Genomic DNA, 57,671 nt, shown 5'->3' with positions numbered 1-57,671 from the left:
CCACGGCCGCCCCCGCGCTGAGCGCCCGCGCCGCTCCCCCGATCTCCCATGTCCCTAACCCAGCCGATCTTCGTCGGTGGGCCGCACGCCGCGGGCCCACTCCCCCGCGCCCATCAGGCGCTTGCCCTGCGGCTGCACCTCGCCCAGCTCGACGGGGTGCGTGGCCGTGCCGACCAGCACCGAGGTCTTCGAGACCGAGAGCAGCCCCGGGGCGAGAGCGGGCGCGTCGGGCGCGGGCCGCACCGGACCGAGCTTGAGCCGATGCCCCCGGAACTCCGTCCACGCGCCGGGCGCGGGCGTGCAGGCCCGGACCAGGCGGTCGACCCGCATGGCGGGCGCCGACCAGTCGACCCTGGCGTCCTCGACGGCGATCTTCGGAGCGACGCTCACCCCCTGGGAGGGCTGGGGCACCGCCTCCAGCTTCCCGTCCTCGATGCCGTCGAGGGTCGCGGCCAGCAGCCCCGCTCCCGACTCCGCGAGCCTGGCGAGCAGCTGCCCGCTGGTGTCGGCCGGCCTGACCTCCTCGGTGACCACGCCGTACACCGGGCCCGCGTCGAGCTCCTTGACGATCTGGAAGGTGGCCGCGCCGGTGATCTCGTCGCCGTGCAGCACGGCGTGCTGCACGGGGGCGGCGCCGCGCCAGGCGGGCAGCAGCGAGAAGTGGAGGTTGACCCAGCCGTGACGGGGGATGTCCAGGGCGGCCTGGGGCAGCAGCGCGCCGTAGGCCACCACCGGGCAGCAGTCGGGATCGATCAGCCGCAGCCGGTCGAGAAACTCGGGGTCCCCCGCCCTGTGCGGTCTGAGGACCTCGATCCCCGCCTCCTCCGCCAGCTCGGCGACGGGGCTCGGGTGGACCTTGCGGCCCCGGCCCGACTGGGCGTCGGGGCGGGTCACGACGGCGACGACGTCGTGACGCGGCGAGTCGAGCAGGGCCCTCAGCGAGGGCAGAGCGGTTTCCGGGGTTCCGGCGAAGACCAGGCGCAAGGTCCTACAGAGCCTTCCCTTGGGTGGCGTGCGGGGAGAACTTGAACGCGGGGGCGGAGAGGCCGGTCCACTCGGCCTCCCGGATCTCCTTCATGGCGAGCTTGCGCTGCTTGGAGTCCATCCGGTCGATGAACAGCACCCCGTCGAGGTGGTCGGTCTCGTGCTGGAAACAACGGGCCATGAGATCGGTGCCCTCAAGTGTGACGGGGTCGCCGTGCATGTTGAAGCCCGTCGCCACGGCCCGGATCGCCCTGGGGGTGGGATAGGACAGCCCGGGGAAGGACAGGCAGCCCTCCTCCCCCTCCTCGTCCTTGTCGTCGGACAGGTCGAGGTCGGGGTTGATCAGGTGCCCGAGCTGCTTGTCGACGTAGTAGGTGAAGACCCGCAGCCCGACTCCGATCTGCGGCGCCGCGAGCCCCGCTCCCGGCGCGTCCATCATCGTGTCCGTGAGGTCCTTGACGAGCTTGCGCAGCTCCTTGTCGAAGTCCTTCACCGGCTCGGCCGGCGTGCGCAGCACCGGGTCGCCGAAAAGGCGGATCGGCTGAATGGCCAACAGGCTCTCCTCACGCTTTTCGGGGATTCCCCCAGTGTAAGGGGCCTGACCACGTCCTTCGGATCTTCCCTGTCGATTGTGACGCCTGGCGGCGTCGCGATGAGCGGGGTGCTACGACCGGCGGGAGCGGGTCTTCATGGCGGCTTTGCGGGCGGCTTTGGCCACGGCCGCGTCACTGTGGTGGGCGCCCAGCAGGTCGAGCACGGCGACGGTGTCGGGGTGGTCGGCCAGCGCCATCTCCTCCACCACCCTGACCAGGTCCTCGCCGGGTTCGAGGGCGTCGAACTCGCGCATCGCCTCGGCCGCCTTGCCCAGCTGGACCAGCGAGGCGAGCGTGTCGACCGCGATCCAGGTGCGGTCCGCGGGGGTGAGGGGCGGCGCGGGCAGGTCGCGGATGTGCAGCCAGGAGGCGGCGTAACGCCACATGCTCGGCTCGGCGAGCGCCTCCCTGAGCGGAGGCTCGGCCTCCGGGCCCAGCTCCTCCAGGATCGTGCCCACGGTGCCGCGCTGGCCTGCCGTGCCCGTCGCGGCGATCCCGACCAGCTCGCGGGCCGCGGCCTCCGGGCTGCGCGACTCCAGCCAGACGGTGACGGCGCTGGGCGCGGCGGAGCGCTTGATGATGGCGTCGACCAGCTCGGTGCCGCCGAGGTCGGCGAAGACAGCCACCTCGGCCCCCGTGGGCGCGTCGTGGCCCTCGCGGATCAGGTCCTGGCGCACCGCCCACACGCCGAGCGGGGTCAGCCTGGGCCTGCCCGCCTCGGACAGCTCGATGAGCCCGCAGTAGCCGAGGAGCGCGAGCGCGCTCTCCAGTTCGCCGGGAAGGGCCGCGGCCAGCTCCCGCATCTCCGCGGGGCGGGCCTCACAGGCCACCTCGTGCGACTGGAGGATGCCCTTGACCAGGGTGACGGTCGACAGTCCCTCGCTCACGGCGTACATCGTGGCGAGCATCTCGGCGAGGTGGTCGTCCACGACCGCCGAGCCGGTCAGGCTCTCGTCCGCGCGGTCCAGGACGTCCATGACCACGCCGTCCCAGAACTCGAGCGCCGCCCTGTGGGGCAGCTCGGCGGACAGGGCCAGCGGGCCCGCCGTCGCCACGCCCCGGGAGATGCGGAGCATGCCCGTGTTGACCGCGACGACCCACAGCAGGTGCAGCCTCGACGGGCTGGGCACCCCGAGCTCCGCGCACGCCAGGAAGGGGTCGGGCAGCAGCCCCTCGGGAGTCACCTCCCTGGTGCCGGTCCACGCGGCCAGCCGCTGGGCGTCCAGCACCAGGGGAACCTTCAGCACGGCCGCCGCCAGCTCGCCGTCGGCGGCCAGCTCGACCGGGGGGAAGCTCAGCACCTCGGTGCCGCAGTCGGGGCAGTCGCAGTCGTCGACCGCGTCGGTGGCGCCGACCGCGTCGAGCACGGCCGCGCGCAGCTCTCCGGGCCCCGCCCCCAGCTCGCCGACCAGCCTGCGCAGCTCGCCGAGGTCGAAGACGTTGCCGGTGTTCCCGCTCTTTGCCACTCGTGAAACTTACTGCACCGGAGCCCCACGGGTGTACGGCTAGCCGATCGCGCGGGATCTCGCCTTGAAGGCCGCCTTGCGCGCGGCCTTGGCGATGTTCTGGTCGTTCAGGGAACGACCGAGCAGCTCAAGGACCTGGACGACGTCCGGGTGGTCCACCCGCCACATCTCGTCGATCACGTGCGCCGGGGGCCCCGAGGCCGCCATGTTCTCCGCGAAGCTCTCCGGGTCGTCCTCGGCGGCGGAGATGGCCAGCGCGAGGGTGTCCACGCTCATCCAGAGCACCTCCTGCTGGGTGAGGGCGGGGGCGGCCAGGCCACGGGCGGAGAGCCAGTGGATGACGTGGGGGCGCAGCTCGGCCTCCTCCAGGTGCCGCCGCACCGCGGGCGCGGCGTCCGGGCCGAGCCGGTCGACGATCGTCACGGCGATGCCCCTGGCGACGGAGGGGGCGCCGGAGACGGCACCCAGCAGCTGGGCCGCCGCCTCCTCCGCGGTCCTGCCCCCGAGCCATGCCTCGATGTCCGCCTCGGCCATCTCCGTCGGGATGCCGGACAGCAGCCCCTCGATGAGCTCGGAGGCGTCGACGGCCGCGAGGTCGGCCGCCTCGGGCGCCTCCATGCCCAGGCCGGTGTAGAGCTCCCTGAGTGCCCACACCGCCGCCGGGGTGAGCGTCAGGTTCTCCTCGTCGGCCTCGACGACGCCGCAGTAGGCCAGCCTCCGTACGACCTCGACGAGGTCGATCTCACCCTCGTCGGTGAGCCCGATCCCCTCGATGTACTCCATGACGATGGGAACGGGAACCGGCGCCTGCAGCCGGTAGAGCATGTCGCACAGGCCGTAGAGCTCCTCGTCGAGGGCCGGGGCGCCGGTCACGGCCCCGCGGGTCTCCTTCTCCACGAGGAACTCGACCACGGCCGCCCAGGTGTCGAGCGGGTCGGGGGCGTCGGCGTCGAAGATCGCGACGCCCTCGACCTCGACCAGCCCGGCGTAGACCGCCAGGTCCCACAGGAGGGCGGGGTCCGCGACCGCGAGCTGGGCGGTCGCCTCCGCGGCGTCACGGACCCTCAGCCGTCCCTTGACGGTCGGGGTGCGGCCCCCGGCGAGCATCCACTGCACCAGCCGCCGCACGTCGGTCACCAGCGGGACCCGCAGGGCCCCCTCGGCGAGCGCCTCGCGGGAGGCGAGCCGTACGGGGGGCAGGGGGGAGCATCCGGGGCAGTCGCAGATCCCGGTCGCGGGTTCCTCCGCGGAGCGTTCCTCGGGGCTCTCCGCGCCGGGATGCGGGCCGCCCTGCTCGAGGGAGTCTGCGCCCATCGCGCTGAACAGGCTCTTCGCCATGCCGAACCGGGAGGTGTCGGCGAGCGCAATCGGCATCTCGGGTTCGATCCGGTCCAGGACGGTCCGCATGCGGGCCGCCATCTTGCCCCCGATCTCCTCGGTCGAGAGGAGGAAGTCGACCAGGGTGCGCGCGGCCGCGACGGTCTCCGAAGCGCTCTCCGGCGGGGCGATGACCTTGCGCGGGTAGATGTTGAGCAGCAGTTCCTCGAAGGTGACCGGAGTGAAGTCACCCAGCTCGTTCACGTCCAGATAGTCGCTGGCGTAGTCGCAGAGCAGACGCACCTCGTCCACGTCAACGTCCAGGCCGTGCGCACGCCCCCACGCACGCAGATCGTCTACGGCCCGATTCACCCATTCGATCGACACAGAGGAAAATTAACGGCTTACTGTCAGCACCGCGAATCGGGGAAACAACTCAAATGACGTCCAGGGGGTCAATGCACACCCGGACCACCTCCGGAGACTTGCGCGCCGAGCGCACGCCGACGGCCCCCTTCAGCGCCGCGGCGAGCGCCGATCCTCCCGCCTGCGAGACCCGCACCATGGCACGTTCCCGCACCTGATCGCCCCTGGGCGTGTCGACGGGGACGGGTCCGAGCACCTGCGCCCCCTCCGGCAGCGCGACTTCGCCGAGCATTTCCCGCACCGCCGCGGGAGAGCCCGTCAGTGTGGCGATTCTTACCGCGGGGGGAAAACGTAGTTCTGTCCTCTCGGCCAGTTCACGTTCGGCGTGGGTGACGGGGTCCCAGCGCAGCAACGCCTGCACGGCGAGCACGGAGGAGTCGGCCAGCACGACCAGTTCCGCCCGTGGCCGCAGCAGCGCCGCGGCGTTCATCCACCGGCGCAGCGTCTCCTCCGCGACCCGCAGGTCGGGCCTGCCCAGCAGGGCCCACCCGTCCAGCAGCACCGCCGCGGCGTAGCCGCCCTCGGCCACGGGTTCCGCCCCCGGGGTGGCCACGACCAGGGCGCGCGCCGCGCCGATCTCCGCGAGCACCCCCTCCTTGCCGGAGGTCCTGACCGGCACGGAGGGAAAGGCCCTGCCGAGTTCCTCGGCCGTACGGCGGGCGCCGACCACCTGCGCCCGCATCCTGGCCGTGCCGCAGGCCCTGCAGCGCCAGTCTCCCGCGATCCGGCCGCACCAGCGGCAGTACGGCGCGGCGTGCCCGCCGCGGAGCGCGAGCGGCCCGCCGCAGCTCCCGCACCGCGCGGTGGCCCGGCAGCTCTGGCAGGCCAGCGCGGGCAGGTAACCCCGCCGGGGGACCTGCACCAGCACCGGGCCCGTCTCCAGACCGGCTCTCAGCACCCGCCAGGCGAGACTGGGCAGCCTGGCGGCCCTCGCCGCCTCGTCCCTGGCCAGCTCGGAGTCCTCCCCCGCGGGGCGGACCCTCGGAGCCCTCTCCCTGACCGTCTCACGGGCGGCGGCGATGGGACCGGCCCAACCGGTCGCGACGAGCCTGGTGGACTCGGCCGTACGGGCGTATCCGCCGATGAGCAGGCCCGCGCGACCGTGGTGGGCGCGCAGCGCGAGGATCTCCCTGGCGTGCGGGTACGGCGCGAGCCGCTCGGCGTGCAGGTCGTCGCCGTCGTCCCAGATCACCGCGAGACCGAGGTCCCTGACCGGGGCGAAGGCGGCGGCCCTCGTGCCCACGACGGCGCTCACCCGCCCTCTGACCACCCGCAGCCAGCGGCGGTAACGTTCGGCGGGTCCCAGGTCGGAGGTGAGCGCCACATGCGCTCCCGGCCCCAGGACGGCGCTCAGCGCCGCGTCCGCCAGCGCCACGTCCTTTCCATCGGGAACGACGACGAGGGCTCCCCTGCCGCCGCGGAGCGTCTCCCTGACGGCCACGGCGACCGCCTCCGGCCATCCGGGGCCTCGCTGTCCCGTTCCGGGCAGCGCGGTCCACACCGCGCGGGGCGAGCGGCCCTCGGCGAGGGCCGCCAGGAACGACTCCCCGTCCGGATAGTCGGCCCACGGCCCCGGTTCGCCCCGGCCCTCCTCCCCCGCCTCCTCCCGAGCCCGGTCGTGGGGCTCGTCCCGGGTCTCGGCCTCGACCCTGGCGTGACGCGGGGGGACGGCCAGTCTGAGCACGTCGGCCAGAGTCCCGGCGTAGCGGTCGGCGACGGCGCGGGCCAGCAGCGCGATCTCGGGGGTGAGCACGCGTTCCGGCGAGACGATCCGCTCCAGCCTGGCCAGTTTGCCCGTGTGCTCGCTCGCCTCGGCCCGCTCCAGCAGGAAGCCGTCGACGAGCTTTCCCGCGAACCTGACCCTGACCCGTGTGCCCGGCGCCGCGTCGGCGTCCATGGAGGCCGGGACGAGGTAGTCGAACGGGCGGTCGAGGTGCGGCAGCGGCGTGTCCACGGCGACCCGCGCGACCGGCAGCGTCTCCGCGGACTCCGGAACCCCCCTGGCAGGCGGGACGGCGACGGGCGCGGGCCTCTCACGTACGGCGTCGAGCGGCAGCAGGGCGTCGTCGTCTGGTGGGAGGCTGCTGTGGGTCACCCACTTGTCCTACCAGATGCGAAAGGGCTGTCCCGCCAGACGCGAGGACCGCGAGGCCGGCGGGCCGGCGCTGAGATCGCGGGAGGTTTGGTCGGCCAGTGGGTCACGCCCGACACAGGGAACACCCCAACATGACTTCGGACGGAAGGGGACCCCTCCCTCGAGACCGCCCGACGCTGCGGAACGCTGGAGCACACGGTGTCCCACTGGCCGCGTCCATCATGACCGTCGTCCGGCCGTTCCCGCATCGGGCGATGTGCCTATTCGGACCGTGGATCGCTTTCCGCGACCCAGGCGGCGACCTGTGTGCGGGAGGCGAGGCCTCCCTTGGCCAGAATGTTGCGGACGTGCGCGTCCACCGTGCGTTTCGCGATGTCCAGCCGCACGGCGATCTCCGGGTTCGACAGCCCCTCGGTGATGAGCTCGGCGACCTGGAGTTCCCTGGCGCTCAGGGCGCCGCTGACGGGACGCGCCGCCCTGTCCGCCTGCCGGGGGGAGGGCAGCCGCCCCCCGCCCCGCAACGGCCGCTGCACGGCGGGCCGCCACGGGGAGCCCGACGGTTCGACCCCGAGCTCCCGGTACGCCTCGAGCATCCGGTAGCGGTTGCCCGGCTCGCGGAGCACGATCGAGCCCGCGACCAGCTCGGCGAGGACCCGCGTGACCCGCTCGGCCGGGAACCCGACGCCGCAGGCCGCCTCCGCGCCCGCCAGGTCGAAGGACCCGGGCAGCGCGGACAGCAGCGTCCACAGCTCGCGCTGCTCGTCGTCGCAGAGGTCCCGGCTCCACTGGACGGCCGCCCGCAGGTCGCGGTGGCGCGGCAGCGCGGTCCTGCTGACCCCGGTCAGCAGGGTGAGCCGGTGCCGCAGCCCCTCCAGCAGGTCCCTGGCGGACATGGACCGCACCAGGGTGGCGGCGAGCTCGATCGCCAGCGGCAGGCCGTCCAGCCTGCCGCAGATCTCCGCGACCACCGGCGCGACGGCGGGGGTCAGCGCGAAGCCGGGGTCGACCGCCATGGCCCTGTCCTCGAACAGCCGCACGGCCGAGGTGAGCGGCAGCGGCGCGAGCTCCAGCACCCGCTCCCCCGGCAGGCCGAGCGCCCTGCGTCCCGTGGCCACCACCACGACCCTGGGCGCTCCGCCGAGCAGGGTCTCCACCAGCTCCGCGACCTCGCCGGGAAGGTGCTCACAGGTGTCGAGCACGATGAGCGTCCGCCGGTCGCGCAGGACGGAGGCGATCTCCCGCGCGGTGGGCGGGCCGGGCGGTTCGAGCGCCTCGGCGAGCGTGGCCGCGGGGTCGCCGCTCCCGGACAGCTCGGCCCGCCACACCCCGCCGGGGAAGCGGCGGCCCAGCCTGGCCGCCAGGCGCAGCGCCGTACGGGTCTTGCCGACCCCCGCGGGGCCTGTCACGGTCATGAGCCTGGCCTCCGCGAGGTGCCGCAGCCCCTCGGCCAGCTCCTCCGCCCGCCCCACGAAGCTGGACAGGTCCACCGGCAGGTTCCCCTGCCTCCGCGCGGTGTTCATGCTCCGTGCCCGGCGGGGCGTCCGGTGAGACTCCCCGCCGGACGTCCGGCGAGACTCCCGACCGGACGTCCGGCGGGGCGCTGCCGGGAAGCCGTCACGCGTTTCCCCTGCGCCGTCTGGTCGCCCACGCGGCGATCTGGGTGCGCGCGGAGAAGCCGAGCTTGGCGAGGATGTGCTCGACGTGGGAGTCGACGGTGCGCTGGACCACCACGAGACGCTGGGCGATCTGCCGGTTGGTCAGCCCCTCGGCGACCAGCTCGGCGACCTCCCGTTCCCTCCGGGTGAGCGGCGCCCAGCGGGAGTCGCGCCGTACGGCGAAGCCCTCCGCCTCCTCGCCGAGCGCGTAGGCGATCGCCCCGTCGAGGCCGAACGCGGCCCCCTCCCTGGCCGCCTCCTCCGCCTCCCTGCGCGGCAGGCCCTGGCCGACCAGTTCGGCGCAGCGGGCGCTCTCCTCGATCAGCATCGGGTTGCCCTGCTCCAGCAGGCCCTTGTCGATCCGTTCCGCGCGGGCCGCGGCGAGCAGCCGACCGGCCCTGGCCAGGTCGCCCTCCTCGGCCGCGGCGCAGGCCAGCAGTTCCAGGCAGGAGACGACGCCTATGGTGTCGGAGAAGTGCCTCTTGACGCGGAGGGAGTCACGCGTGTGCGCGATCGTGCGGGCGGCGTCGCCCTCGGCCCGCGCGACCAGGCCGAGGCCGTGGTCGGCGTGGGCGTTCACCCAGACCTCGCCCAGGTCGTCGCAGAGCAGCCTGCACTCCATGAAGATCTTCCCCGCGGCCTCCGGCTCGCCGCCCAGGACCAGGCTCGTGCCCAGCTCGACCATCGCGGGCAGGAGCACCTCCGGCAGCTCCCGGTTGGGGCGCAGCCGCTCGATCACCTCGCCGAGCATGCGTTCCGCGCGCCGCGGGTCGCCCTCGACGGAGGCCAGGGTGCCGCTCATCTTGGTCTGGACGAGCTGGACCAGCTCGCCGCCCGGCGTGCCCGGCGGGCAGTGGAGACTGCACCGTTCCAGCAGCAGCCGCGCCTGTTCCACGTCGCCCCTGGCGTTGGCGACGTAGACGAGCGTGAGCAGCCCCCACGACCACGCGTGGCTTCCCGGCAGAGGCTGGGCGAGCAGCCGCTCCAGCTGGTCGCGGCCCTCCCTGAGCATCCCGCAGGCCACCCAGAGGTACCACAGGGCCGCGGCCATCATCAGGCCCGTCTCCCGCAGCGCCGGGTCCGCCACGCACAGGTCGAGGGCCGCGCGGAGGTTGGGCCACTCCCTGCGGACGCGGCTCCACGTCGCCAGCTGGTCGCCGTGGCGGCCGGACTCCTTGCCCCTGAGCGCGAGCTCGAAGTAGTGACGCAGGTGACGGCGGCGCAACCAGTGCTCGTCCCCGGTCTCGGCCAGCTTGGCGGCGCCGTACTCCCTGATGATGTCCAGCAGGCGGTAGACCGTTCCCTCGTCGCTTTTGACCGGGATCACGATTGACTTGTCCACCAGGCCGAGAAGGGTGGGAAGGATCCGGTCGGCGGGCAGCGCCTCGTCCGCGCACACCCCCTCGGCCGCGGCGGCGTCGAAGCCGGAGACGAAGACCGGCAGCCGCGACCAGAGCAGCCGCTCGTCGGGAGTGCACAGGTCATGGCTCCAGTCGACGGTCGCGCCGACGGTCGGGTGCCGCGCGCTCGCCGTACGGCCTGACAGCAGCCAGAGCCGGTCGTCGAGGAGGTCGCGGATGCGGCCGAGCGTGAACGCGCGCATCCGCACCGCGACCAGCTCGATGGCCAGCGGGATGCCGTCGAGCCTGGTGCAGATCTCGGCGACCTCCTCCGCGTTCTCCCGGGTGAGCGCGTAGGCGGGGTTGACGGCCTCCACCCGCTCGACGAACAGCGCGACCGAGTCGCACCGGGACAGCGCGCCGACGGATCCCGCGGCCCGCGGTCCCGGCAGGGACATCGGCGGAAGGGCCACGATGTGCTCGCCGGGCACTCCGAGGGACTGCCTGCTGGTGGCCAGGATCCGCAGCTGCGGGCTGCTCTCGAGCAGGGTCTGCGCCAGCCGGGCGCAGGCGTCCACGAGGTGCTCGCAGGTGTCGAGGACCAGCAGCGTCCGCCGGTCGCGGAGACGCTCGGCCAGGACCTCGGCGTCCGGCTTGGCGGACAGGTCGAACAGCTCGAGCGCCTGCGCCACGGCCTGTTCGAGGCGTGCGGGATCGCTCACCCCCGCCAGTTCGACGAACTTGACGCCGTCGGCGAAGGAGCGGCGCACGCTGGACGCGGCCTTGATGGCGACCCTGGTCTTGCCGATGCCCGCGACACCGGTGACGGTGACCAGCCTGGAGACCTGGAGCAGACGCCTGACCTGGCGAACCTCCTCCTTGCGTCCCACGAAGCTCGTGGCTTCCGTGGGCAGTTCGCCCGTCCCAGACCGCCTGATCACGTCTCTCCCCCAAGATCTCTAAAAGAGAAGTTACACAGAAATCAGCGCTTCATGGACGCCGGTTGGCGGTCAGGGCCCCGGATGCACGGTCATGGCGGGTGACGGTGAGGCTGCTTTCGGTGACCGCCGACGACCCGGGACACGACGGCCCGCCGCGGGACCGCCGCCCGCCGTCACCCCGCCCACCAGGCGCGATGAAGGTCTCGGGCGGCGGGGAAGCCGGCCCGCGGGGCCGGGGGCGGGCCTTCGGGGCGGGTTCGCGGATCGGCGGCCGAGGCCCGGAATCAGGGAAGATCCTTCGCGCGGTATCGGCACGGCTCATCGGATGGATATGGATGATCCATATCTGGCAGGATTTCCCCCTCTGCACAGATCACGGGGAACCCACATGAAACGATTGATCGGCGGCGTCTCGGTCGCCGCGGCCGCCGCGCTCGCGTTCGCACCCGCCGCCCAGGCCTCCTCGACCGGCGGCGCCGAGACGGCGCAGAGCCGAGGCGTGCCGAGCATGGGAGTGAGGTTCACCGACCTCAGCGCCGTGACCGAGGACGGCGGAAGCACCCCCCTCGTGCGGCGCACCGGCTCCTTCCAGTTCGGCAAGGACGGCGTCGCCGCCTCGGACATCAGCTCGAAGCCCGCCGCCAAGGCCGGCGACCGGCCCGCGTGGGTCGGCGACCGGTTCGCCCCGCAGCGGACGATCCGCATCGGCGTCACGAGCTACGTCTCCGGCGGCTCGTACGGCGCGCGGCTGCCGAAGGGCAAGACCTGGTACAGGACGGACAAGGACGTCGTCGACGCGGGCGCCTGGTTCGGCCAGATCGTGAACACCGCCGAGCCCGCGACCCTAGGCACCCTCCTCAGGCACGCCAAGCGCTCCGGCGGCGTCTACTCGGGAACCGTCACCTTCGCCGAGCTCGCCGAGGTCTCGCACTGGTTCCGGACCACGCTGCCGATCCGGGCGAGCGACAAGACCGCGGTGACCTTCAGGCTCACCCTGGACCGTGACCGGCACCCCAGGCGTCTGACCACCTCGTGGCGCGCCACGGGCGTGTTCGACAGCGACGACTGGGAGGGCAGGACGATCAACGTCGAGACCCGCTTCGCGGGCTGGGGCGGCAGGGTCACCGTCAAGGCTCCCCCGGCGAGCAAGGTGAGCACCACGCTGAGGGACGAGACCGAACAGCACTGAACCGGCTCGCCACCGGCTTCTGCGTGGAACCGCGTCTCCGTCGGCCGGATGACATCCGCTCCGGCGGCTACGGCCCGCTCGGCGGAGCCGGTGACGTCCGGCACGAAGACCATCAGGCTGACCGGTGCGCCGCCGACTGCTGGACGAGGTCGGCCTCTCCGCTTCCCGAGTTCGCCCGCGCTCGGTTCGCGCGATCGAACGGATCCGGATGCCACGGGACGGCCGCTCCGGACAGGCCTGCCGAACGAGTTTGGGCGTTCAGTGCTCAACAGGGCCTGAGAAGGTCAGGTAGGGATGTTCCGCATTCAACCACCTGCGGTCCAGCCGCACCCCTGTAGCCAACTCGATGCCCGCCAGGAAGCCCGCCTGCCAGTCCCAGTTGTCGTCCCTCCCGGTGCAGGCGGTGTCCTCGTAGTCGAGGAAGAAGTCGTTGATCGCCGTCAACTCCGGCCACCACGCCAGGTTCGGGTGGTCCTCGGGGCGCCCGGGGAACAGCCCGTCGATCGACAGGAGAACCTCGCCGTCGACGGCGAGGGACAGATGGTTCACGCAGTTGACGTTCCACCAGGCGTTGTAGACGCGGGCGTTCGCGCTCAGGGACCGAGTCACCGCAGGAGGCACTCCGAGATGGTCGAGCCCGTACAAGACGATCGCTGACCCGGCCCGGTCCACGGCCACCGGAGGCGGATTCAGGCGGTGGTCGGGCAGGTCGACGACGTCGAGGCCGGCCGCTTCGTGGACCTCGTGCCCGGCGCCCCCGCTCAATCGGGTACCGACGTCTTCCACGGTGAGAGGCACCGCGCCGGCGTTGGGGACGACGACCGTCCAGCACAACGCCACATCCAGTGCGGGTGGCACGGGCTCGCCGACAAGCCGCCGATAGTGCCTGTACACCTCAGCGGCCGAGGACCGTCGGCCATCCATGTGGTGGTCTCTTTTCGTCGTCGTCGAGCGGGCCGAGGAAGATCTTCGCGGAGGACCGGGAGGAGCGTGACCGCCCGTGCGATTCCGGGACCGGGCGCTCGCGCCGTGAAGGCCCGCGGGAGGACCGCCGCCTTTCGGAGACGGGAGCCGGATGTCGCTCACGGGCCGTGGGGGTCGAGTGAGCCCGCGTCCGCCACGCGTTTCCTGTCCTGATCCGCAGGATCGGGGGTCCGCTGTGGCGAGGCTGCGCGCAGCGTCGCGGTGACGGCCGCCGCGTGGTCGGGGTCGGCCATGACCTGCCCCCCGTGGACCAGGGCGAAGTGGGTGCTGTAGGCGGCCCTCCTGGCGTCGGGTGACAGGGCGTGGCGTACTGACGTCACCGCCTGCCAGCGCGGCCGGACCGCCTCCCGCTCCGCTTCGCCCGGGCGGTGATGCCACCTGCAGCTCGGGCAGGCCGGCATGCCGGTCCCGGTATCGACGGAGAAGATGGGGCGCCTGTCACCCGGGGAGCGATGCGGATCCGCGGCCGGGTTCGCCGTCCACTCGCCGGTGGCCCCGTCGATCGGATGGCCGGTCAGCTCCGACTCGTAGCCGCGGATGAGCTCGGCGAGCGGGGAGTCGTGCCCGACCGGCCTCGTCTCGCCCCGCTCGGCCGAAGCCAGCGCGGCGGCGAGCACCGGATGGTCGGCCACGCCGGCCAGCTCACACTGGCGGCGGGCTTCGGCGACCGCGGCCCGCCGCTGGAGGTCAGGAGAGGCGTCGTCGATGGCCTCGGCGAGCTTCCGGTCGAAGGCCCGCAGGCCGTGCCTGGCGAGCGGGTCACCTTCCCGGGGATCGTCGGGAACCGGGTCGGTGATGACCCCGCCCAGCAGCGGCCCGTCCAGCAGTGCGGGGGTGAACAGCACCCCGCAGATACGACTGGCCAGGGCGAGGGCCGCAGGAACGGAGCCGGACACGTATGGGAACTCCTCATCCGGTTCGGGTTCCAGGCCCAGCTCGCGCATGTCCTCGTTCAACGCGTCGGGGTGGCTGCCCCAGCGCTCCTGGGGCGTCTGCGGGCGAAAGGCCGTCCGGATCCGGCCGTCCGCGGCGTGGGTGAAGTCGTGCGTCGCGTAGTTGTGGCGCATGACAGAGACGGCCTCACCGCCGTTGCGGGTCAGCTCGCGCAGGGTCTCAGGCCGGGTCCCCTCCCAGCCGCTGTACTCGAAAGCGATCGTCCAGTCGCCGGCCCGGGTCACCAGCAGCATGTCGCAGCAGCCGTCGGTCTCCTCGACGCGCTCCATGACCTCCTCGTCGTCCGCTGGATGGATGTTGTCGTCGGCCACGCCGAATCGCCGGAGCGTCTCGCGCTCGTCCAGGCCGCGGACGAAGGTGACGGTGTAGATCTCCTCCGGCCAGTCGTTCTCCCACGCGTAATCCGCGGGCATGATCTTGCGCATCGATCTCCCCGGTTCTTCCCTTTCATGATCGCGGTGAGTATGGCAGGCGGATCCGACATCCCCGACGGCAGGAAGGATCGGCTCGTCGCGCGTCCGGCCCGGGAACTTCACCTCGGATTCGGGACGACGGACGAGACGCGGACGGCCTCCGTCAGGAGATCGGTCATCGGACACCCCCGATCTCGAAGAGCGGGCGGACGCGACCTGTGTGGATGCCGTCTCATAAGGGTGACCCGGTGAACTGTCCGCCGAAGGGGGCCGAACGTTACCCTTGCAGACCACGACGTTGCGGCTACACCCCCGAGGACAACGGCTCGGAGGCAGTCAGTGAGTAGAAGACGGTATGTGGCCAGAGGAGTGCCGGGTGGCTATCGGATCTGGGACGCCAAGGCACGCCGATGGTGGGGAGATCTCTACGAGTTGTGCCCCGACGACTTGCTGACCGAGCTGAACGGCGACGCGAACTACGAGCGGATCACCGCTCTGCTCAAGAAGTATCGGGCTCTCAAGCGCTGATCTGACATGTGCCCCGTTGCAGATGACTTCTGACGTCTACCCAGAGGGCTTCTGAAATCGACACATCCACGCCGTCGGGGCATCTGCGGTTCCCCATGTTCGGCGCCTTCGACGAACTCCTCCGCGAGCTCATCGTGGAGGGGCACGTCATGGCCGTCCAGCACTGACCAGGCAGATCACAACAAGATCAACGCTGTTTGGAGCTCAGTACCGGCACGTTCCTTACCGGTCCCCGAGCAGCACCGACCGGCACAGCCCTCCCCCGGCTGCTCGGACCGTCGAAGACTCGGGCGTGCCCTCAGGAGACGACAGGGCTGCGGCGTTCGACCAGGACGACGTCGCGCCACACGCCGTGGTGACGCCCGATGCGCGTCCTGGTGCCGACCACCCGGAATCCGAGGCGGGCGTGCAGGGCCAGGCCGGCGGTGTTCTCGGGGAAGATCCCGGCCTGGATCGTCCAGACCCCCGCCGCCTCGGTCGAGGCGATCAGCGCGCGGAGCAGGGCGGTGGCGACACCCCGGCGGCGGGCGTCGGGATGGACGTAGACCGAGTGCTCCACCACCCCGGCGTAGGCCTGCCGGTCGGAGACCGCGGCCGCCGCCGCCCAGCCGAGCACCCGCCCGGCCTCGTCCAGGGCGACGTGCCGGTGACCGGGAAGCTTCGACGCGTCGAAGCGCTCCCAGGCCGGCACGCCGGTCTCGAAGGTGGCCTGGCCTTCGTCGACACCGAGCCGGTAGATCGCCAGTACCTGGTCGGCGTGCTCGGCCGTCATGGCCACGACGCGCGGCCCGGCGGCGGCCTCCCTGACGCTCATCCGCCCGCTCCTGCGGCGGGGACCCGCGGCAGGGCCGAGCACCCCGCCCGACTCGCGTCGGCGCCACGCCTCTCCGTGCTACGGGGGCCGGCCCGGCCGGACCGCGGTGACCCCGGGTTCAGATGCGCCGGCTGTCGCGTCTCGCGTTGTACGTCTTCATCTCCCCGCCGTGGACGGCCAGCGCGTAGATCACCAGGATGTCGACGACGATGACGATGATCGCCCAGAGCGGGTAGGCGGGGAACCAGGCGAAGTTGACGATCGCCTGGAGGGCCGCGACGACGACTCCGGCCACCCGCCCCCACGTCGTGCCCGCCATGAGGGCGACGCCGATGACGGCGACGACGCCTCCCATGATCAGGTGAGTCCACCCCCAGGTGGTGTAGTCGGCGGGGACCGCCAGCTTGTTGGCGATGATGAGGTAGAAGTCGGTGTTGAAGATGCTCACCAGGCCCATCACGGCCTGGAAACCTCCTACGACGATCATCGTGAGGCCGGCGAACATCACCCAGCCGATCCAGGCGGTGGGCTCGGGCTCCGCCGGCCGCTCCGGAGCCGACGCCGCCTGCGCCGTCGGTCCCGGCGCCGGTGGCGTCGGCGTTCGCGGCGACCCCTGACGCGGCTGGGGCGGGGTCGGCTGCGGCGGCCGGTCCTGGGAGTCCTGCGGTCGTGCGTGACGTGGATCTGCCATGTCCGGCTCCTCTCGTCTCCGCGCCCCGGCTCCCCTCTGGTCGCCCCTGGCCTCGCGGCGACCCGGCGACCCGGCGAAACCGGCGGCCCGGCGTTCGAGCGGATCGGGCGGATCGGACGCCCAGTTGTCCCCGCCCTTCTCTCCTGCCTACCCGGAGCACCCCTGCCCCCTCCATCCGTCTAGCCAAAAGTTCACTTATATAGACAAAAGTGAATAAATAGGCACAAGTTTGATGTACGGGCGACGAGGTGGCCTTCTACGTCTGCGGCACGACCCCCTTCCCGGCACGGAAGGGGAGGTGGATCGCGCCAGGCGTCCGGGAGGCCGATCCGGGCGGGCCTCAGCCGGTGACGGAGAGCGTGCGGAGGCGTTCGTCCAGGTCCCGGACATGCCGGTTGTCGGCCCAGGGGTCGAGCCGGGCGCGGGCCTGCCGTACGGACTGGACGAGACGGGCGGAGCTGTGCGTCGCGGTGACCTGCGCGGCCTCGCCGATCATCTCGGCGGCGGCGACGATCTCCCGCTTCTGGACGAGCGCGGTGGCGCATTCGGCTTGCAGAAGGCCCCGTTCCCGGACGAAGTTGGAGTCCATCGTCGCGAGCCGCTGTCTCACCTCGGCCAGCACCTGGTCCGGCCGGTTGAGTTCGAGGAGACAGAAGATCCCGTAGGAGGGGACGCAGTCCGGGGTGAGCCAGCCGAGATGCTGGAAAACGGGGCCGCTCCGCCCTCTGCCCGCCAGGTGGGCGGCACGGTCGATGAGGCGCAGGGCGCCTTCGTCACGCTTGACCCTGGAGAGCGCCCTGGCGAGCTGGATGGAGGCCGCCGCCTGCTGCAGGGGGTGGCCGCTCTCCTTCGCCCACCCCTCGGCGGCGAAGGCGTGGTCCAACGCGACGCTGGGCCGTCTCTGGTGCAGTGCCATGTAGGCCAGCAGGCCGTGCAGGTGGGCGATGAGAGCGGGGGCGCCCAGTTCGTGGGCCGCCGCCAGTCCCTCGTTGTATCGGCGGGAGGCACCCGCGTAGTCCGTGAGGTCGAAGTGGCTCCAGCCGGTCATGAGGGACAGGTTCCAGTAGAGGCGGAGCAGGCGGTCACGAAGATCCGGGGTGAGAGAGGCCTGTTTGAGCAGGTCGCCGACGAGGGCGCGCTTGGCCTCGGCGACCGGCAGCACCTGTGCGGGCCCAAGGCGCTCGTCCATGCCCCACAGCCGGTTCATGAGCTTTTCCAGCAGGCCGATCGCGTCGCTGTCGACCGGGGCCCGCTGCCCGGCCGTGGCGACGAGCCGTTCCCGCTCCAGCGGGGTGAGGTGGCGCAGCAGGCCCAGCGCGGGAGTGCCGCCGAGGACCAGGGCCAGCTCGAAGAGCAACTCGCGTCGTCTCACGTCGGCCTCCTCGGCGCTCAGCGCGCGCAGCAGTTCGGCGTAGTGCGCGGGCCCTCGGGCGGCGATCCCCCCTGAACCCGTTTCCGCCCGCATGGTGTCACGGGCGGACGCCTGCCGGACATGGCCGTGCCGGTGAGAACTCTGACAGGGGTCGAGATGGCGGTGGTCGGCGCGGTCGAGGAGGTCGCGGTCGCGTACGTCGTAGGAGGCGTAGGCCTCCTCCGGCAGCAGGCGGCAGGCGGCGGTCTGGTAGATCCGGGCGAAGGTCGCGATCGTTCTGGCCGAGGGCCTGCGCCCGCCGTCGGGCCAGGCCTCGTAGTCGTACAGCCGAGCCTCGCGCAGGGACGCGGCGCCCGCCGGGTCGAGGTCGTTGAAGACGGTCACGACGTCGGAGGCGGTGCGGCCGTGCGCGTAGCGGTACAGGCGCAAGGGGCTGACCGCGTGGTCCAGGGACAGCACGTCGGCGATCTGGTCGAAGGTGAAGGAGCGAGCCCGCAACGCTCTGGCACGCCGCCTGCAGTCGAGCAGGATCCGGTAGCCCTCACCTGACATCGTCGCCCCTTTCCGATCTCCACGAGCCCATACGAATGGTAATCGTCTGGTCACACATAATGACGATCACTGTGAAAACAGGGATGCCCGCCCCATTCAGTGAGACATAGCCGCAGGTCAGAGCGGTTTTCCTGTGGAGTGGTCCCGAAGGTTTCACAGGGGGTTATCGGAGCCGGAGGCGTGCGCCACGGTTCCGGTGACGCATTCCTTCTCCTCGGGAGATGATCCATGGCCGTTACCTGGAACGAGGTGGCTCCGGAGATGATCGACGCGATGCTGCGACTGTTTCCCTCCGGGCTGACCTGGAGGCGGACCTTCCCCGGACGCCTGGACCAGGTGCCCAGGGCGCGGCAGTTCGTCAGGTTCCTTCTCGCGGACTCCTCCTGCCGCGACGACGCGGAGCAGGCCGTCGCCGAACTCGCCGCCAACGCGGTCGCCCATACCGCCAGCGGGCGGCCGCACGGCGTCTTCGTCGTCGAGGTCGTCCGCAAGGCGGCGACCGTCCGGGTCACCGTTCACGACCACGGCCTGGGCGGCGTGCCCGAGTTCGGGCACCGCGAGCGGGCCGACCCGTTCGCGGAGCGGGGCCGGGGCCTCGACCTGATCGCCGCGCTGGCCTCGAAGGCGGGCCACCGGGGCGCTCCGGCCACCGGTCACGCGGTCTGGGCGCAGTTCGCGACCGCCTCCGCCGACCACGCGGACGAGAGGGCCTGACCCGCCCCCCTCCCGTGGCCTGTTGACAGGCGAAGATCACTAAAGCACTCTTTCACTACTTATCTAGTGAAAGAGTGTTTTCTTTATGATCGAATTCCACCTGGACCACAGATCGGGGGTGGCGACGTACCTCCAGCTCGTCCACCAGGTCAAACAGGCCCTGCGTCTGGGCACGCTGCGGCCGGGCGACAAGCTGCCCACCGCTCGAGAAGTGGTCGACGCCCTGGCCATCAACCCGAACACCGTGCTCAAGGCCTACCGCGAGCTGGAGCGCGAAGGTCTCGTGGCGGGCAGACCGGGGCTGGGCACCTTCGTGCAGCGCTCGATCGGCGGCGCCCGCCTGGCCGATCAGGCCGCCCTGCGACGGGACCTGGACGCGTGGGTACGGCGGGCACGCACGGCCGGTCTCGACCGCGACGACATGGAGACGCTGTTCTCCATGGCGATGGTCGACTGCTTCCGGGAGGACACAGCGTGAGCGTCGCCCTGCGGACAACCGGCCTGGGCGTGCGCTACCGACGCGCCGACGCGTTGCGCGACTGCTCGCTGGCCGTCCCGGCCGGCCGCATCGCCGCGCTGGTGGGTCCCAACGGCGCCGGCAAGACCACCCTGCTGCACGTGGCCGTCGGGTTGCTCACCCCCACCTCCGGCGAGGTCTCCGTCCCCGGCCGGGTGGCGTTCATGGCCCAGGACAAGCCGCTGTACGACACCTTCACCGTCGCCGAGATGCTCGCCTTCGGGCGACGGCTCAACCGCGTCTGGGACCAGGAGTACGCCACCGCCCGGCTGACCGGGCTGGGCATCCCGCTGGACCGCAGGACGGCCAGGCTCTCGGGCGGGCAGCAGGCGCAGGTGGCGCTCACCGTCGCACTGGCCCGGCGCCCCGACCTGCTGGTGCTGGACGAGCCGTTGGCCAACCTTGACCCGCTGGCCCGGCACGACGTCATGCGCTCGCTCATGGTCGAGGTCGCCGAGCAGCCGCTGACAGTCCTGATCTCCTCCCATGTCGTCGCCGACCTGCGGGACACCTGCGACTGGCTGATCGTGCTGGGCGGCGGCCGGGTTCAGGTCAGCGGTGACGTCGACGACCTGCTCGCCGAGCACCTGGCGCTGACCGGTCCGGCCGAGCTCGTCGACACCCCACCGGCCGGGACGCGGGTGGTGGAGGCCTCCCGCACCGGCAGGCAGGCGCGGCTGCTGGTCCGGGGCGCACCCGTGCTCGACCCGCGCTGGAGTGCCCGCCCGGTTGACCTGGAGGAACTGGTGATGGCCTATCTGCGCAGCCCGCAGGCGTCCGCGCTGCCCGCCCTGGCGGCGGTGAGGGCGTGATCTGGCTGACCTGGCGCCAGCATCGGGCGCAGATCCTCGCCACCGCCGTCCTGCTGACGGCGCTGGGCCTCCTCCTGCTCGGCTCGGCGGTGGAGGCGAAGCTGTACATCGCCGAGCACGCGCCGCCGGGCTGCCCGGGATCGGCGCCTGCCTGCTGGGACCTGGCCAGAGCCCTCGCCGACCGTTACGACGCGGTCTACACGGTCTTCGGCTGGATGCCGATCGTCGCCCCCGCGCTGATCGGCGCGTTCTGGGGGGCGCCGCTGCTGGGCCGCGAGTACGAGCGCGGAACCCACAAGCTGGCCTGGACCCAGTCGGTCTCCGTCCGCCGCTGGCTGGCGGTCAAGCTCGCCGTGCTCGGCGCCCTGGTGGCCGCCGCGGGGCTGACACTGGCCGCGATGGTGAGCCTGTGGCGGCCGGTCTTCCACCAGGAGGACTTCTTCGGCAACCCCGGCGTGTTCAACATGGTCGGCGTGGCCCCGGCGGCGTGGTGGCTGTACGCCTTCATGCTGGGCACCGCGGCGGGGACGCTGCTGCGCCGTACACTGCCGGCGATGGCACTGGTCGTGGCCGTGATCACTCTGACGACGCTCACCCTGTACAAGTCCAGCGACCACTACGCCGAACCGGAGCGAATCGTGCTGTCGGACACCACCGTGCTGTCGGACGCCGACAGCCGAAGGGTGAGCGACGCCTGGGTCGACCCTGCCGGACGGGAGCTGGCGGCCCCGCCGAGTGGAGTCTGCCCCCACCCTCCGGACGTCGGGCGCGGCGACCGCAACCAGCGGGCGTACGAGCGGTGCATGTTCGGCAAGGGCTACCGGTTCGCCGTCTACTTCCACCCGCCGTCGCGGTTCTGGCGCTTCCAGTGGACCGAGGCCGCCCTCCTGACGGCCGCCTCCGTGGCGTTCGCCGGCCTGGCCGTGCGCCGTACGCTCCGGCGCGGGGTGTGAGGCGAGCCGTCCGGGAGAACCGGCCGCCTCGGTGAGCCGCGCGCCGGACGGCGAAGACCCGGAGAAAGCACAGCGAAGGCCTGGGGAAGACACGGAGCAGCCCCCGTGAGACGTCTCACGGGGGCTGCTCCGGTCGGTTGAGGACCGGTGTCGCCACCGGCCGGAGAACCGGGGTCGGTCAGAGACCGGCGGCCTTGCGGAGGGCCTCGGCGCGGTCGGTGGCCTCCCAGGAGAACTCGGGCCTGCCGAAGTGGCCGTACGCGGAGGTCGCCGAGTAGATCGGGCGGAGCAGGTCGAGGTCGCGGATGATCGCGGCCGGGCGCAGGTCGAAGACGCTGAGCACGGCTTCCTGGATCTTCTCGACCGGGACCTTCTCGGTGCCGAAGGTCTCGACGAACACGCCGACCGGGTGCGCCTTGCCGATGGCGTAGGCGACCTGGACCTCGGCGCGGTCGGCCAGCTCGGCGGCCACGATGTTCTTGGCGACCCAGCGCATGGCGTAGGCGGCCGAGCGGTCCACCTTGGACGGGTCCTTGCCGGAGAAGGCGCCGCCGCCGTGGCGGGCCATGCCGCCGTAGGTGTCAACGATGATCTTGCGGCCGGTCAGACCGGCGTCGCCCATCGGGCCGCCGATCTCGAAGCGACCGGTCGGGTTGACCAGCAGCCGGTAACCCTCGGTGTCGATCTCCAGACCGGCGAGCACCGGGTCGACCACGTGCTCCTTGATGTCCGGGGCCAGCATCTCCTTGAGGTCGATCTCGGCCGCGTGCTGGGTGGAGACGACCACGGTGTCGAGGCGGACCGGCTTGTCGCCGTCGTACTCGATGGTGACCTGGGTCTTGCCGTCGGGACGGAGGTAGGGGACGATGCCCTCCTTGCGGACCTGCGACAGGCGCTCGGCCAAGCGGTGGGCCAGCTGGATCGGCAGCGGCATCAGCTCGGGGGTCTCGCGCGAGGCGTAGCCGAACATCAGGCCCTGGTCGCCGGCGCCCTGGCGGTCGAGCTCGTCGGCGCCCTCGCCCTCGCGGTTCTCGTAGGCGTCGTCGACGCCCTGGGCGATGTCGGGCGACTGCGCGCCGATGGACACCGACACGCCGCAGGAGGCGCCGTCGAAGCCCTTGTGGGAGGCGTCGTAGCCGATCTCGAGGATCTTCTCCCGGATGAGGCCGGGGATGTCGACGTAGGTCTCCGTCGTCACCTCTCCGGCGACGTGGACCTGACCGGTGGTGATCAGCGTCTCGACCGCGACACGGCTCTTGGGGTCACCCTTGAGCAGGGCGTCGAGAATCGCGTCACTGATCTGGTCGGCGATCTTGTCCGGGTGGCCCTCTGTGACCGACTCGGAGGTGAACAGGCGACGGGACAAGTCAGTGGCTCCTCATGCAGCGGCTGCTGGCGTCTGGGGGCTCTGGCGTCGGCACGACACCAGGAGCGCTCGCCGAATTCTAGCCCCACCTGGAGCGGCGTCGCGAAATCACCTCGAATCTGGCGAGCCGAAATCAGGGACCGGTGACCGTGTCGGCCGTCCAGAATCACGTCCTACCAGAAACACCTCCGAATCACACCCCATCGGAAATGCCGGAAATCACGCCACTTTGACTGGTTAGACGGCACGATCCCGCCCCCGTACGGCCTCATCCGCCCGGCCCGCCTGGAGCACGCCCCCCGGCGGCCGCCGCCCGCACAGCCCGTCTCACGTGATCCATCTCACCTGGAGCCCGTCCCGCGCGGATCAGCCCCCGGGTGGCGAGAGCCTCCGCGTAGCCCTCCGCGGCGCCCACCGCCGCACCCGCCCAGTCGCCGTGCCGCAGCGCGGGCTCGATCGCGGTCGCGGCCACCTCGTCGAGCTCCCCGGCCGACAGGGGGAAACGCGAGTCGGCGGAGACGGCGTAGCGCCTCTGCCCGACGGAGACCGCCAGCAGCAGCTCGAGCCTGCCGAGATGACCGCGCAGGGCCGCCTGGGAGGCCCACTCCTGGGCGGACAGCCCGGAGAAGTCCTCGACGTAGACGACGTACAGGCGCACGGCGTGAGCGGCCTCCAGCCTGGCGAGGGCGGCCTCGACCTGACCTCTGCGACCGCCGAGCGCGCCCGCCCTGTCGGTCACCGTCCGGGAGACGGGGGTCGGCGGTTCGGCGCGTACGGCACGGCCCCCACGGGCCGCGACACCGGGCGGGAACACGAGGGACAGCAGCACGACGAGAACGCGAACGACACGCGACGCCCGCGAGGTCCCCATCAATCCAGAAACCACCTCCGACCCTTTTATCCTTTTCGCCCGTTTTATCCCCAAGTGGGGAGAGCGGCACACGTTTCCTCAACGGACGGGGGCGAAGAGGGCGGAGCGGAGAAACGGGCCCGGGGGGAAATCCCGGCCGACGGCCGGACCGGGGCCGAGGCCAGGAGCGGGGCGACAGGACGAGGGCGGGGATCGCGGTCAGGGCGGAGGAGAGCGGTCGGGACGGAGGAGAGCGGTCAGAGGTCGGGAAGCGGGTCGGGGGGCAACGTCTCGGGGGCGAAGACCTCGGCGTCCGCGGCGCACACCACCGCCGCGTACTCCTCGTCGATCTCGAACACCATGCCGCCGAGCTCGATGGCCGCCCCCGCGGAGAACTCGACCGGGCCCAGCCTGGTCCGGCGCGCGTGGGTGGCGTAGACGGAGTTCGGTATGTCACGGTCGAAGAACTTGGTGGACAGCACCAGGATCGACCGGTCGGCGACCACGATGAGGAAGGTCGCCATGCCCGGCGCGTTCACCGACAGGGCCGGCAGGATGTAGCGGATGTCCTCCCCCGAGGGGAGCAGGGCGCGGCAACGCGCCCTGACGACGGCAGACACCGGCATGGTCAAAACCCTCCCGGGCGTAACGTTCCAGGCCGCTTTCGGACGCAGTATCCGTCGCTGGAGGATCTCCAGCAAGCAGATCAGGCGAGCCTTCCGGCGACGAGGTCCCAGACCACGTCGGCGAGGTCCTCCTTGGGTCCGCGCGGGATCTCCACCGGATCCCCGTCCGCGACCAGCACGACCGCCGCGTTGTCCGGCCTGCCGAACGCGAGATTCTCCCCCACCTGGTTGACGACCAGCAGGTCACAGCCCTTGCGGGCGAGCTTGGCGCGCCCGTTGGCGAGCACGTCGTCGGTCTCCGCGGCGAATCCGACGATGACCTGGGGGTACGGCTTGAGCCCCTCCCTGCGGCGCTCACCCAGCTCAGCCAGAATGTCTGGATTTTTCACCAAATGGATAGGGTCGGGCTCGGCGGAGGTCTTCTTGACCTTCGAGTCGCTCCGCCTCGCGGGGCGGAAGTCGGCGACGGCGGCGGCCATCACCACCGCGTCGGCGTTCTCGACCGCCTCCAGCACGGCCTCGCGCATCTCGAGCGCCGACTCGACCCGGATCACCGTGGCCCCCGCCGGGTCGGGCAGGGCGACGTTGGCGGCGACCAGGGTCACCTCCGCGCCCCTGGCCAGGGCCGTGCGGGCCAGGGCGTAACCCTGCAGGCCCGAGGAGCGGTTGCCGAGGAAACGGACCGGGTCGAGCGCCTCGCGGGTGCCCCCCGCGGAGATCACCAGGCGGCGGCCCGCAAGGTCCGCGGGACGTCCCGACAGGACCCCGCGGCAGAGCTCGAAGATCTCCCTGGGGTCCGGCAGCCGTCCGCGGCCCGTGTCCGCGCCGGTCAGACGGCCGACGGCGGGATCGATGACGATCGCCCCGCGCTCGCGCAGCGTGGCGACGTTGGCGCGGGTCGCGGGATGCTCCCACATCTCGGTGTGCATCGCGGGGGCGAAGACCACCGGGCAGCGCGCGGTGAGGAGCGTGTTGGTCAGCAGGTCGCCCGCCAGCCCGTGGGCGGCCTTGGCGAGCACGTCGGCGGTGGCGGGGGCGACGACCACCAGATCGGCGCCCTGCCCGATCCGGACGTGGGGAACCTCGTGCACGGACTCCCAGACGTCGGTCGTCACGGGATTGCCCGACAGCGCGGCCCAGGTGGGCTCGCCGACGAAGTTGAGGGCCTCTCTGGTGGGGACGACGCGGACGTCGTGGCCCGACTCGGTGAACAGGCGCAGCAGCTCGCAGGCCTTGTAGGCGGCGATGCCCGCGCTGACCCCGAGGACGACGGAGGGCCTTCGACGCCGGCCGCCGCCCTCCGAGGCCGCGGAGCCGTCACCGCCCGGCGTGGAAGGGCGCTCGTCGCCGGGCGTCGGGGAACCGCCGTGCGACGTCCGCCGTTCGGTGGGAGAGCCGGACTCGGAGGAGTCGGCCACGGGCGCGTCCGCCGCGCCCTCGCCAGGCGTCCGCATGGGTGGGACTAGCCCTCGATCGGCTCTGAGGTGAGCAGGCCCTCGCTGACCTCGCGCAGCGCGATGGACAGCGGCTTCTCCTGGGCGTGGGTCTCGACGAGCGGGCCGACGTACTCCAGCAGACCCTCGCCCAGCTGGGAGTAGTAGGCGTTGATCTGGCGGGCGCGCTTCGAACCGAAGATCACGAGGCTGTACTTGCTGTCGACGATGTCGAGCAGGGCGTCGATCGACGGGTTGGTGATGCCTTCGGAATAGGCCGCGTTCGTTGCCACGTTGTGTTTTCCCCTAGCTAGGTGAACGTCCGGGGCTCGAAGCCTCGGGAGCATCAGCCAACAAGGCTATCAGCCGGTGGCATACGTCCTGGACGGATGTGTTCACCAGGGACAGGTCGAACTCCTGCTCGGCCGCCATCTCGATCCGGCCCGCGGCGAGTCGGCGGGCGATGACGTCCTCGGGCTCGGTGCCCCTGCCCCGCAGACGCTTCTCCAGCTCCTCCCACGAGGGCGGGGCCAGGAAGACCAGAAGAGCCTCCGGCATGGTCGCGCGGACCTGACGGGCCCCCTGCAGGTCGATCTCGAGCAGTGTGGGAACCCCCGCGGCGAGCTTGTCGAGCACGGGGCCGCGCGGCGTGCCGTACCGGTTGCCGGCGAACTCCGCCCACTCCAGCAGCTCGCCCGAGGCGGCGAGGCGGTCGAACTCCTCGTCGTCGGCGAAGAAGTACTCGACCCCGTGGGTCTCCCCCGGACGGGGTTTCCTGGTGGTCACCGAGACCGACAGCCACACCTCCGGGTGTGCCCGCCGAAGCTCGGCGACGACCGTGGACTTGCCTACACCTGACGGCCCTGAGAGGACCGTCAGGCGGTTGCCGGTCGGTCCGGGGAAGGCTCGCGCCCCCTCCGGGCCTGCGACCGGGGATGTGGAGCCGCCGGACCCGCTCTCAGCGGTCTTCTCCGGAGCCCGACTCCCGTCGGGCCACGATGTTCCGGTCAACTCCAAAACCCCCCGTGATGCCGTTCCCGCGATCGCGGGTGAGCGTGTGTCTTGAACCGAGATTAGCTCTCGGCCCCGCCGAACTCACGCTCGAGCGATGCCCTCTGGTTGGCGCCGAGACCCCGCACGCGGCGGGACTCTGCGATGCCAAGCCGCTCCATCAGCTGCTTGGCGCGGACCTTGCCCACGCCGGGGAGCGACTCCAGAAGAGCCGACACCTTCATCTTGCCGATGACGTCGTCAGCCTGCCCGTCTTTGAGCACCTCAGCCAGAGAGATAGCGCCGTGCTTCAGGCGGTTCTTAACCTCGGCACGCTCTCGGCGGGCCTTGGCAGCCTTCTCTAGGGCTGCGGCGCGCTGCTCAGGGGTAAGGGGAGGAAGAGCCACGCCGGGTCACCTCGAATTTCCTGTCGATGTACTCGGACGGGAAGGGAAACTAGCTGGTCATCGCGCTTCAAGCAACGTCAAGACCAGTTTCTTCCCTTAGAAAATCTACTTCGTCACTTTGTGTATCGCAAAAGTTGCCGAGTGTCGACGAAACGACGCTCAACTCCGCGTTTTTCGGGGATGCGGATCAGGCCCCCCTGTCGGCGGACGCGAGGGCCCTGCGGAGCTCCGCGGCGATCCTCGCCGCCGTCGCGCCGGGGTCCGCGGAGCCGGTGATCGGGCGGCCGATCACCAGAAGATCGGCCCCGTCGGCGAAAGCCCTCTCGGGAGTCGCTACTCTGGCCTGATCCTGACTCTCGGAACCGGCGGGGCGGACGCCGGGAGTGATGAGGGTGATGTCCGGCCCGACCTCTGCCCGCACCGTGGCGACCTCACGTGGCGAGCACACCAGGGCCTGGGCTCCCGCGCCGACGGCGAGCGCCGCCAGACGGCGCACGGCGTCATCGGGAGGGCCGGCGACGCCGATCCTCTCGAGATCGGCCTCTGAGAGCGACGTGAGCACCGTCACGGCCGCGACCTGGGTGCCGGGCAGCGCGTCGACCGCCGCCCTGATCATGGTGGGGCCTCCCGCCGCGTGGACGGTCAGGATGGCGGGCTTGAGCCGCGCCACAGCCTTGGCCGCGCCCGCGACGGTGTTCGGGATGTCGTGGAGCTTGAGGTCGAGGAAGACCTGGACGCCGCTCGCGCCCCGGACCGAGGCGATCACCTCGGGGCCGTAGCGGAGGTAGAGTTCGAGACCGACCTTCACGGTGCTGACGTGCGGGGTCACCAGGCTCGCCCAGTGGGCCGCGGTCTCCAGGTCGGGTGCGTCCAGGGCGACGGCGATGGGTGCGGGCGTCACAGGGCGGTCTCCTCAAGGTCTATCCGGTGCCGGGTGGCAGTCCCCGGCGGACGATGGGCCAGCCCGACGGCGTCGGCCAGGCGGTGGAACCCCCGCGCCGCCAGGAGCTCCTCAAGCTCCCGCAGGACGCGCAGGCAGGCGTAGGGGTCGTGGAACAGCGCCGTGCCGACAGCGACGACACAGGCGCCCGCCAGGATCAGCTCGAAGGCGTCCCTGCCGGTCAGCACGCCCCCCATGCCGATGATGGGCACGCTGGGCAGCGCCGCGTGGACCTGCCAGACGCAGCGTACGGCCAGCGGCCGGATGGCCGGTCCCGACAGGCCGCCGGTGACCGCGGCGAGCGAGGGCCGCATGGCCTCGGTGTCGATGCTCATGCCGATGGGGCTGTTGATCATCGAGAGGGCGTCCGCGCCTCCGTCGACGCACGCCCTGGCGACGCTCACGATGTCCACCACGTCGGGCGACAGCTTGGCGACCACCGGGACGTCGTAGCGCATGACCGAGCGCACCGAGGCGATCACCTCGGCTGAGGCGGCCCCGTCGCGGGCGAAGACCCTCCCCCTGTCCTCGATGTTGGGACAGGAGAGGTTGACCTCGACGGCGGTCACCCCGGGGGCGTCGGTGAGCCTGCGCGCCAGCGCGGTGTACTCGGCGACGGTCCCGCCCCCGACGGAGACGACGGTCCTGACGCCCCGCTGGGCCAGCCAGGGCAGCTCACGCTCCAGGAAGGCGTCCACGCCGGGCCCCTGGAGGCCGACGGCGTTGAGCAGCCCCGAGGGCGTCTCGGCCATCCTGGGGGTCGGACGGCCCGCTCTGGGGGCCATGGTGATCGACCGTGTGGTCAGCGCGCCGATCCGGCCCAGGTCGAAGAACTGGGCCAGCTCCGAGCCCGAGGCGGCGCATCCGGCGGCCGTGGTGATCGGGTTGGCCAGTTCCACGTGCCCCAGGTACGTCCGCATGTCAACCGACATTGCGTGTTCCACCACCCGGCGCTCCGAGCGCGTCGAACGGGATCGTTCCGACGTCGTCGAAGCGGACGCGCTCGCCCCTGAAGACCGGTCCTTCGACGCACGAGCGCACCATCCGGGTGACACCGTCGTCTCCGATGACCGGCAGCACGCACGTCATGCACACGCCGATCCCGCAGGCCATCCGCTCCTCGACGGCCACCTGGACCGGTATGTCGAACTCGACCGCCACGGCGGTGACGCCGCGCAGCGTCTCCATCGGGCCGCAGGCGTAGACCGCGTCCGCCCTGACGTCGGCGATCACGCCGGGCAGCACGTCGGTCACCCTGCCGCGCATGCCCAGGGAGCCGTCCTCCGTGGTCAGGGTGGTGGTCTCCCCCATCCTGCGGGCGCGCAACGCGCCGAAGACCCGGTCCGACGAGGCCGCGCCGAGCACGAAGTCGACCCGGCAGCCGCGCTGCTGGAGGGCGTCGGCCACGGTGAACAGCGGCGCGGAGCCGTACTCGGCGCCGACCAGGACGCAGGTGACCGGGTCGCGCGGCAGGGGGAACGGCCTGCCGAGCGGCCCGACCAGGTCCAGCGTGTCACGGGCGCGGCGCTCGGCCAGCCACGCCGTGCCCGGACCGCCGACGGTGAAGACGAACTCGACCGTGCCGCCGTAGTCGGGTTTGACGTCGTGAACGGAGAAGGAACGGCGCGTCAGCATCGACGTCTGCGCCCCTCCGACGGCCACCGACACGAAGTGTCCCGGCCTGAAGCGCTCGGCGATGCCGGGCGCGACCACGGTCAGCGCATGGTAGGCGTCGACCCGGCGCGTCGTCAGCACCGTGCCCGTCACCTGTACCGGAGTAACAGGCGTCTCCCTCACCTCCGCTTAGGCATCAACCCCGCAGGTGTGCTGTGTCCATGGTCGCGTCCGGCTCCTCATTCTCCACGCGGACGGCTCATCCTTCGCCGGCCGCTCCGCTCACTCGTCCCCTCAAGCCGCACGAGCCCACGGTCGCGCCCGGCTCCTCATTCTCTACGCGGACGGCTCATCCTTCACCGGCCGCTCCGCTCACTCGTCCCCTGAGCCGCTCCCCGTGCTCCTGGAGCGACCGTACGCCCACGTCGCCGCGGACGATGGCCTGGACGCCCTGGACCGCGGCGGCCAGCCCCTGGACGGTCGTAATGCAGGGAACGCCCCGCAGCACGGCCGCGGTGCGGATCTCGTAGCCGTCCAGCCGCGGCCCGGACTGTCCGGGGCTGCCGAAGGGCGTGTTCACGATGAGATCCACCTCGCCGTCCAGGATCCGCCTGCCGATGGTCGGCTCCCCGTCGGGCCCCGTCCCGTCACTCTGCTTGCGCACGATCTTGGCATGGACGCCGTTGCGGCGCAGCACCTCGGCCGTGCCCTCGGTGGCCAGGATCTCGAATCCGAGGTCGGCCAGCGCCTTGACAGGGAAGATCATCGCACGCTTGTCGCGGTTGGCCACCGAGACGAACGCCCGTCCCTTGGTCGGCAGCGAACCGTAGGCCGCGGCCTGCGACTTGGCGTAGGCGGTGCCGAAGAACTCGTCGATGCCCATGACCTCGCCGGTGGAGCGCATCTCCGGGCCGAGCACGGTGTCGACGCCCCTGAACCGGTTGAACGGCAGCACGGCCTCCTTGACCGCGATGGGCGCGTCCAGCGGCATGGTGCCTCCGTCGCCCTCCGCGGGGAGCATGCCCTCGGCGCGCAGCTCGGCCACGGTGGCGCCCATCATCACCCGGGCCGCCGCCTTGGCCAGCGGCACCGCGGTGGCCTTGGAGACGAACGGCACCGTACGGCTGGCACGCGGGTTGGCCTCCAGCACGTACAGGATGTTGGCCGACATGGCGTACTGGACGTTCAGCAGGCCGCGCACGCCCACCCCGCGGGCGATGGCCTCGGTGGCGGACCGGATGCGCTTGATGTCGTAGGCGCCGAGCGTCATCGGGGGCAGCGAGCAGGCCGAGTCGCCGGAGTGGATGCCGGCCTCCTCGATGTGCTCCATCACGCCGCCGAGGTAGAGCTCCTCGCCGTCGAACAGCGCGTCGACGTCGATCTCCACGGCCTCGTCGAGGAACTTGTCCACCAGGACCGGGTGGTCGCTGGCCGCGCCCGCCTTGGCCATGTAGGTGCTCAGCGTCTCGTCGTCGTAGACGATGGCCATGCCCGCGCCGCCGAGGACGTAGGAGGGCCGCACCAGCACCGGGTAGCCGATCTCCTCCGCGATGGTCAGCGCCTCCTCCACGGTCACCGCGGTGCCGTGCTTGGGGGCGGGCAGCCCGGCCTCGGCCAGGACCCTGCCGAACGCGCCGCGTTCCTCGGCCAGGTGGATCGACTCGGGCGAGGTGCCGACGATCGGCACCCCTGCGTCCTTGAGCGCCTGGGCCAGTCCCAGCGGGGTCTGCCCGCCGAGCTGGACGATGACGCCCACGACCGGCCCGGTCTGCTGCTCGGCGTGCACGACCTCCAGCACGTCCTCCAGGGTGAGCGGCTCGAAGTAGAGCCGGTCGGAGGTGTCGTAGTCGGTGGAGACCGTCTCGGGGTTGCAGTTGACCATGACGGTCTCGTATCCGGCGGCCGACAGCTCGAAGGAGGCGTGCACGCAGGCGTAGTCGAACTCGATGCCCTGGCCGATGCGGTTCGGGCCCGAGCCGAGGATGAGGACCTTGGGACGGTCGCCCTGCGGGACCTCGGTCTCCTCGTCGTAGGTCGAGTACAGGTAGGGCGTCTGGGCGGCGAACTCGGCGGCGCAGGTGTCGACGGTGTTGTAGACGGGCCGCAGGCCCAGGGCGTGGCGCAGGTCGCGGACCTCGGGCTCGCTCATGTCGCGCAGCTCGGCGATCTGCGCGTCGCTGAAGCCGTTTCGCTTGGCCCTGGTCAGCACCTCGACGGTGAGCCGGTCGGCCTCGCGCACCTCGGCGGCGATCTCGTCGATGGCGTAGAGCTGGTCCAGGAACCACGGGTCGACGGCGGTGGCCTCGAACAGCTCGGCCGCGGTCGCCCCGGCGCGGATGGCCTGCTGCATGGTGCGCAGCCTGCCGTCGTGCGGGGTCCCGCAGGCCGCCAGCAGTTCGTCCTTGTCGCCGGGCTCTCCCGCCCAGGTGAAGACCGCGCCCTTCTTCTCCAGCGACCGCAGCGCCTTCTGCAGGGCCTCGGGGAAGGACCTGCCGATGGCCATGGCCTCGCCCACCGACTTCATGTGGGTCGTCAGGGTCTGGTCGGCGCCGGGGAACTTGTCGAAGGCGAAGCGCGGCACCTTGACCACGATGTAGTCCAGCGACGGCTCGAACGACGCCGGGGTCTCCCTGGTGATGTCGTTGGGGATCTCGTCCAGGGTGTAGCCGATGGCCAGCTTGGCCGCGATCTTGGCGATCGGGAAGCCGGTGGCCTTGGAGGCCAGCGCGCTGGAACGGGAGACGCGCGGGTTCATCTCGATGACGACCATGCGTCCGGTGCGCGGGTCGACGGCGAACTGGATGTTGCAGCCGCCGGTGTCGACGCCGACCTCGCGGATGACCGCGATGGCGACGTCGCGCATGTTCTGGTACTCGCGGTCGGTGAGGGTCAGCGCCGGGGCCACGGTGACGCTGTCGCCGGTGTGCACGCCCATCGGGTCGAGGTTCTCGATGGAGCAGACGATGACGACGTTGTCGGCCTTGTCGCGCATGACCTCCAGCTCGTACTCCTTCCAGCCGAGGATGGACTCCTCCAGGAGCACCTCGGTGGTCGGCGAGGCGTCGAGGCCCGCTCCGGCGATCCTGCGCAGGCCGTCCTCGTCGTGGGCGAAGCCGGAGCCGACGCCGCCCATGGTGAAGGAGGGCCGCACGACCAGCGGGTAGCCCAGCTCGCCCGCGGCGGCCAGGCACTCGTCCATGGTGTGGCAGACGAAGGAGCGGGCCGACTCGGCGTTGAGGCCGCGCTCCTCGGCGACCTTGGCGACGATGTCCTTGAACAGCTCCCGGTTCTCGCCCGCCTGGATGGCGTCGACGTCCGCGCCGATCAGCTCGACGTCGTACTTGGCCAGGACTCCGGCCTCGTGCAGGGCGATCGCGGTGTTGAGCGCCGTCTGGCCGCCCAGGGTCGGCAGCAGCGCGTCGGGGCGCTCCTTGGCGATGATCTTCTCGACGATGTCCGGGGTGATCGGCTCGACGTAGGTGGCGTCGGCGAACTCCGGGTCCGTCATGATCGTGGCCGGGTTGCTGTTGACGAGGATCACGCGGAAGCCCTCCGCGCGCAGCACGCGGCAGGCCTGGGTGCCGGAGTAGTCGAACTCGCAGGCCTGCCCGATCACGATCGGCCCTGAGCCGATCACCATGACCGACTGGATGTCCGTGCGCTTAGGCACCCTTGCTGCCCTCCGTCGTGTTCGTGTTCTCTTCCATCAGCGCGCAGAACCGGTCGAACAGCCCGGCGGAGTCGTGCGGGCCCGCGGCGGCCTCCGGGTGGTACTGGACGCTGAAGGCGGGACGGTCGACCAGCCGCAGCCCCTCGACGCAGTCGTCGTTGAGGTTGACGTGGCTGACCTCCGCCGGGCCGTACGGCGTGTCGAAGCTCCCCTCGAGGGGGGCCTGCACGGCGAAGCCGTGGTTGTGCGCGGAGATCTCCACCTTGCCGGTACGGCGGTCCTGGACCGGCTGGTTGACCCCCCGGTGGCCGTAGCGCAGCTTGTAGGTGCCGAGCCCGAGGGCGCGGCCGAAGATCTGGTTGCCGAAGCAGATGCCGAAGAACGGCTTGCCCGCGGCGAGGACTCCGCGCAGCGCCTCGACCTGGTGGTCGGCGGTCGCCGGGTCGCCGGGACCGTTGGAGAAGAACACCCCGTCGGGGTTGAGGGCGAGGATGTCCTGCGCGGTGCTCGAGGCGGGCAGGACGTGCACCTCGCAGCCGCGCTCGGCCATCCGCTGCGGGGTCATCGCCTTGATGCCGAGGTCGACGGCCGCCACGGTGAACCGCTTCTCGCCGACGGCGGGCACGACGTACGGCTCGGCGGTCGAGACCGCCTCGGCCAGGTCCGCGCCCTCCATGGCGGGGCTGTTCCTGACCCGCTCGAGCAGCTCCTCGACCGGGGCGAGGGCCTCTCCGGAGAACACCCCGGCGCGCATCGCGCCGCGCTCGCGCAGGTGGCGGGTGAGGGCGCGGGTGCCGGGGATGGCGATGCCGACGACGCCCTGCTCCCTGAGGTAGTCGTCGAGGGAGCGGGTGGCGCGCCAGTTGGAGGAGACGCGCGCGGGCTCGCGGACCACGTAGCCGGAGACCCAGACGCGGGAGGACTCGGGGTCCTCGTCGTTGACCCCGGTGTTGCCGATGTGCGGCGCGGTCATCGCGACGATCTGTCGGTGGTACGAGGGGTCGGTGAGGGTCTCCTGGTAGCCGGTCATCCCGGTGTTGAAGACCATCTCGCCGAAGGTCTCGCCCTCGGCTCCGTAAGGGGTCCCGTGGAAGACTCGGCCGTCTTCCAGCACTAGCACTGCGGTCACTCAAACACCCCGATCATCTCGGTCATTGCTCCGCAAAGTATGAAATATCTGGCGCAACTGAAGGGCGCCTCTCCATGATGTGGGACGACCTCCCGCCGCCCGGGCAGCGGCGCCGCCGCGCGCGGGTCGTTCACGCGTGGCGAGCGGGAGGAGGTCACGCGAGCTTTCCGTCCAGGACGGTCGGCCTGCCGCGCAGGAAGGTCGCCACGACGCGGCCGGGCAGGCTCCTGCCCTCGTAGGGCGTGTTGCGGCTCTTGGAGGCGTAACCGGCCGGGTCGACCTCGGTGCGCGCCTCCGCGTCGTAGAGGGTGATGTTGGCCGGCGCGCCGACCTCGATCGGCTGGCCGTGGTCGGCCACCCTGCCGATCCTGGCCGGGGCGTGGGACATGCGCTCGGCGACCCCCGCCCAGTCGAGCAGCCCGGTCTCGACCATGGCCTCCTGGACCACGGACAGCGCCGTCTCCAGGCCGATCATGCCCATGGCCGCGGCGGCCCACTCGGTCTCCTTGTCCTCGAGCGGGTGCGGGGCGTGGTCGGTGGCGACGCAGTCGATCGTGCCGTCGGCCAGGGCCGCGCGCAGCGCCTCCACGTCCGCGCGGGTGCGCAGCGGCGGGTTCACCTTGTAGATGGGGTTGTAGGAGCCGACCGGGGAGTCCTCGACGAGGTCGTCGGTCAGGAGCAGGTGGTGCGGGGTCACCTCTGCGGTGACGTCCCAGCCCTTCGACTTGGCCCAGCGGACGATCTCGACGGAGCCGGCGGTCGACAGGTGGCAGACGTGCAGGCGGGAGCCGACGTGCGCGGCGAGCAGGCAGTCGCGGGCGATGATCGCCTCCTCGGCGACCGCGGGCCAGCCGGTCAGGCCGAGCCTGCCGGAGACCGCGCCCTCGTTCATCTGCGCGTCCTTGGTCAGGCGCGGCTCCTGGGCGTGCTGGGCGACCACGCCGTCGAAGGCCTTGACGTACTCGAGCGCGCGGCGCATGAGCACCGCGTCCGAGACGCACTTGCCGTCGTCGGAGAAGACGCGGACCCGCGCGGCCGAGTCGGCCATCGCGCCCAGCTCGGCCAGACGTTCGCCCTCGAGGCCCACGGTGACGGCGCCGACCGGGCGGACGTCGCAGTGGCCCGCCTCCTGGCCGAGCCGCCAGACCTGCTCGACGACGCCGGCGGTGTCGGCGACCGGGTCGGTGTTGGCCATGGCGTGCACCGCGGTGTAGCCGCCGAGGGCGGCGGCGCGGGTGCCGGTCTCGACGGTCTCCGCGTCCTCCCTGCCGGGCTCGCGGAGGTGGGTGTGCAGGTCGACCAGGCCCGGCAGAGCGATGAGGCCCCGGGCGTCGACCGTCTCGTCACCGCTCAGGTCCTGGCCGATCTCCGCGACGACGCCGTCGCGGACCAGGATGTCGACCGGCTCGCCGCCGAGGATCCTGGCGCCCTTGATGACGATGGTCTTCACTGGATCTCTCCTCCGAGGTCGGCGCCGCCGAGCAGCAGGTAAAGGACGGCCATGCGGGTGGTCACCCCGTTGGCGACCTGCTCGACGATCGTCGAGCGCGGTGAGTCGGCCACCTCGGCCGCGATCTCCATGCCCCGGTTCATCGGGCCGGGGTGCATCACGACGGCGTCGTCGTGCAGCTTGGCGACGCGCTCGCGGTCGAGACCGTAGCGGCGGCTGTACTCCCGCTCCGTGGGGAAGAACGCGGCGTTCATCCGCTCGCGCTGCACGCGCAGCATCATCACCACGTCGGACTTGGGCAGCACGGCGTCGAGGTCGTAGGAGACCTCGCACGGCCACGAGTCGACGGTCACCGGCAGCAGGGTCGGCGGGGCGACCAGGGTCACCTCGGCGCCGAGCGTGGCCAGCAGCAGCACGTTGGAGCGGGCGACCCGGCTGTGCAGGACGTCGCCGACGATCGTGACCTTCCTGCCGTCCAGCGAGCCCAGGCGGCGGCGCATTGTGAAGGCGTCGAGCAGCGCCTGGGTCGGGTGCTCGTGGGTGCCGTCCCCGGCGTTGACGACGCTGCCGCGGACCCAGTTGGCCAGGCGGTGCGGCGCGCCGGAGGCGCCGTGCCTGATGACGACGGCGTCGGCGCCCATCGCCTCGAGGGTGAGGGCGGTGTCCTTGAGCGACTCGCCCTTGGAGACGCTCGACCCCTTGGCGGAGAAGTTGATCACGTCGGCCGACAGGCGCTTGGCCGCGGCCTCGAAGGAGATGCGGGTGCGGGTGGAGTCCTCGAAGAAGAGGTTCACCACGGTACGGCCGCGCAGGGTCGGCAGCTTCTTGATGGAACGTTCCGAGATCTTCGCCAGCTCGTCGGCGGTGTCCAGGATCAGCAGGGCGTCGTCACGACTCAGGTCGGCCGCCGAGATCAGGTGCCGTTTCACTTGTCGCCTTCCTTCAGCAGCAGGACCGCGTCACGGCCGTCGTTCTCCTCCAGGTAGACCTTGACGATCTCGGACTTGGAGGTCGGGAGGTTCTTGCCCACGTAGTCGGCCCTGATGGGCAGCTCTCGGTGGCCTCGGTCGACCAGGGCGGCGAGCTGGACGGCCTGCGGGCGGCCCAGGTCGTTGAGCGCGTCGAGCGCGGAGCGGACCGTGCGGCCCGAGTAGAGGACGTCGTCGACGAGGACGACGATCCTGCCGTCTATGCCGTCCGAGGGCAGCTCGGTGCGGCCGAGCGCGCGGGCGGGGCGCAGGCGCAGGTCGTCGCGGTACATCGTGACGTCGAGGGATCCGACGGGCACGGAGCGGCCCTCGAACTGCCTGATGTAGGCGGCCAGGCGCTGGGCCAGATGGACGCCCCTGGTGGGGATCCCGAGCAGGACGATGTCCTCGGCGCCCTTGGTGCGCTCGAGGATCTCGTGGGAGATGCGGATCAGCGCGCGATTGATGTCGGGTCCCTCGAGGACCGCGTGGGCGCTGCCGCGGGCATGCGAAACGGCGTCAGCCAAAGAGAACACCACCTTTCCCGCCTCACAGGACGGGTCTTAAAGGAAGTCGACGCCCTCACGTTAGCAGCCGGGCGACGATGCCCCAGAACCAGCCCCTTAGTTCCTTAATGGTGACAAAATATGACATAAGGGGCATAAGCCCCTAACGGGGGGCGCGGATTGGCAAAACCTGGCCTGCCGCCGACCGTAACGGCAGCTCATCGCGGGCAGTGCTGTGAAGATGGCCTCCTCACCGGCAGGAGAGGCCGAGGATCACGGAGGCACCGGGAGGCACCATGGGGGCAGAGCTCCGCGCGATCCGCGCGCGCATCCGGTCCGTCAGGTCGACGGCCAAGATCACCCGAGCCCAGGAGCTCATCGCGTCCTCACGGATCCCCAAGGCCCGCCAGCGCCTCGAGGCCGCCAGGCCGTACGCCGAGGAGATCACCAGGGTGTCCTCCATCATGATCAGCCACGGCACGCGCATGGACCACGCGCTGCTCAACCGCAGGCCGGACACCTCCCGCGTCGCCGTGCTGGTGATGAGCAGCGACCGGGGCTTCTGCGGGGCCTTCAACAACAACGCGCTGCGCCAGGGCGACGCGCTCGCCACGCTTCTGCGCGAGCAGGGCAAGGAGCCGACCTTCTATCTGTGCGGCCGCAAGGCGGTCGACTTCTACCGCTTCCGGCACAGGAAGACGGAACGGGAGTGGGTCGGCCTGTCCGACAGCCCGGTCTACGAGGTGGCCGCCGAGATCGGGCAGACCCTGGTCGAGGCCTTCGACATGCCGACCAGGGAGGGCGGGGTCGGCGAGGTGCACGTCGTGTTCACCGAGTTCGTGTCCATGCTGAACCAGCAGACCAGGGTGCACCGGATCCTGCCCCTGGAGATCGAGGAGCAGGAGATCGGCGGCGGGGGCGAGGGATCCCTGGCGGCCCCGCCGCCGCCGTACGAGTTCGAGCCGAACCCCGGGGCCGTGCTCGACATGCTGCTGCGGCAGTACGTCAGGGGACGGATCTGGCGCATGCTGCTGGAGTCCAGCGCCGCCGAGCACGCCTCCAGGCGGCAGGCGATGATGTCGGCGACGGAGAACGCCCACGAGCTCGTCGCGCAGCTGACCCGGCGGGCCAACTCCGCGCGCCAGGGCGAGATCACCACCGAACTCACCGAGATCTCGGGCGGGGCGGAGGCGCTGGCCCACTCGAAGGCCGAGGACTGACAGCGAAGATCTACCCCCTCCGACTTGGCAAAACCCGACAAAGTGGCATTAAAATCCTCCGCGTCATCGTCAGCCACCGGGGGATGGAAAACATGGGCCTGTCCGCTCGCGAAAAGCGCACTCTCGACGGGATCGCCGACCGGCTCTACACCGAGGATCCGCTCCTGGCCGAGTCCCTGTCGTCCTTCGCGACCGGCGCGGTCACCGCCGAGCCCCTGTCACCCCGACGCGGCCCGTTCCCCGCGGTCCTGCTTCCCGTCGCCCTGCTGGCCGCGATCATGGCGATCATGGCCGTGCTGCTCCCGCCGATCTCGGGCACGGCCGAGGCCGACCCGGCCCCCGTCTCCCACACCCTGATCCGCGGCTGATCCGGGCCTGACCGGGCCGGACAGCGGCCCGACCCGCGCCCGGCTCCGGCCCGGCTCGGGAACGCCCCGTGAACACCCCTCCCCCGGCCCATCGGACACCGGCGCCGCCCATCCGCCCTGGCAGGGCGGGTTTCGCCCTTTCCCGCCCCGGGGACCTCATTAGGTATTGCCACTGAAAGTGAGCAATAGGGGGATATGTGCCGGGGGGCGCACCATGGGGGATTCCTTTGGCGACCGTCCGCGAGGACGGACCGCCGCAGAAGAAGGGGTGATCCGCGACGAGGCAGCCGAGGCGATCGCCGAGGAACACGGCAAGCTCGGCCTCCCCGCGGCGATCTCCCTGATCGTGGGCAACATCGTGGGCACGGGCGTGTTCCTGCTGCCCGCCTCGCTCGCCGCGTACGGCACCATCAGCATCGTCGCCATGGCCCTGGTGTCGATCGGCGCCATCGCCCTGGCCATCGTGTTCGGCAGGCTGGGCGCGCGCCTGCCCACCGGCGGCGGCCCCTACGCGTACGCCAAGGACGCCTTCGGCGAGTTCTCCGGCTTCTGGAACGCCTGGTCGTTCTGGCTCACCGCCTGGATCGGCAACGCCGCGATCGCCGTCGTCTGGGTCAACTACGTCAACTACTTCCTGAACTGGACCTCCCCCGTCGCCCAGATCGCGCTGGCCCTGGTCGCGCTCTGGATCCCGGCGCTGATCAACCTGAGCGGCGTGAAGAACATCGGCGCCTTCGCGCTGGTCACCGCGGTGCTGAAGTTCATCCCGCTGATCTTCGTCGCGGTGGTCGGCCTGTTCTTCGTCCAGGGCGGCAACTTCGGCCCGTTCGTCGCGACCGGCGGCAGCTGGATCGCCGCCCTGTCCACCGCGGGCGCGCTCGCATTGTTCATCTACTCGGGCGTGGAGAGCGTCACCATCGTCGCGGAGAAGGTCAGGGACCCCGCCCGCAACATCGGCAAATCCAGCGTCTACGGCGTGCTGATCTGCGCCGCGATGTACATGCTCAGCACGGTCGCCATCTTCGGCACCGTCCCGCACGACGCGCTCGTCAACTCCACCGCCCCGTTCGCCGACGCGATCAACAACATGTTCGGCGGCAGTGTCGGCGGCGGCATCATGGCCGCCTGCGCGATCGTCTCCGGCATCGGCGCCATCAACGGCTGGACCATGCTGGTCGCGGAGATGCCGATGGCCGCGGCCAGGGACGGACTGTTCCCGAGCGTCTTCGCCAGGGAGTCGCGCCGCGGCGTGCCGTGGGTCGGCATCGTCGCCGGCACCGCGCTGACCTCGCTGGTCGCGGTCTACAACTACTTCGGCACCGAGGACGGCTTCAACAAGATCCTGCTGATCGCCACCTTCACCACGGTCATCCCCTACTTCTTCTCCGCGTGCGCCCAGCTGTTCTGGCTGGTCACCGGGGCCAGAAGGATCAGCGGGGCCAGGCTGGGCCGTGACCTGGCGGTCACCGCCGTGGCGATCCTGTTCGCCTTCTGGATGACCTACGGCGCGGGGATGGAGGCCATCTTCATCGGCTTCCTGATGCTCCTGGTGGGTATCCCCGTCTACATCTGGACCAAGGCCAAGCGCGGCGAGTACGGCCCGGGAGGTGAGGTCCCCGCGTCACCCCACGGACGACCCGGCCGGTGACGCCCCCCGCAGCGAGAACCCGTCAACGACGACGAAGGAAGAGAAATGGCTTTTCACGTCGACTCCGAAGTCGGTCGGCTTCACCGCGTCCTGCTCCACAAGCCCGAACTGTCCCTGAAACGGCTCACCCCGTCGAACAAGGACGAGTTCCTCTTCGACGACGTGCTGTGGGTGCAGCGCGCGGTCGAGGAGCACGAGGAGTTCCAGCAGGTGCTGCGCGACCGCGGGATCGTCGTCCACATGCTGGCCGACCTGCTGCGCGAGACGATCGACATCCCCGAGGCCCGCAAGTACATCCTCGACCACGTCATCGACGAGCGCTTCTTCGGGCCGATGGCCGTCGACGCCCTGCGCAACGCGCTGGACGCGATGGACTCGGCCGACCTGCAGCTGTACCTCACCGGCGGGATCACCAAGCAGGAGCTCATGGACAGGGGCACCGACCCCAAGAGCCTGGCCTTCCACACCCTGGACCCGGAGGACTTCGTCCTGCCGCCGCTGCCCAACCACCTGTTCACCCGCGACACCTCCTGCTGGATCTACGACGGCGTCTCCGTCAACGCGATGAAGAAGAAGGCGCGCCAGCGCGAGACCGTGAACTACGAGGCCGTCTACCGCTTCCACCCGCTGTTCGCCCCGGGGTTCGACAGACCGGACGAGGGGGGCTTCAACCTCTGGATGCCGGGCCTGGCCTCCGCGCCCGCGACCATCGAGGGCGGCGACGTGCTCGTCCTCGGCAGGGGGGCCGTGCTGATCGGGATGAGCGAGCGCACCCAGCCCCAGGCGGTCGAGATGCTCGCGCGGAGCCTGTTCTCCAAGGGCGCCGCCAAGAAGATCGTCGCGTTGAACATGCCGAAGGCACGGGCGTTCATGCACCTGGACACCGTCATGACCAACGTGGACGTCGGGGTGTTCACCAAGTTCGCCGGGCTGGGCATGCTGCCCTCGTACACCGTCGAGCCCGGTGACACGGAGAAGGAACTCAAGATCACCGATCACGCCCCGGAGGACATGCACCGGGCCATCGCCTGGGCCATGGACATGGACGAGATCAGGATCCTCACCCCCACCCAGGACGTCTACGCGGCCGAGCGGGAGCAGTGGGACGACGGCTGCAACGTGCTGGCCGTCAGCCCGGGCGTGGTCGTCGCCTACGAGCGCAACACCACCACGAACAACTACCTGCGCGACAACGGCGTCGAGGTGATCACCATCAGGGGCAGCGAGCTCGGCCGGGGCCGGGGCGGTCCCCGGTGCATGAGCTGCCCCCTCGAGCGCGACGGCATCTGATCTCTTCTCACGGGGGGCACACACATGGCATTCAACCTGCGCAACCGAAGTTTCCTCAAAGAGCTCGACTTCACCCCCGAGGAGTTCAGGTTCCTGATCAAGCTGTCGGCCGACCTCAAGGCCGCCAAGTACGCCGGGAGCGAGGAGCCGCACCTCCGGGGCAGGAACATCGCCCTGATCTTCGAGAAGACCTCGACCCGCACCCGGTGCGCCTTCGAGGTCGGCGCACACGAGCAGGGCGCCCACGTCACCTACCTGGACCCGAGCGGCTCCCAGATGGGTCACAAGGAGTCGGTGAAGGACACCGCGCGGGTGCTCGGCCGGATGTTCGACGGCATCGAGTACCGGGGCAGCAAGCAGGCCTACGTCGAGGAGCTGGCCGCCTACGCGGGCGTCCCCGTCTGGAACGGCCTCACCGACGAGTGGCACCCGACGCAGATGCTCGCCGACATGCTCACCATGCAGGAGCACAGCGACAAGCCCCTGCGCGAGGTCTCCTACGCCTACCTGGGCGACGCCAGGAACAACATGGGCCACTCGCTGCTGGTCACCGGCGCGATGATGGGCATGGACGTGCGCATCGTCGCCCCCGAGGAGCTGTGGCCCGACGACAACGCGGTCGTCAAGCCCGCCAGGGACCTGGCGAAGGAGACCGGGGCGAGGATCACCGTCACCGCCGACGTGGCCGAGGGCGTCAAGGGCGTCGACTTCCTCTACACCGACGTGTGGGTGTCCATGGGCGAGCCGAAGGAGGTGTGGGACGAGCGGATCAAGCTGCTCATGCCGTACCAGGTGAACGCCGGGGTGGTCGAGGCCACGGGGAACCCGAGGGTGAGGTTCATGCACTGCCTGCCGGCCTTCCACAACCGGGAGACCAAGGTCGGCGAGGAGCTGTTCGAGAAGACGGGCCACGAGGCTCTCGAGGTCACCGAGGAGGTCTTCGAGTCGTCACGCTCGATCGTCTTCGACCAGGCGGAGAACCGGCTCCACACCATCAAGGCCGTCATGGTCGCGACCCTGGGGGACTGAGCATGCGCGCCACCGCACCCGTCGTCGAGCCCGCCGTACCCCTGGGAGGCTGAGAATGCGCGTCCTGGTCGCCCTGGGGGGCAACGCGCTGCTGCGCCGGGGGCAGAAGCCCGACGCGGAGACCCAGCGGGAGAACGTCCGCGTCGCCGCCGCGTCGCTGGCGAGACTGGCCGAACGGCACGAGCTGATCATCACCCACGGGAACGGCCCGCAGGTGGGCGTGCTGGCTCTGGAGAGCGCCAACGACCCCAACCTGCCCAGGCCCTACCCCCTCGACACGATCGGCGCGGAGACCCAGGGGATGATCGGCTACTGGATGCTGCAGGCGCTGCAGAACGCGCTGCCGGGCAGGCAGGTGGCCGCCACGGTCAACCAGACGCTCGTCTCCGCGGTCGACCCCGCCTTCGACGACCCGACGAAGTTCGTCGGCCAGGTCTACGAACAGGCAGAGGCGGAGAAACTGGCCATGGAGTACGGCTGGACGGTCAAGCCCGACGGGCAGTACTGGCGCAGGGTCGTGCCCTCCCCCGTCCCGCAGCGCGTCGTGGAGACCCGGCTGCTGCGCCGCCTCGTCCGTGACGGCGTGGTCACGGTCTGCGCGGGAGGAGGCGGGATTCCGGTCATCCGCAACGACAAGGGTCAGCTCCAGGGAGTCGAGGCGGTCATCGACAAGGACCTGACCGCCTCGGTGCTGGCCGAGGCCCTGGAGGCGGACGTCCTCATGGTCCTCACCGACGTGCCGCGGGTCGCCAGGAACTTCGGCACCCCGCAGCAGGAGGAGATCTTCCACGCCACCCCGCACCAGCTCCGCGCCGAGCGCTTCCCCGCGGGGTCCATGGGGCCGAAGGTCGAGGCGGTCTGCAGGTTCGTCGAGACGACCGGCGACATGGCCGCGATCGGGAAACTGGACGAGGCCGAGCGGATACTGGACGGCAAGGCGGGCACCATCGTGACCCCCAACGCCACCTGGCCGCTCGCCAGCACCCTGTGATCGGACGGCCCCGCGCGTTTCGGCGGGCGGGGTCCGGTCAGTCCCCCCGACACGACGGATCATCCGCATACCGGCCCAGTCGAGGGGGCGCCCCATGGTTTCCGTGTCGCAACGGCTTTTCCGCACCAAGCCCGCCCAGCAGATCGTCGCGGAGGGCGGCCACGGCGAGGGCGGCGAACTGCGCCGGACCATGACCCTGTGGCAGCTCACCCTCTTCAGCGTCGGCGCCACGCTCGGCACCGGCATCTTCGTCATCCTCGGCCAGGCCGTGCCGAAGGCGGGGCCCGCCGTGGTCGCCTCCTTCGTGCTCGCCGCGATCACGGCCCTGTTCTCCGCCCTGTCGTACGCCGAGCTGGCCGGGACCATCCCGGTCTCCGGATCGTCCTACTCCTACGCCTACGCGACGCTGGGCGAGCTCGTGGCGTGGGTGTGCGGCTGGTGCCTGATGCTGGAGTACGCCGTCTCCGTCGCGGCGGTCGCGGTCGGCTGGGGCGAGTACCTCAACCACTTCCTCCGCGACCTGTTCGGCTGGCAGCTGCCGGACGCCATCACCCACTCCCCCGGCGACCAGGGCGGAGTGATCAACCTCACCGCGATCCTGATCGTCCTGCTGGCCACCTGGCTGCTGCTGCGCGGCGCCTCGGAGAGCGCGACCGCGAACGCGGTCTTCGTGCTGATCAAGGTCGCGGTGCTGGCGTTCTTCTGCGTAGTGGCCTTCACCGCCTTCGAGAGCGGCAACCTGACGCCCTTCGCCCCGCTGGGCATCGCGGGCATCACCGCCGCCGCCTCGCAGGTCTTCTTCTCCTACATCGGCTTCGACGCGGCCTCCACCGCCGGCGAGGAGGCCAAGAACCCCAAGCGCGACCTGCCCCTGGCGATCATCTTCTCCCTGGTCATCGTCACGGTCATCTACGTGCTGGTCGCGCTGGCCGCCGTAGGGGCCATGCCGTGGCAGGAGTTCGACCCGGAGAGCACCGAGGCCAGCCTCGCCCTGATCGCCGACCAGGCGACCGGCTCCACCTGGGCGGGCGTGATCATCTCCTTCGGCGCGGTCATCGCCATCGCCAGCGTGGTCCTCACCGTGCTCTACGGCCAGACCCGCATCCTGTTCGCGATGTCGCGCGACGGCCTGATCCCGAAGATCTTCGAGAAGGTCGACCCGCGCCGCCAGGTCCCGATCGCCAACACGCTCATCGTCGCGGCCTTCGTCTCCGTGCTCGCCGGGTTCATCCCGCTGGGCCAGCTCGCCGAGGCCACCAGCATCGGCACCCTGTTCGCCTTCGCCATCGTCAACGTCGGCGTGCTCGTGCTCCGCTACACCCAGCCCGACCTGCCCCGCAGCTTCAGGACCCCGTTCTTCCCCGTGACGCCGATCCTCGGAGTGATCTTCTGCATCCTCGTGATGATGGGACTGGCCGGCGTCACCTGGCTGGCCTTCGGGATCTGGATGGTCGTCGGCCTGCTCGCCTACTTCCTGTACGGCTTCCGCCACTCGCGCCTCAACCGGAGTGTCCGATGAAGATCGACCAAATCCTCGCCGGGTTCATTCCCGGCGGCCGCGGCCAGGACGGGCTGAGGCTGGCCGTGCTGCTGGCCCGCCAGACGGGGGCCAGGCTGACGGTCGGACACGTGCACGTGCCCGCCTGGCCGACGCCGGGCCCCGGCAGGATCGACGCCGAGTGGCGGACCTACGTGGCCGAGCAGGCCGCCCACACCCTGGAGCAGGCCCGCAATGCCATGGCCGACGTACGGGACGTGCCGGTCGAGTACGTCTCGGCCGCCCACCGGGGCAGCGGGCGCGGCCTGGTCCAGCTCGCCGGAAGGATCGGGGCCGACGTGGTGGTCGTCGGCTCGGCTCCGGGAGGCGGCAGGGGCCGCATCCGGATCGGCAGCACCGCCGACCAGCTCCTGCACACCTCCCCGGTGCCGGTGGCCCTGGCCCCCCGGGGATACGGCGAGGAGCGCCCGCCCGGGATCGAGAGGCTGACCGTGGCCTACCGGCGCGACCCGGCCTCGGACGAGGCCGTACGGCAGGCCTTCGCGCTGGCCGCGCGGACGGGCGCGTCGCTGCGCCTGATCACCATCGTGCTGAGCGGCGGGCGGCCGGCGAAGGTCGAGGAGGAGATGCTCGGCAGGCTCAGGGAGAGGGTGGCGGCCGACCTCGAGGAGATCTCCAGGAGACACGGGGACGTCCAGGTCGAGGTGAACGTGCTCGAGGGCAGGAACGTGGCGACGGCGCTCAGCCGTATCGACTGCGAGGATTCCATCCTGATCTGCGCCTCCAGTGAAACCGGACCGCTGCGCCGGGTCTTCCTCGGCGACACCTCGTTGAAGATCATACGCTCGGCGCCGTGCCCGGTGATGATGTTGCCCAGGAATCCCCCCAAGAAGTCAGGGTCCGCCGGGAAGCACGAGAAACCGTGATGATTCACTATCCGCGATGGGACAAGCACGGCGTTTGAGGCGGACCACATCGGATCGGATTCGACATCTTTTTTCCAATCAGCTTGACCTTAGGCGTCCACAGCTTTACCGTCACTGTCCGTAACCACACCTCGCGACGTTACCGGGTAAACCCTGACGCTTCGGTCACCGAAGGTGCCTACCCCGGGCGCCATACCGGTGGCTGGGGCATAAGTTGCGAGGGAGCACAATCAAGTGAAAGCAGTACATAACAGAGCCGGGGGGCCACACGATGCCGTCTGAATACGCCAAGTCGCTGGGTGCAAGACTCCGCGCGATTCGCACCCAGCAGGGCTTGTCCCTGCACGGAGTCGAAGAGAAGTCCCGCGGCCGCTGGAAGGCCGTTGTCGTCGGCTCGTACGAGCGTGGCGACCGCGCGGTCACGGTGCAGAAGCTGGCCGAGCTGGCGGACTTCTACGGGGTGCCGGTCAATGAGCTGCTTCCCGGGGGCAGTGCGCCGAGCCCGCTCGGCCCGACACCGAAGCTTGTGATCGACCTTGAGCGTCTTGCCCAGCTCCCGAAGGAGAAGGCGGGCGCGCTGGCTCGTTACGCGGCCACCATCCAGAGCCAGCGTGGCGACTACAACGGCAAGGTGCTGTCCATCCGCCAGGAGGACCTGCGCTCTCTCGCCGTGATCTATGACAAGTCCCCCAGTGAGCTCACCGAGGAGCTCATCACCTGGGGCGTCCTGGACCCCGAGGCCCGCCGAGCCGTCGAGTCCTTCTGACGACCTGTCCGGCAGTGGGTACGTCACGCCTCGGCGTACCCACGAGCCGGAAATCTTGCCGTCTCGTTAGAACATCGCCTGCATCCCGCCACGGGTCACGATCGCTGTGGTAGGAAAAGGCAAACATGGCATTTAACGAGATGTGGTGGACATGGCCCGCGGAGAGGATCGGCACGATCACTCTCAATCGCGCCCGAAGAGCCGTTTCGACGCCCTCAAGGCGTCGCTGGGGTCGACCAAGACCCGCGCCTTCCTGCGGCTGCTGACCTCTGTCGGAGGCACCAGGACGCAGGACACGCTCAAGCTGCTGCCGTTCGTCGTCATGGCCGTGGTCGCGCTGATCGACTTCGGCTCGGGGCCGACGTCGGGACTGCTGCCCCTGCTGGCCCTCGGCCCCGCCTTCGCCAGCGTGGCCTGCGGCCTGGCCAGGACCACGGCGGTCGGCGTCATCGCCCTGGCGCTGTGCGTCGCCCTGGGGCTCTACAACGACATCCTCTGGACGTCCCGCACGAACATCACCGTGGCCGCCATCCTCGGCGTCACCGTGGCCAGCGTGCTGGCGAGCGCCGGACGGCTCCGGCACGAGCGTCAGCTCGCCGACGTCCGCTCGGTGGCCGAGGCCGCCCAGCGGGTGCTGCTGCGGCCCGTGCCGCGCAGGGCGGGCCCGGGGATCGGAGTCGCCGTCTCCTACACCTCCGCCACGGCTGAGGCCCTCATCGGCGGCGACCTGTACGAGGTGGTGACCACCCCGCACGGGGTCCGGATCATCGTGGGAGACGTCCAGGGCAAGGGCCTGGAGGCCGTCGAGACCGCCGCGGTGGTGCTGGGCGCCTTCAGGGAGGCCGCCCACGACGAGGCCAAGCTGCAGGGCGTGGTGGCCCGCCTCGAGAACGCCCTGACCAGGGAGCTGTCCGGCGAGCAGTTCGTCACCGCCATCCTGGCCGAGATCACCGAGCTGGCCGACGCCGCCGAGCTGGCGGAGGGGACCTCGATCACCGTCATCAACTGCGGCCACCCCGCCCCGATGGTGCTGGCCGCCGACGGCAGGCCCTGGTTCGCCGACCCGCCGGACGAGGCGCTGCCGCTGGGCATGGCCTCGCTGAAGGCGAGTGAGGCCGTTCCGCACCAGATCCCGTTCGAGCCCGGCGACCAGGTCCTCTTCTACACCGACGGGGTCATCGAGGCGCGCGATGGAACGGGCCAGTTCTACCCGCTGCCCGCCAGGGCGCACCTGCTGAGCGGCGCCGACCCGCAGCTCGCCCTCGACGCCCTGCGCGCCGACCTGCTGCGTCACGTGGGCAGACCTCTGGGCGACGACGCCGCCATGCTCCTGCTGCGCCACCGCGCCACCCGCCCGACGGCCTCCTCCGTCTGACTCCCCCGCCCGTCCCCCGTCCGGCCAGGGCGGGGGCACGAAGAGACCGGCCGCCCATGAGAGGACGGCCGGTGATCGGCGGGGTGTTCGGGGCGAGGACCGCCGGCGAGGGGGCTAGCCGGCCATGGGAACCCGGGTGGGCAGCATGGGCTGGGCAGGGACGCCGAGAAGCTTCTCCACCGTGACGACGAACCGCTCCGCCTCGGAGACCAGCTCCTCGGCGTCCCTGGCCGAGACCATGCGGGTCATCCCCGCCTCGGCCGCGGCCCGCTTGGTCGCGCTGATCTCGAAGTAGGGGGCCCAGTCGGCGAGTCGGGGCTCGGCCTCGGGCAGCAGCTCCCAGGCGCTGCGCAGGCGACGCCTGCGGCCGTCCAGGGGACGCGGCCGTGCGGCCAGGACGGCGGCCGCCGCCCTGAGCGCCGCCAGGTGGGCGGCGACGTAGCGGGTTGCGGGGGTTCGGGCGGCGCCCGCCTCCTCGAGGCAGTCGCGCGCGTCGGTCAGGTGCGCCCGCACCGTGGGTGAGAGCCGGGGCCCATCGGAATCGCTGAGCCGAGGGGTCATGTGCTTCAGCCTCCTTGGTCGCAAGCGGCTCCCGGCGACTTCGCCGGTCAGGCCAACATTCGCAGACCCCACCGACAAATCCGCCGGGCGGCTGGACGAGGAGCTTCCCCTCTCCCCGTCCGCCCCGGCCTGACCGGCCGTCGTCGCCGACGTCACGGACAGGACCGACCACCCTGGACGTGAGCCACGAGTCTCACGTCATTACATCGAACATAAATTCGATCACACACAGTGTCAAGTAAAGCCACGAACAAAAGTTCGATCTTCCATGGAAGGTGAAAACCAGGGAAAACCTGGATGTCTCACAGCCTTCGCCCTTGTCTCCCGGGGGCGGCCCGAACGCTCCCCGGGGTTCCGCCGCGGCGCCGCGGCCCGCCGGCCGTGCCGCCTCCTCACACCCCGGGGTGAGGGAAACCACACCCGTGGCGGGTACGCAGGACCAGTGCGCGCCGTACGGCCTTCGGGCAGATTCGACATCGTGAGCCCCCCGGGGGACGACAGGGAACGTGACACCCGCCACAGGGCCACCCCGGCTCGACGCGACGCCGCGGCCCTCGGCGGGGCCCGGGGAGGGGGCAGGCCCCCTGGCGGCGCCGTCCACGGGCCCGGCGGCGTCGGGGCGCGTCCTTCCCGCGGCTTCGCCGAGAGGGGTCGCGGGGCTTACGCGAAGATCCCTCACGGGCTCCTTTGGAGATAGCGTGTGGATTCGACGGCAGGCCTGGAACCACGACGACGAAAGGGCACGCGTGAGCGGACGGTCGCCGGGACCGGGCGGTGGGGAAATTCGAACAGGCGGTGCATACTTTGAGCGTCGTGCGGTTTTCGGTGCTGGGTCCGTTGACCATCACCCGGGACGGCGTGACCACGCCGGTCTCGAGCGGCAAGATCCGCACACTGCTCGCCTCCCTCCTTCTCCGCCCCAACCAGGTCGTCAGCGTCGACCAGCTGGTCGAGCGGCTGTGGGAGGAGCGTTCTCCCCGGGACCCACGCCGGGTGGTGCAGACCACCGTCGTGCGCCTGCGTCAGACGCCGGGGCTGGGTGAGCTGGTCCTCACGCGGCCAGGCGGGTACGTCGCCCGCCTGGAGGAGCACCAGCTCGACCTGCTGGAGTTCCTGCGGCTGACGGAGGCCGCCGAGGCCGCCGCCGACCCGGAGGAGGAGAGCCGGATCCTGCGCCGGGCCCTCGCCCTGTGGCGCGGCCCCGCGTGTGAGGACGTCGACTCCACGGTGCTGCACCGCGTCGAGACCCCGCCCCTCGCCGAACGGCGTCTGCTGGCCGTCGAGCGCCGGATCGACCTCGACCTGCGGTCGGGGCGCGACGAGGGCCTGGTCGCCGAGCTTCGTGCCCTGACCGCCGAGCACCCGTTGCGTGAGCGGTTCAGGGTGCAGCTGATGGCGGCGCTCCACCGCGGCGGCCGCCAGGCCGAGGCCCTCGACGCCTACCGGGCCGTCTTCCAGCTCCTGCAGGAGGAGCTCGGGATCGCCCCCGGCGAGGAGTTACGCACCCTGCACCAGGCGATCCTCACCGGCGACCACGAGCGCCATCCCCTGCTCGCCTCAGGACCGCCCGTCCACGGCTCCGGGCCCGTGCCCGGCGGCCCCGGAGCCGCGGGCCGTGCCAGCCTTCCGGTCCCGGACACCGAACCCCCGGCCGCACAGGTCGTGAACGAGCCCGCCGCCGGCATGGCGTACCCGCCCCAGGAGATTCCGTCGGACATCTCCCACTTCGTGGGCCGCGCAGACGAGCTGGGCCTGCTGGACAAGGTCCTCGCCGAGGGGGACCCCCGCGCGACCTCGGCTCCCAGGGCCGTCGTCATCGTCGGCAGCGCGGGCATCGGCAAGACCGCCCTCGCCACGCGCTGGTGCACGGCCGTGGCGCCCGCCTTCCCCGACGGGCAGCTGCACATCAACCTGCGGGGATTCGAGACGCTCCCCCCCATCACTCCGCTGTGCGCCCTGGCCACGCTGCTGCGCAGCCTGGGCGTGCCGCCGCAGGACATCCCGCGCGACCTGGCCGCCGCGTCGGCGTTGTTCCGGACGCGGACGGCGGGCCGGCGCATGATCGTGTTCCTGGACAACGTGTCGAACACCGAGCAGGCCCGCCCCCTCCTGCCGGGACGCGGCTGCGTCGCGGTGATCACCAGCAGGAACCAGCTGCGCGGGCTGGTGGCCAGGGAGGCGATCGCGAGGATCAGCGTGTCCCCCCTGGAGGTGTCCGACTCGCTGAGGCTGCTGGGCCGGGTCGCGGGCGAGGGCCGGATCGAGGCCGAGGAGGCGCAGGCCCGGGCACTGGCGAGCCTGTGCGACAACTCGCCGCTCGCCCTGCGCATCATCGGCGAGCGCCTCGCCAGGCAGCCGGACAGGCCGCTGGCCGCGTTCGTCGAGGAGCTCGGCGGAGGACACGAGCGGCTGGACGCCTTCGACTCCGGCGACGACGCGGGCACGGACCTGCGAACGGTGCTCTCGTGGTCGTACGAGAGCCTGAGCCCGCAGACGGCGCGCGTGCTGCGGCTGGTCGGCGGGCTCTACCCCGGAGCGCACCTGAGCCTGGCCGCCGCGAGCGCCGTCTGCGACCTGCCCGTCGACCAGACCCGCCGCCACCTCGACCAGCTGGTGGCCACCCACCTGGTCGAGCAGCACGGGCACGACCGCTATCACCTGCACGACCTCGTGCGCGCCTACGCGGCCGAACAGACCCTGTGGCAGGACTCTCCCGAGGAACGCGACGGCGCGATCTCGCGCCTGCTCGCGTGGTTCGCGCACAGCCTGTTCGCCGTCGACGTCACCTTCGCGCCCGACCGTCACAGGGATCCGTTGCCGGAGGCCGCCGGGGCCTTCACCTCCGTGGGGTTCGCCGACCACCGCGCCGCCCTGCGCTGGTGCGAGCTGGAGCATTCGACCTTCACCGCCCTGCCCGCGTGGGCCTACGCCAACCGCGCCTTCGACGCGGCGTGTCAGATCGCCTATCTCCTGGAGAACTTCCTGGCCCACTACAAGGACTGGCACATCCTCATCGACAGCCACAGGGCTGCGGTGAGCGCGGCGAGGGAGAACGGCGACCGGCGGCTCGAAGGTCACCTGCTGAACGCGATGGGAAACGCCTACGCCGAGCTTCACCGCCGTGAGGAGGCCGACCGCTGCTACCAGGAGGCCCTGTCCGCCTTCGACGCCTGCGACGACCTTCGCGGCAGGGCCAAGATCCTCGGAAACCTGGCCATGCTGGCGATCGACGCGGGCGACTACGAGACCGCCTGGCTGCGATGCGTCGAGGCGCTCGACCTGTGCACGCGGCTCGGCAACGAGCGCGGGCGGGCGCACAACCTCGACAACCTCGGTGAGATCCACTTCGGCCTCGGCGACTTCGGCGAGGCCGTCGAGACCTGGCGCGCGGCCCTGGAGATGAACCGGCGGGGCGGCTCGTTGTTCGTGCAGGCGACCAACCTGACGAACCTCGGACGCGCGTTCGCCGCGCTCGACATGCACGACCAGGCGATCGCCCGGTACCAGGAGGCGATCGCCATCAGCCGGACCATAGACAGCGACCGGGGGCTCGCCGCCGCCAGCGTGAGACTGGGTGACTCGCATCACGCCCTGGGAGACACGGCGGCCGCGCGGGACGCCTGGGCCGAAGCCCTCGGCATCTACTCCTCCTCCGGCGACCCCAGGGCCGAGGAGGTCCGCACCAGACTCACCCCGTCCTGACAGCCGTCGTGTCCCCGAGGCGCTGCCCGTGGTCGTCGGCTACTCCTCCCGCCGTGGATACCGGCTGCAACAGCTCTTCAAGGCACTCCTCGACGCCTGTCCCGAGGACCGGCGCTGGATCTACGCGGGCCTGAAGAACTTCAGCCATCTCGACTTCATCCCGGCGGAGACACAGAACAAGCCCGTCTTCCGGGCCACCCGGCGACTCGCCAAGATCCTCAACGCCACGAAGCACTAGGGGGGAACGGCCATACTCGACGAGCTGATCCGCGGCCTGCGCGATTTCCTGACCGGCGAGGAGCTCGCCCACATCGGCAAGCACGCGCTGCAGCACTTCATCAGGGACCACCTGCCCCACCTGTGGAGCTGGGCCAAGGACAACATGGGCTCCATCATGAACGCCGTCAGCACCTGGTTCTAGGGGACGAGCCCCGGGCGGCCCCTCGCGTTCCGCGCTCCGGACAGCGGCGGGAGCACGGAACGCGAAAACCCGCCCGGAAGACGGCCGTACGGCGGCGCGCGAGCCGGACCGGCGCGCCGGGACCGCCGTCAGCCCTCCCCGAACAGAACCTGGGCGATCATGCCGAGAGTCGGCCAGTCGACCAGCCGTCGCGCCATGATCGTGTCGACGGTGCACAACTCCGGCCAGGTCAGCTCACCGTCGGCGGAGACGCCGTACGGCCCGGCGTGAGGCCGGAACCACTCCAGTTCGTCCTCGGTCAGCTCCGCCGAGTAGAGGTGGGCGTGGTGAACCGAGAGGGTGGCGGCGACCGGGCGGTGGCCGTGGTGCCGCAGCCGGGCGGGATCCAGCTGGAAACCGGTCTCCTCCCAGACCTCCGTGACGGCCAGGGCGCTCGTCGTGCCCTCGCCTCCCGACCCGCCGGGGAGCTCGTGAACGAACCCGTCGGCCGCCGTGCCGGGCGAACGGTACTCACGGACCAGGACGACGAGGCTCTCCCCCGGGGAGGCCCCTCTGCGATAGAGGAGCACGTTCGTCGTGTCCGGCCGGGACAGCACCACCTCGTTGTCCTTCGTACGGTTCTCCGCCGCCACGTGGACGCTGACGTGCAGCGCCCAGAAGAACAGCGGACCGGAGCGCGCGTGAAAGCTCCAGACCGGACGCGCCGAGACGAGCCGGTTGCCCACGGCACGCTGGACCGCGTACCAGCGCCGGAAGGTGGGGGTGTGCCAGATCGGGAGCGGGACCTCGCGTTCGCCGCCACTCCTGACGACCCCGGGGCCCGTCGCGCCGAGAACGGCCCGGACGGCCTCCGCCAGGGTGGGGGCCGCGGACACGAACCGCCCCTGCCCCTGCCCCTGCGGGCGAGGCGGCCAGGCGAGAATCGCGTCACCGTACGCGCTGTCCTCACCGGTCACCAGCACCAGGCGTCCCGGCGCCCGCCAGCCCGCGCGGAACCGGGCGATCGCCTCCTGGCGAACGTCGCCCTCACAGCAGAGGCCGACCGCCGCGTGAAAACTGCCGGGAACCTCCGTGTCCTTGGAGGCCACGACCACCTCACCGCGCATGTGATCAGCATGCTTGAGGTTCGCGAAGAAGGCCAGCCTCCCCTGTTGGCCGTTTCCGTCCATTGCCCACCAGCGCGGCGGGGACCGTCGCCGGGGTCGGCGCCCCGCCTCATCAGTGGGTGAACGCCTGGAGTTCAGCCGCTCGTATCTGGTCGCGGTTGGAGCTGGCGGTGGCGCAGTCCGTTATGTCCTCTGGGACGCTGGTCTGCTGGCCCGCGTACATCGGGTTGCCGGTGCACTGCGAGGTGAGGGCGCGCAGCATCAGGTGGGTGGCGTCGGTCGCGGGCACGCGGAACGACCTGATGATCATGTCGGGGCTCATCGGCCGGGGACGATCCGCGGGGAACGCGTCCGGGCGGCTGGTGTACATCAAGCGGAAGTTCGCCGGGTCGGCACAGGCGGCACGGCAGGCGAGCAGCTCGAAGGAGCGCAGGGCCGTGAAGCGGTCCTGGTAGCCGGGGTCGTCCTGGTCGGCCCAGTCGGTCCTGAGCATGGCGCTGACCTGGATCCTGCGGACGGTGACCGGACGGTCACCGGCGAGGTCGACGACGACCGACTTTCCCGCGGGGGCTCCGGTCAGGGAGGCCCAGTTGGTCGCCTCGGTGTCGTCGATGAGCTTGGCCTGGTTGACGCCGTCGCCGGCGGCGGTCGCGCCCGCGGCGGCCGAGGCCAGGTTGCGCGACAGCGGCACCCGGAGCCGGTGTGTACGGCCCGCCGGAACGCGGGCGGTGAGCCGGGTGTGGCCGTACCCGTCACCGACGACCAGGAAGCGGTAATCGCCGGGCGTCATCTCGACCGTGTCGCCGAGCGGGGTCGCCGGGTCGGTGTCGGCGACGGGGAGCGCGCGGGCCTCGTAGTCGCCGACGTAGAGCCTCAGCACCGCGCCGTCGGCCGCCGCACCCTCAGGGGTCAGGCGCAGGAAGCCGTTGTCGCCCTTCGGGTTCACGAAACCGGGCGTCGGGTCCTCGGCGTTCGGGTCGTCGCCGGACGCGCCTTCGCCCAGGCCGTGCTCGGCGAACGCGCGCCAGATGATGTCCTGGTTCGCGCCGCCGAAGCGGACCCGGTCGGCGGCGAGGATCGCGTCGCGCTCGTCGACGAAGCCGTCCGCGCCCGGACCCGTCAGAAGCAGGGCGTCGAAGGCGAGCTGAACCCAGCGCCGATTCCCCGGGCACCGCTCGACGGGCCGCTCGCCGTCGGCGCAGGCCCGCTGCTGGGCCGGGGTCCCCTTGCCGTACCGCCTGAGGAAGGCCGCGCGCACGTCGAACTGGGCCGCCGCCCAGATCTCGCCGTCCTCGTGGGTCTGGCGGCCCACCAGGTCGTACCCTATGTCGCTGAAGTTGAGCGGCGAGTTGGACATGTCGTAGTTGCGGATGCCGTGCCCGGGGCCGCCGGTGACGTAGCCGCCGATGATGTACGGCGTGTCACCGGACGGGCGGAAGCCGTACTCGTACATGTACTCGGCGGCGAACAGGTCGCCGGTGGACTCGCTTACGCCGCCGCCCTGCCAGCTCGTCCATCCGCCGTCCGGCCCGCCGACCATGCGGCTGGTGATCGAGTGGGTGTACTCGTGCCCGAAGACCGACATGTCGTAGTCGCCGTCGACACAGGGGCCGTACCAGGTGCCGCCGATCGGCCCCCACAGCCCCATGCTCGTCATCGGTGACACCCCGTCGGGGGTGTTGACCTGAGCGGCGTCATTGTTATGGCGCGTCAGCGTGCCGGACTGGGCGTCCGCCATGTCAGGATCGTTGCCGAGGCCGCCGCGGTCGCCGTTGTCGGCCTGCATGTTCCACGCGGTCTCGGTGAAGCCGAGCCGGTACGACCAGTCGTGCATGCGGTTGAGGTTCACGTGCAGGTTGGCGATCGCGGCCTCGGTGTCGGCCCCGCCGGGCCGGCCGATCACCGCCGGGTCGCACCTGGACTCGTGCCAGGAGTTCTTCCAGGGGTAGGTGTAGTCGCGGGCCGGCGACGGCGCGTTGCCCTGGGTACCGGGTTTTTCGTGGTTGGTGTCCCCCCGGCCGTCGAAGGTGCGTACGGCGTTGCCCGCGCTGGTGTGGGTCGAGGTCTTCGTGGCCGGGTCCACGTCCCAGGCCAGGCCGGTCGCCGGGTCGCCGCCGGCGACGAGGTCGCAGCCGGGCCCGGCCGCGAAACACCAGCGCCGCCGGGTGTCGCGTGAGGAGAGGTCGCTCGGCGGGTTGGCGGGGAAGACCGTCCAGGACGGATTGTCCGGAGCAGCGGCCTTGAGGGTCTCCACCAGGTTGTCGCGGACCAGGACCGCACCGCCGGCCGCGTCCACGTGTGTGGTGTACGCGGCGGGACCGCCCTTCTGGCCGGGCGCGACCAGCACGACCTGGTACGCCCGGTGCACTCCGTCCGGAGCCGGTACGGCCACGGGCGTCACCCGCCTGGTCGTGACCGCCGTCAGATCGACCCCGCCGTCCCTCGCCGCGATCTCCACGGCCCGCTGCTCGCTGATCGTGGCGGCCGGGAGCGGGGCCGTGACGCGCGACAGCGAGGAGGAGACGTACTCCACTCTCCCACCCACGACGCCGACCGCGACCAGGCCGTCCACCCCCGCGGGCAGACCGCCGAAACGCTGCCGCAGCAGGACGGCGTGGCCGGAGCCGATCGGGTTGACCGCGACCTTCTCCAGCGCGTCCACCTCGGCGGCGGACAGGCCGAAAAGGTCCTCGCGGTTCTTGAGGTACGCGCGAGCCGCCCCCACCGCGTCGGACCCCAGGCCCTCCGCCAGCGGCCCGGACCTCGCGGTGACGACGGCCGGGGTGCCGAGCGCGTTCCAGCGCACCTCGACGCCCGGCCCGGCGCTCCGCGCGGCCAGACCCGCAGGCGGCGGAACCTTGCCTCGCCGGTTGTCCAGGTCGGGTTTGCCGGGCCCGTCCGCGAGAGGCTCCAGGAGCATGGCCCTCCTGGCGCCGGCCGCGCTTTCGGAGCCCTGGGCGGTCCCGGCGGTGGTGGTGAGCGGGAGAACCATCGTCGCGACGCCCACAGCGGCGACCGCGGAACGTAACCAGAACCTGGTCGGCATAGCCCCTCCTGTCGCGCGAGCGCGAGTTGATTTCACATATGCGATAGACGCATCACCAGAGGTAAATCGTTGCAACACATTCCAGAAGCTCAGAAAATCAGTACACAAAGGCCGATCGGTGCCATTATTGCAATTCACTGCGGCGGGGCAGTGATTCCGCTGAATATCAACGGTGCGAACGGACGGAAAGTGAAAAGAAAGCAAGAAGCACCTGGTCACCAGGGGCAGGAAGAATCCCTCGACCGGGACAACCGTCGCTGGCGCTGTTTCGCCACGACCGGAATGTGCAAGGCGGAGGTCGAATGCCGGACGACGGGTGAATCACTCGAAGTGGCGTGGTCGGTCAGAAGGCCGGCGCCGCACGGGTGAACACAGGACGGGCGAGCAAGTCGGCGGCCGGGTCGACGAGTTCGCCGGGGTGCCGCGCCGAGCCGTACCGGCGCGCGGACGGTCAACCGCCGCTTC

At 71.0% G+C, this 57,671-nt stretch carries 50 protein-coding genes (1 of these 50 running past the window's edge); 19 read left to right on the top strand and 31 right to left on the bottom strand.

The window, feature by feature from the left end; translation table 11 throughout:
• The 8 genes from PKF00_RS20550 to PKF00_RS20515 all read right to left on the bottom strand — a co-directional run.
• Positions 1-50, bottom strand: the 5' end (the start) of a protein-coding gene (locus PKF00_RS20550) for an RsmB/NOP family class I SAM-dependent RNA methyltransferase (protein WP_271219202.1). The gene continues 1,597 nt to the left of window position 1, outside the view; only the first 50 of its 1,647 coding nucleotides appear in the window; its start codon is at positions 48-50; its stop codon lies off the left edge, out of view.
• A 4-nt stretch (positions 51-54) separates the two neighbouring features.
• Positions 55-984, bottom strand: a complete 930-nt coding sequence (gene fmt / locus PKF00_RS20545; RefSeq protein WP_271219201.1) for a methionyl-tRNA formyltransferase — start codon at positions 982-984, stop codon at positions 55-57.
• 4 nt (positions 985-988) lie between these two features.
• Positions 989-1,537, bottom strand: a complete 549-nt coding sequence (def, locus tag PKF00_RS20540; RefSeq protein WP_271219200.1) for a peptide deformylase — start codon at positions 1,535-1,537, stop codon at positions 989-991.
• 111 nt (positions 1,538-1,648) lie between these two features.
• On the bottom strand, positions 1,649-3,043 hold the full coding sequence (locus PKF00_RS20535) for a hypothetical protein (RefSeq protein WP_271219199.1): 1,395 nt from the start codon (positions 3,041-3,043) through the stop codon (positions 1,649-1,651).
• 39 nt (positions 3,044-3,082) lie between these two features.
• Positions 3,083-4,672 carry a protein kinase family protein gene (locus PKF00_RS20530; protein WP_271219198.1) on the bottom strand — a complete coding sequence of 530 codons (1,590 nt, stop codon included), beginning with the start codon at positions 4,670-4,672 and terminating at the stop codon, positions 3,083-3,085.
• Positions 4,673-4,796: 124 nt separating this feature from the next.
• Entirely contained in the window at positions 4,797-6,881 is a 2,085-nt protein-coding gene (locus PKF00_RS20525) for a primosomal protein N' (protein WP_271219197.1), read from the bottom strand.
• Between the two features lie 260 nt (positions 6,882-7,141).
• Positions 7,142-8,401 carry a LuxR C-terminal-related transcriptional regulator gene (locus tag PKF00_RS20520; RefSeq protein ID WP_271219196.1) on the bottom strand — a complete coding sequence of 420 codons (1,260 nt, stop codon included), beginning with the start codon at positions 8,399-8,401 and terminating at the stop codon, positions 7,142-7,144.
• A 94-nt stretch (positions 8,402-8,495) separates the two neighbouring features.
• A complete protein-coding gene (locus PKF00_RS20515; RefSeq protein WP_271219195.1) occupies positions 8,496-10,817 on the bottom strand; it encodes an ATP-binding protein in 2,322 nt (773 codons plus the stop codon).
• Between the two features lie 388 nt (positions 10,818-11,205).
• On the opposite strand from PKF00_RS20515, the gene PKF00_RS20510 reads away from it, so the two are divergent.
• A complete protein-coding gene (locus tag PKF00_RS20510; protein ID WP_271219194.1) occupies positions 11,206-12,006 on the top strand; it encodes a hypothetical protein in 801 nt (266 codons plus the stop codon).
• 258 nt (positions 12,007-12,264) lie between these two features.
• Here PKF00_RS20510 and PKF00_RS20505 read toward each other — a convergent pair whose 3' ends face one another.
• Both PKF00_RS20505 and PKF00_RS20500 read right to left on the bottom strand, forming a co-directional pair.
• Positions 12,265-12,930, bottom strand: coding sequence for a DUF6461 domain-containing protein (locus PKF00_RS20505; RefSeq protein WP_271219193.1), 666 nt, complete (start codon positions 12,928-12,930; stop codon positions 12,265-12,267).
• A gap of 158 nt (positions 12,931-13,088) precedes the next feature.
• Positions 13,089-14,369 carry a DUF6461 domain-containing protein gene (locus tag PKF00_RS20500; RefSeq protein ID WP_271219192.1) on the bottom strand — a complete coding sequence of 427 codons (1,281 nt, stop codon included), beginning with the start codon at positions 14,367-14,369 and terminating at the stop codon, positions 13,089-13,091.
• Between the two features lie 327 nt (positions 14,370-14,696).
• Between PKF00_RS20500 and PKF00_RS20495 the strand changes: the two genes are divergently transcribed.
• On the top strand, positions 14,697-14,885 hold the full coding sequence (locus tag PKF00_RS20495) for a hypothetical protein (protein WP_271219191.1): 189 nt from the start codon (positions 14,697-14,699) through the stop codon (positions 14,883-14,885).
• 298 nt (positions 14,886-15,183) lie between these two features.
• Here the strand turns inward: PKF00_RS20495 and PKF00_RS20490 are convergent, their stop codons facing one another.
• From PKF00_RS20490 to PKF00_RS20480, 3 genes are all read right to left on the bottom strand, one after another.
• On the bottom strand, positions 15,184-15,699 hold the full coding sequence (locus tag PKF00_RS20490) for a GNAT family N-acetyltransferase (protein ID WP_271219190.1): 516 nt from the start codon (positions 15,697-15,699) through the stop codon (positions 15,184-15,186).
• 118 nt (positions 15,700-15,817) lie between these two features.
• Positions 15,818-16,390, bottom strand: coding sequence for a DUF7144 family membrane protein (locus PKF00_RS20485; RefSeq protein WP_271219189.1), 573 nt, complete (start codon positions 16,388-16,390; stop codon positions 15,818-15,820).
• A gap of 340 nt (positions 16,391-16,730) precedes the next feature.
• A complete protein-coding gene (locus tag PKF00_RS20480; protein ID WP_271219188.1) occupies positions 16,731-18,314 on the bottom strand; it encodes an NsdA family TPR-like regulatory protein in 1,584 nt (527 codons plus the stop codon).
• A 228-nt stretch (positions 18,315-18,542) separates the two neighbouring features.
• On the opposite strand from PKF00_RS20480, the gene PKF00_RS20475 reads away from it, so the two are divergent.
• The 4 genes from PKF00_RS20475 to PKF00_RS20460 all read left to right on the top strand — a co-directional run bounded on the left by PKF00_RS20475 (position 18,543) and on the right by PKF00_RS20460 (position 21,310).
• The gene (locus PKF00_RS20475) at positions 18,543-19,028 is read left to right on the top strand and encodes an ATP-binding protein (protein WP_271219187.1); all 486 of its coding nucleotides are present in this window, start codon (positions 18,543-18,545) and stop codon (positions 19,026-19,028) included.
• An 85-nt stretch (positions 19,029-19,113) separates the two neighbouring features.
• The gene (locus PKF00_RS20470) at positions 19,114-19,506 is read left to right on the top strand and encodes a GntR family transcriptional regulator (protein ID WP_271219186.1); all 393 of its coding nucleotides are present in this window, start codon (positions 19,114-19,116) and stop codon (positions 19,504-19,506) included.
• Positions 19,503-20,357 (top strand): ABC transporter ATP-binding protein, encoded by an 855-nt coding sequence (locus tag PKF00_RS20465; protein WP_271219185.1) that lies wholly within the window; start codon positions 19,503-19,505, stop codon positions 20,355-20,357. Before PKF00_RS20470 ends, PKF00_RS20465 begins: the two co-directional genes overlap by 4 nt.
• Positions 20,354-21,310, top strand: a complete 957-nt coding sequence (locus PKF00_RS20460; RefSeq protein ID WP_271219184.1) for an ABC-2 membrane transporter-related protein — start codon at positions 20,354-20,356, stop codon at positions 21,308-21,310. Before PKF00_RS20465 ends, PKF00_RS20460 begins: the two co-directional genes overlap by 4 nt.
• 178 nt (positions 21,311-21,488) lie before the next feature.
• Here PKF00_RS20460 and metK read toward each other — a convergent pair whose 3' ends face one another.
• From metK to pyrR, 15 genes are all read right to left on the bottom strand, one after another.
• Positions 21,489-22,676 carry a methionine adenosyltransferase gene (metK, locus tag PKF00_RS20455; protein ID WP_271219183.1) on the bottom strand — a complete coding sequence of 396 codons (1,188 nt, stop codon included), beginning with the start codon at positions 22,674-22,676 and terminating at the stop codon, positions 21,489-21,491.
• 268 nt (positions 22,677-22,944) lie between these two features.
• The gene (locus PKF00_RS20450) at positions 22,945-23,505 is read right to left on the bottom strand and encodes a TPM domain-containing protein (protein ID WP_271219182.1); all 561 of its coding nucleotides are present in this window, start codon (positions 23,503-23,505) and stop codon (positions 22,945-22,947) included.
• 278 nt (positions 23,506-23,783) lie between these two features.
• Positions 23,784-24,152: a hypothetical protein gene (locus tag PKF00_RS20445; protein WP_271219181.1), complete on the bottom strand. Its 369-nt coding sequence runs from the start codon at positions 24,150-24,152 to the stop codon at positions 23,784-23,786.
• Positions 24,153-24,232: 80 nt separating this feature from the next.
• Positions 24,233-25,606 (bottom strand): bifunctional phosphopantothenoylcysteine decarboxylase/phosphopantothenate--cysteine ligase CoaBC, encoded by a 1,374-nt coding sequence (coaBC, locus tag PKF00_RS20440; protein ID WP_271219180.1) that lies wholly within the window; start codon positions 25,604-25,606, stop codon positions 24,233-24,235.
• Between the two features lie 8 nt (positions 25,607-25,614).
• Positions 25,615-25,878, bottom strand: a complete 264-nt coding sequence (gene rpoZ / locus PKF00_RS20435) for a DNA-directed RNA polymerase subunit omega (RefSeq protein WP_012889517.1) — start codon at positions 25,876-25,878, stop codon at positions 25,615-25,617.
• Between the two features lie 13 nt (positions 25,879-25,891).
• Positions 25,892-26,464: a guanylate kinase gene (gmk, locus tag PKF00_RS20430; RefSeq protein WP_271219439.1), complete on the bottom strand. Its 573-nt coding sequence runs from the start codon at positions 26,462-26,464 to the stop codon at positions 25,892-25,894.
• Between the two features lie 194 nt (positions 26,465-26,658).
• Positions 26,659-26,982, bottom strand: coding sequence for an integration host factor, actinobacterial type (gene mihF, locus PKF00_RS20425; protein ID WP_012889515.1), 324 nt, complete (start codon positions 26,980-26,982; stop codon positions 26,659-26,661).
• A 187-nt stretch (positions 26,983-27,169) separates the two neighbouring features.
• Positions 27,170-27,883, bottom strand: coding sequence for an orotidine-5'-phosphate decarboxylase (pyrF, locus tag PKF00_RS20420; protein WP_271219179.1), 714 nt, complete (start codon positions 27,881-27,883; stop codon positions 27,170-27,172).
• Entirely contained in the window at positions 27,880-28,854 is a 975-nt protein-coding gene (locus tag PKF00_RS20415) for a dihydroorotate dehydrogenase (protein WP_271219178.1), read from the bottom strand. The genes pyrF and PKF00_RS20415 overlap by 4 nt, the downstream gene beginning before the upstream one ends.
• The gene (locus PKF00_RS20410; RefSeq protein WP_425582232.1) at positions 28,844-29,719 is read right to left on the bottom strand and encodes a dihydroorotate dehydrogenase electron transfer subunit; all 876 of its coding nucleotides are present in this window, start codon (positions 29,717-29,719) and stop codon (positions 28,844-28,846) included. The genes PKF00_RS20415 and PKF00_RS20410 overlap by 11 nt, the downstream gene beginning before the upstream one ends.
• 166 nt (positions 29,720-29,885) lie before the next feature.
• The gene (gene carB / locus PKF00_RS20405; RefSeq protein ID WP_271219176.1) at positions 29,886-33,206 is read right to left on the bottom strand and encodes a carbamoyl-phosphate synthase large subunit; all 3,321 of its coding nucleotides are present in this window, start codon (positions 33,204-33,206) and stop codon (positions 29,886-29,888) included.
• Positions 33,199-34,335, bottom strand: a complete 1,137-nt coding sequence (gene carA / locus PKF00_RS20400; RefSeq protein ID WP_271219175.1) for a glutamine-hydrolyzing carbamoyl-phosphate synthase small subunit — start codon at positions 34,333-34,335, stop codon at positions 33,199-33,201. Before carA ends, carB begins: the two co-directional genes overlap by 8 nt.
• 154 nt (positions 34,336-34,489) lie before the next feature.
• Complete coding sequence (locus PKF00_RS20395; protein ID WP_271219174.1) at positions 34,490-35,785, bottom strand: dihydroorotase; 1,296 nt, start codon at positions 35,783-35,785, stop codon at positions 34,490-34,492.
• Positions 35,782-36,714 (bottom strand): aspartate carbamoyltransferase catalytic subunit, encoded by a 933-nt coding sequence (locus tag PKF00_RS20390; protein ID WP_271219173.1) that lies wholly within the window; start codon positions 36,712-36,714, stop codon positions 35,782-35,784. The genes PKF00_RS20395 and PKF00_RS20390 overlap by 4 nt, the downstream gene beginning before the upstream one ends.
• Positions 36,711-37,280: a bifunctional pyr operon transcriptional regulator/uracil phosphoribosyltransferase PyrR gene (pyrR, locus tag PKF00_RS20385; protein ID WP_271219172.1), complete on the bottom strand. Its 570-nt coding sequence runs from the start codon at positions 37,278-37,280 to the stop codon at positions 36,711-36,713. Before pyrR ends, PKF00_RS20390 begins: the two co-directional genes overlap by 4 nt.
• Positions 37,281-37,555: 275 nt before the next feature.
• Here pyrR and PKF00_RS20380 point away from each other — a divergent pair, with 275 nt between their 5' ends.
• The 10 genes from PKF00_RS20380 (at position 37,556) to PKF00_RS20335 (ending at position 48,370) form a co-directional block, all read left to right on the top strand.
• Positions 37,556-38,479, top strand: a complete 924-nt coding sequence (locus PKF00_RS20380) for a F0F1 ATP synthase subunit gamma (RefSeq protein WP_271219171.1) — start codon at positions 37,556-37,558, stop codon at positions 38,477-38,479.
• Between the two features lie 92 nt (positions 38,480-38,571).
• The gene (locus tag PKF00_RS20375; protein ID WP_271219170.1) at positions 38,572-38,847 is read left to right on the top strand and encodes a DUF3040 domain-containing protein; all 276 of its coding nucleotides are present in this window, start codon (positions 38,572-38,574) and stop codon (positions 38,845-38,847) included.
• A 268-nt stretch (positions 38,848-39,115) separates the two neighbouring features.
• A complete protein-coding gene (locus PKF00_RS20370; RefSeq protein ID WP_271219169.1) occupies positions 39,116-40,495 on the top strand; it encodes an amino acid permease in 1,380 nt (459 codons plus the stop codon).
• 45 nt (positions 40,496-40,540) lie between these two features.
• Positions 40,541-41,785: an arginine deiminase gene (locus tag PKF00_RS20365; RefSeq protein ID WP_271219168.1), complete on the top strand. Its 1,245-nt coding sequence runs from the start codon at positions 40,541-40,543 to the stop codon at positions 41,783-41,785.
• Positions 41,786-41,809: 24 nt separating this feature from the next.
• Positions 41,810-42,814 (top strand): ornithine carbamoyltransferase, encoded by a 1,005-nt coding sequence (gene argF / locus PKF00_RS20360; RefSeq protein ID WP_271219167.1) that lies wholly within the window; start codon positions 41,810-41,812, stop codon positions 42,812-42,814.
• A gap of 55 nt (positions 42,815-42,869) precedes the next feature.
• The gene (arcC, locus tag PKF00_RS20355; RefSeq protein WP_271219166.1) at positions 42,870-43,805 is read left to right on the top strand and encodes a carbamate kinase; all 936 of its coding nucleotides are present in this window, start codon (positions 42,870-42,872) and stop codon (positions 43,803-43,805) included.
• A gap of 94 nt (positions 43,806-43,899) precedes the next feature.
• Positions 43,900-45,324, top strand: coding sequence for an amino acid permease (locus tag PKF00_RS20350; protein ID WP_271219165.1), 1,425 nt, complete (start codon positions 43,900-43,902; stop codon positions 45,322-45,324).
• Positions 45,321-46,229, top strand: coding sequence for a universal stress protein (locus PKF00_RS20345; protein ID WP_271219164.1), 909 nt, complete (start codon positions 45,321-45,323; stop codon positions 46,227-46,229). Before PKF00_RS20350 ends, PKF00_RS20345 begins: the two co-directional genes overlap by 4 nt.
• 271 nt (positions 46,230-46,500) lie before the next feature.
• Positions 46,501-46,995 carry a transcriptional regulator BldD gene (gene bldD / locus PKF00_RS20340; protein ID WP_271219163.1) on the top strand — a complete coding sequence of 165 codons (495 nt, stop codon included), beginning with the start codon at positions 46,501-46,503 and terminating at the stop codon, positions 46,993-46,995.
• 151 nt (positions 46,996-47,146) lie between these two features.
• Positions 47,147-48,370 carry a PP2C family protein-serine/threonine phosphatase gene (locus PKF00_RS20335; protein WP_271219162.1) on the top strand — a complete coding sequence of 408 codons (1,224 nt, stop codon included), beginning with the start codon at positions 47,147-47,149 and terminating at the stop codon, positions 48,368-48,370.
• A gap of 114 nt (positions 48,371-48,484) precedes the next feature.
• Here PKF00_RS20335 and PKF00_RS20330 read toward each other — a convergent pair whose 3' ends face one another.
• On the bottom strand, positions 48,485-48,931 hold the full coding sequence (locus PKF00_RS20330) for an SAV_6107 family HEPN domain-containing protein (protein WP_271219161.1): 447 nt from the start codon (positions 48,929-48,931) through the stop codon (positions 48,485-48,487).
• Positions 48,932-49,744: 813 nt separating this feature from the next.
• Here PKF00_RS20330 and PKF00_RS20325 point away from each other — a divergent pair.
• Together PKF00_RS20325 and PKF00_RS20320 are read left to right on the top strand one after the other, a co-directional pair.
• Positions 49,745-52,633: an AfsR/SARP family transcriptional regulator gene (locus tag PKF00_RS20325; RefSeq protein ID WP_271219160.1), complete on the top strand. Its 2,889-nt coding sequence runs from the start codon at positions 49,745-49,747 to the stop codon at positions 52,631-52,633.
• 28 nt (positions 52,634-52,661) lie between these two features.
• Positions 52,662-52,871, top strand: coding sequence for a hypothetical protein (locus PKF00_RS20320; RefSeq protein WP_271219159.1), 210 nt, complete (start codon positions 52,662-52,664; stop codon positions 52,869-52,871).
• 311 nt (positions 52,872-53,182) lie between these two features.
• On the opposite strand, the gene PKF00_RS20315 is transcribed toward PKF00_RS20320, so the two are convergent.
• Both PKF00_RS20315 and PKF00_RS20310 read right to left on the bottom strand, forming a co-directional pair.
• Positions 53,183-54,160, bottom strand: a complete 978-nt coding sequence (locus tag PKF00_RS20315) for an NUDIX hydrolase (protein ID WP_271219158.1) — start codon at positions 54,158-54,160, stop codon at positions 53,183-53,185.
• A 112-nt stretch (positions 54,161-54,272) separates the two neighbouring features.
• A complete protein-coding gene (locus PKF00_RS20310; protein ID WP_271219157.1) occupies positions 54,273-57,206 on the bottom strand; it encodes a M36 family metallopeptidase in 2,934 nt (977 codons plus the stop codon).
• A gap of 69 nt (positions 57,207-57,275) precedes the next feature.
• Between PKF00_RS20310 and PKF00_RS20305 the strand changes: the two genes are divergently transcribed.
• A complete protein-coding gene (locus PKF00_RS20305) occupies positions 57,276-57,575 on the top strand; it encodes a hypothetical protein (RefSeq protein WP_271219156.1) in 300 nt (99 codons plus the stop codon).
• The last annotated feature ends 96 nt before the right edge of the window (positions 57,576-57,671 follow it).

Source organism: Streptosporangium carneum, from assembly GCF_027922005.1.
Lineage (GTDB): Bacteria > Actinomycetota > Actinomycetes > Streptosporangiales > Streptosporangiaceae > Streptosporangium > Streptosporangium carneum.
The sequence above is the reverse complement of the archived record's forward strand: the minus strand, read 5'-3'. Positions and strand labels throughout refer to the sequence as shown.

Coding starts and splice junctions, on each gene's coding strand:
- PKF00_RS20520 (WP_271219196.1), bottom strand. CDS start 8,401: ATGAACACCGCGCGGAGGCAGGGGAACCTGCCGGTGGACCTGTCCAGC.
- PKF00_RS20510 (WP_271219194.1), top strand. CDS start 11,206: ATGAAACGATTGATCGGCGGCGTCTCGGTCGCCGCGGCCGCCGCGCTC.
- PKF00_RS20505 (WP_271219193.1), bottom strand. CDS start 12,930: ATGGATGGCCGACGGTCCTCGGCCGCTGAGGTGTACAGGCACTATCGG.
- PKF00_RS20500 (WP_271219192.1), bottom strand. CDS start 14,369: ATGCGCAAGATCATGCCCGCGGATTACGCGTGGGAGAACGACTGGCCG.
- PKF00_RS20490 (WP_271219190.1), bottom strand. CDS start 15,699: ATGAGCGTCAGGGAGGCCGCCGCCGGGCCGCGCGTCGTGGCCATGACG.
- PKF00_RS20485 (WP_271219189.1), bottom strand. CDS start 16,390: ATGGCAGATCCACGTCACGCACGACCGCAGGACTCCCAGGACCGGCCG.
- PKF00_RS20480 (WP_271219188.1), bottom strand. CDS start 18,314: ATGTCAGGTGAGGGCTACCGGATCCTGCTCGACTGCAGGCGGCGTGCC.
- PKF00_RS20475 (WP_271219187.1), top strand. CDS start 18,543: ATGGCCGTTACCTGGAACGAGGTGGCTCCGGAGATGATCGACGCGATG.
- PKF00_RS20470 (WP_271219186.1), top strand. CDS start 19,114: ATGATCGAATTCCACCTGGACCACAGATCGGGGGTGGCGACGTACCTC.
- PKF00_RS20445 (WP_271219181.1), bottom strand. CDS start 24,152: ATGCCGGTGTCTGCCGTCGTCAGGGCGCGTTGCCGCGCCCTGCTCCCC.
- coaBC (WP_271219180.1), bottom strand. CDS start 25,606: ATGCGGACGCCTGGCGAGGGCGCGGCGGACGCGCCCGTGGCCGACTCC.
- PKF00_RS20415 (WP_271219178.1), bottom strand. CDS start 28,854: ATGTCGGTTGACATGCGGACGTACCTGGGGCACGTGGAACTGGCCAAC.
- PKF00_RS20380 (WP_271219171.1), top strand. CDS start 37,556: ATGGGGGCAGAGCTCCGCGCGATCCGCGCGCGCATCCGGTCCGTCAGG.
- PKF00_RS20375 (WP_271219170.1), top strand. CDS start 38,572: ATGGGCCTGTCCGCTCGCGAAAAGCGCACTCTCGACGGGATCGCCGAC.
- PKF00_RS20365 (WP_271219168.1), top strand. CDS start 40,541: ATGGCTTTTCACGTCGACTCCGAAGTCGGTCGGCTTCACCGCGTCCTG.
- argF (WP_271219167.1), top strand. CDS start 41,810: ATGGCATTCAACCTGCGCAACCGAAGTTTCCTCAAAGAGCTCGACTTC.
- arcC (WP_271219166.1), top strand. CDS start 42,870: ATGCGCGTCCTGGTCGCCCTGGGGGGCAACGCGCTGCTGCGCCGGGGG.
- PKF00_RS20350 (WP_271219165.1), top strand. CDS start 43,900: ATGGTTTCCGTGTCGCAACGGCTTTTCCGCACCAAGCCCGCCCAGCAG.
- PKF00_RS20345 (WP_271219164.1), top strand. CDS start 45,321: ATGAAGATCGACCAAATCCTCGCCGGGTTCATTCCCGGCGGCCGCGGC.
- bldD (WP_271219163.1), top strand. CDS start 46,501: ATGCCGTCTGAATACGCCAAGTCGCTGGGTGCAAGACTCCGCGCGATT.
- PKF00_RS20335 (WP_271219162.1), top strand. CDS start 47,147: ATGGCCCGCGGAGAGGATCGGCACGATCACTCTCAATCGCGCCCGAAG.
- PKF00_RS20330 (WP_271219161.1), bottom strand. CDS start 48,931: ATGACCCCTCGGCTCAGCGATTCCGATGGGCCCCGGCTCTCACCCACG.
- PKF00_RS20315 (WP_271219158.1), bottom strand. CDS start 54,160: ATGCGCGGTGAGGTGGTCGTGGCCTCCAAGGACACGGAGGTTCCCGGC.
- PKF00_RS20310 (WP_271219157.1), bottom strand. CDS start 57,206: ATGCCGACCAGGTTCTGGTTACGTTCCGCGGTCGCCGCTGTGGGCGTC.